Annotated in this window: 31 protein-coding genes, 1 tRNA gene and 2 pseudogenes; 8 read left to right on the forward strand and 26 right to left on the reverse strand. The window is 61.3% G+C overall.

Annotated features, from left to right (window positions below; all coding sequences use genetic code 11):
• Together MKK51_RS20355 and MKK51_RS20360 are read left to right on the forward strand one after the other, a co-directional pair.
• Nucleotides 1–554 (forward strand): annotated as a pseudogene (locus MKK51_RS20355) (flagellin); the annotation flags it as partial.
• Nucleotides 555–1,093: 539 nt separating this feature from the next.
• A tRNA-Ser gene (locus MKK51_RS20360) sits at nt 1,094–1,183 on the forward strand.
• Nucleotides 1,184–1,521: 338 nt separating this feature from the next.
• On the opposite strand, the gene MKK51_RS27420 is transcribed toward MKK51_RS20360, so the two are convergent.
• Nucleotides 1,522–1,647 carry a hypothetical protein gene (locus MKK51_RS27420; protein WP_313898822.1) on the reverse strand — a complete coding sequence of 42 codons (126 nt, stop codon included), beginning with the start codon at nt 1,645–1,647 and terminating at the stop codon, nt 1,522–1,524.
• Between the two features lie 684 nt (nt 1,648–2,331).
• Here MKK51_RS27420 and MKK51_RS20365 point away from each other — a divergent pair.
• The 4 genes from MKK51_RS20365 to MKK51_RS20380 all read left to right on the forward strand — a co-directional run bounded on the left by MKK51_RS20365 (nt 2,332) and on the right by MKK51_RS20380 (nt 14,775).
• Nucleotides 2,332–8,253, forward strand: coding sequence for a DUF4011 domain-containing protein (locus tag MKK51_RS20365; protein WP_243980266.1), 5,922 nt, complete (start codon nt 2,332–2,334; stop codon nt 8,251–8,253).
• A gap of 957 nt (nt 8,254–9,210) precedes the next feature.
• A complete protein-coding gene (locus MKK51_RS20370; protein WP_243980268.1) occupies nt 9,211–11,334 on the forward strand; it encodes a DUF262 domain-containing protein in 2,124 nt (707 codons plus the stop codon).
• Between the two features lie 185 nt (nt 11,335–11,519).
• Nucleotides 11,520–12,065: a recombinase family protein gene (locus MKK51_RS20375; protein ID WP_243980270.1), complete on the forward strand. Its 546-nt coding sequence runs from the start codon at nt 11,520–11,522 to the stop codon at nt 12,063–12,065.
• A 322-nt stretch (nt 12,066–12,387) separates the two neighbouring features.
• Nucleotides 12,388–14,775 carry an EAL domain-containing protein gene (locus tag MKK51_RS20380; RefSeq protein ID WP_243980333.1) on the forward strand — a complete coding sequence of 796 codons (2,388 nt, stop codon included), beginning with the start codon at nt 12,388–12,390 and terminating at the stop codon, nt 14,773–14,775.
• Nucleotides 14,776–14,892: 117 nt separating this feature from the next.
• Here the strand turns inward: MKK51_RS20380 and MKK51_RS20385 are convergent, their stop codons facing one another.
• The 4 genes from MKK51_RS20385 to MKK51_RS20400 form a co-directional block, all read right to left on the reverse strand.
• Complete coding sequence (locus tag MKK51_RS20385) at nt 14,893–15,456, reverse strand: hypothetical protein (protein ID WP_243980272.1); 564 nt, start codon at nt 15,454–15,456, stop codon at nt 14,893–14,895.
• A 60-nt stretch (nt 15,457–15,516) separates the two neighbouring features.
• Nucleotides 15,517–15,948, reverse strand: a complete 432-nt coding sequence (locus MKK51_RS20390) for a superinfection immunity protein (protein ID WP_243980274.1) — start codon at nt 15,946–15,948, stop codon at nt 15,517–15,519.
• Entirely contained in the window at nt 15,945–16,445 is a 501-nt protein-coding gene (locus tag MKK51_RS20395; protein ID WP_243980276.1) for a DUF805 domain-containing protein, read from the reverse strand. The genes MKK51_RS20390 and MKK51_RS20395 overlap by 4 nt, the downstream gene beginning before the upstream one ends.
• A gap of 62 nt (nt 16,446–16,507) precedes the next feature.
• Complete coding sequence (locus tag MKK51_RS20400) at nt 16,508–17,311, reverse strand: hypothetical protein (RefSeq protein WP_243980294.1); 804 nt, start codon at nt 17,309–17,311, stop codon at nt 16,508–16,510.
• Between the two features lie 92 nt (nt 17,312–17,403).
• Between MKK51_RS20400 and MKK51_RS20405 the strand changes: the two genes are divergently transcribed.
• The gene (locus tag MKK51_RS20405; protein ID WP_243980296.1) at nt 17,404–17,676 is read left to right on the forward strand and encodes a helix-turn-helix domain-containing protein; all 273 of its coding nucleotides are present in this window, start codon (nt 17,404–17,406) and stop codon (nt 17,674–17,676) included.
• Between the two features lie 35 nt (nt 17,677–17,711).
• On the opposite strand, the gene MKK51_RS20410 is transcribed toward MKK51_RS20405, so the two are convergent.
• The 8 genes from MKK51_RS20410 to MKK51_RS20445 form a co-directional block, all read right to left on the reverse strand.
• The gene (locus tag MKK51_RS20410; RefSeq protein WP_243980298.1) at nt 17,712–18,095 is read right to left on the reverse strand and encodes a DUF3768 domain-containing protein; all 384 of its coding nucleotides are present in this window, start codon (nt 18,093–18,095) and stop codon (nt 17,712–17,714) included.
• A 10-nt stretch (nt 18,096–18,105) separates the two neighbouring features.
• Nucleotides 18,106–18,735 carry a hypothetical protein gene (locus MKK51_RS20415; protein WP_243980300.1) on the reverse strand — a complete coding sequence of 210 codons (630 nt, stop codon included), beginning with the start codon at nt 18,733–18,735 and terminating at the stop codon, nt 18,106–18,108.
• Between the two features lie 508 nt (nt 18,736–19,243).
• Nucleotides 19,244–20,290: a GIY-YIG nuclease family protein gene (locus tag MKK51_RS20420; RefSeq protein ID WP_243980301.1), complete on the reverse strand. Its 1,047-nt coding sequence runs from the start codon at nt 20,288–20,290 to the stop codon at nt 19,244–19,246.
• Nucleotides 20,283–22,433, reverse strand: coding sequence for a DEAD/DEAH box helicase (locus tag MKK51_RS20425; RefSeq protein WP_243980303.1), 2,151 nt, complete (start codon nt 22,431–22,433; stop codon nt 20,283–20,285). Before MKK51_RS20425 ends, MKK51_RS20420 begins: the two co-directional genes overlap by 8 nt.
• Complete coding sequence (locus MKK51_RS20430; RefSeq protein ID WP_243980305.1) at nt 22,430–25,201, reverse strand: class I SAM-dependent DNA methyltransferase; 2,772 nt, start codon at nt 25,199–25,201, stop codon at nt 22,430–22,432. Before MKK51_RS20430 ends, MKK51_RS20425 begins: the two co-directional genes overlap by 4 nt.
• 130 nt (nt 25,202–25,331) lie before the next feature.
• Complete coding sequence (locus MKK51_RS20435; protein ID WP_243980307.1) at nt 25,332–26,225, reverse strand: restriction endonuclease; 894 nt, start codon at nt 26,223–26,225, stop codon at nt 25,332–25,334.
• Nucleotides 26,222–26,560 carry a type II toxin-antitoxin system HigA family antitoxin gene (locus MKK51_RS20440; RefSeq protein WP_243980309.1) on the reverse strand — a complete coding sequence of 113 codons (339 nt, stop codon included), beginning with the start codon at nt 26,558–26,560 and terminating at the stop codon, nt 26,222–26,224. Before MKK51_RS20440 ends, MKK51_RS20435 begins: the two co-directional genes overlap by 4 nt.
• A gap of 474 nt (nt 26,561–27,034) precedes the next feature.
• Nucleotides 27,035–28,069 carry a hypothetical protein gene (locus tag MKK51_RS20445; protein ID WP_243980311.1) on the reverse strand — a complete coding sequence of 345 codons (1,035 nt, stop codon included), beginning with the start codon at nt 28,067–28,069 and terminating at the stop codon, nt 27,035–27,037.
• Nucleotides 28,070–28,442: 373 nt separating this feature from the next.
• Here MKK51_RS20445 and MKK51_RS20450 point away from each other — a divergent pair, with 373 nt between their 5' ends.
• The gene (locus MKK51_RS20450) at nt 28,443–29,030 is read left to right on the forward strand and encodes a hypothetical protein (RefSeq protein ID WP_243980313.1); all 588 of its coding nucleotides are present in this window, start codon (nt 28,443–28,445) and stop codon (nt 29,028–29,030) included.
• Between the two features lie 197 nt (nt 29,031–29,227).
• Here the strand turns inward: MKK51_RS20450 and MKK51_RS20455 are convergent, their stop codons facing one another.
• The 13 genes and pseudogenes from MKK51_RS20455 to MKK51_RS20510 form a co-directional block, all read right to left on the reverse strand.
• A complete protein-coding gene (locus tag MKK51_RS20455; RefSeq protein WP_243980315.1) occupies nt 29,228–30,043 on the reverse strand; it encodes a hypothetical protein in 816 nt (271 codons plus the stop codon).
• Nucleotides 30,044–30,289: 246 nt separating this feature from the next.
• Nucleotides 30,290–30,532: a helix-turn-helix transcriptional regulator gene (locus tag MKK51_RS27610; RefSeq protein WP_409565735.1), complete on the reverse strand. Its 243-nt coding sequence runs from the start codon at nt 30,530–30,532 to the stop codon at nt 30,290–30,292.
• Between the two features lie 97 nt (nt 30,533–30,629).
• Entirely contained in the window at nt 30,630–31,367 is a 738-nt protein-coding gene (locus MKK51_RS20460; RefSeq protein ID WP_243980316.1) for a hypothetical protein, read from the reverse strand.
• Nucleotides 31,364–32,566 (reverse strand): tyrosine-type recombinase/integrase, encoded by a 1,203-nt coding sequence (locus tag MKK51_RS20465; protein WP_243980318.1) that lies wholly within the window; start codon nt 32,564–32,566, stop codon nt 31,364–31,366. The genes MKK51_RS20460 and MKK51_RS20465 overlap by 4 nt, the downstream gene beginning before the upstream one ends.
• A 533-nt stretch (nt 32,567–33,099) precedes the next feature.
• Nucleotides 33,100–34,350 (reverse strand): monooxygenase, encoded by a 1,251-nt coding sequence (locus MKK51_RS20470; RefSeq protein WP_243980320.1) that lies wholly within the window; start codon nt 34,348–34,350, stop codon nt 33,100–33,102.
• 30 nt (nt 34,351–34,380) lie between these two features.
• Complete coding sequence (locus tag MKK51_RS20475) at nt 34,381–35,148, reverse strand: ABC transporter ATP-binding protein (protein ID WP_243980323.1); 768 nt, start codon at nt 35,146–35,148, stop codon at nt 34,381–34,383.
• An 11-nt stretch (nt 35,149–35,159) separates the two neighbouring features.
• Nucleotides 35,160–36,509, reverse strand: coding sequence for an ABC transporter substrate-binding protein (locus MKK51_RS20480; RefSeq protein WP_243980325.1), 1,350 nt, complete (start codon nt 36,507–36,509; stop codon nt 35,160–35,162).
• A 35-nt stretch (nt 36,510–36,544) separates the two neighbouring features.
• Complete coding sequence (locus tag MKK51_RS20485) at nt 36,545–37,606, reverse strand: branched-chain amino acid ABC transporter permease (RefSeq protein ID WP_243980327.1); 1,062 nt, start codon at nt 37,604–37,606, stop codon at nt 36,545–36,547.
• Nucleotides 37,607–37,610: 4 nt separating this feature from the next.
• Nucleotides 37,611–38,492: a branched-chain amino acid ABC transporter permease gene (locus tag MKK51_RS20490; protein WP_243980329.1), complete on the reverse strand. Its 882-nt coding sequence runs from the start codon at nt 38,490–38,492 to the stop codon at nt 37,611–37,613.
• Nucleotides 38,493–38,505: 13 nt separating this feature from the next.
• Nucleotides 38,506–39,276 carry an ABC transporter ATP-binding protein gene (locus MKK51_RS20495; RefSeq protein ID WP_243980330.1) on the reverse strand — a complete coding sequence of 257 codons (771 nt, stop codon included), beginning with the start codon at nt 39,274–39,276 and terminating at the stop codon, nt 38,506–38,508.
• Nucleotides 39,277–39,284: 8 nt separating this feature from the next.
• A complete protein-coding gene (locus MKK51_RS20500; protein ID WP_243980331.1) occupies nt 39,285–40,694 on the reverse strand; it encodes an LLM class flavin-dependent oxidoreductase in 1,410 nt (469 codons plus the stop codon).
• 46 nt (nt 40,695–40,740) lie between these two features.
• The gene (locus tag MKK51_RS20505; protein WP_243980332.1) at nt 40,741–42,009 is read right to left on the reverse strand and encodes an SfnB family sulfur acquisition oxidoreductase; all 1,269 of its coding nucleotides are present in this window, start codon (nt 42,007–42,009) and stop codon (nt 40,741–40,743) included.
• 46 nt (nt 42,010–42,055) lie between these two features.
• Nucleotides 42,056–42,272, reverse strand: a pseudogene (locus MKK51_RS20510) (porin); the annotation flags it as partial.

Below are 42,272 nucleotides of genomic sequence, written 5' to 3' on the forward strand. Positions count from 1 at the left end.
GAACCGACATCGGTGGCGCCCAGGGCACGAGCTCCACGCGTTCCACCCTCGCGACCCAGTACAACAACCTGCTGCCGCAGATTTCGCAACAGGCCCAGGATTCCGGTTACAACGGCGTCAACCTCCTGTTCCGCAACAGCAACTCCGCCAACGAGAACACCCTCAAGCTGACCTTCAACGACAAGGGCACGTCGACCCTCGACATCTCCGGTGTGAAGTTCGATGCCGAACGTCTGGGCCTCAAGGGAACGACCAACAACTTCCAGTCCGACGACGAGATCAACACGGAACTGAGTCAGTTGACCGCGGCGACGGCCTCGTTGCGCTCCCAGTCCTCGACCTTCGGCTCCAACCTCTCGGTGGTGCAGAACCGTCAGGACTTCTAGAAGAACCTGATCAACATCCTCGACACCGGCTCGGCCAACCTGACGAACGCGGACCTCAACGAGGAAGCCGCCAACTCCCAGGCCCTGTCGACCCGCCAGTCCATCGGCATCTCGGCCCTCTCGCTGGCCAACACGGCCCAGCAGGGCATCCTGCAGCTCCTCCGCTAAGCGGATCAGCTGTCACGACGATGAGCGGCCGGGGGACACCCCGGCCGTTTTTTTATGCGCGCACGGCCCCTCCCCGCGGACACCCTGCGGCGGCGACGAGCCGCAGCGCCTTGCGCGCGTCGACGGTGCGGCCCTTGCCGAACTCGGCCGTCACCCGCGTGTCGGCGGTCCCGCAACCGCGAACGGCCGAACACCAACGGCCTCGCGCACGCGTCCACCCGGGATCCCGGCCCTGTCGACCGCCCTGCCCCGCATGCCCGTCCACGGCCCGCGGCACGGCCACGCGACGCGAAGGTCGACGAGCGGCCTCCATCCCCAGATCGCCCGGCAGCGCCCCTGGTCACGCCAGCATCGGCATCACCCTCGGTTCGTACTCTCCCGTGATGCCGGGAGTGTAGAAGGGTGCCGCCGCGAAGGTTGACGCTGCCATGCGCGCCGCCATAGACAAGGCGGCCGGACGATCGGGTAGCAATCCGGTAGCAATGGACGAAAAGTCCAAGCATCGGCAAAGGCGAATGATCCAGCCTTCGCAACGGCTTGGAAGGGTGGCCGAGTGGTTTAAGGCAGCGGTCTTGAAAACCGCCGTGGGGGCAACTCCACCGTGGGTTCGAATCCCACCCCTTCCGCCAGCGATCTGTCATAAGTCATTGTTTTCAATGAAGAACCCAGCTTAGTATTGGGTTGCCGACCTCAATTTACCCCACATTTTGTATCGGCTTGTGTCGGCTAAAGTTGGATCGCGCTGGACTTCGCCTCGCGCGCGCGAGGCCGAGCGCTTGGGGTGCATGAAGCGTTCTGATCAACGCGACTTTTTTGCCCAGAGGCGCTGATCCCCGGCAAGGAGGTCTCGTTTGAATGGCGAGCAACCGCTCGAGGCACGCGCCTACATCGGATTACTGCCTGTACGAACTCCCTGCAGTCCAGTTTCGGGATCGCGGATGCGTGGCAGCGTGGAGTGGCGTTCGGATCACTCGATGATCACGACGCGGCTCTGATCCAGGGTTGGAACGACGTTGTCGGCGCGGACGACGACATCTGGCATCTCGGCGATTTTGCAGCCGGTGCCGTGCTTGCGTAGCCGCTTCGTCAGCACGCGAGCGGCAGCCTTAGCATCCCGCGGGCGGGCGGCTGGCCGCTGTCGCTTGCCCTCCCGCCCCCAGGTCGGCCCCGCGATGCCGTAGCCGCTTCCTCAGCGCAGCATCTGGCGCAAGAGGCGGGGGGGGATGCGTCACGGGGGGGCTCGTCGTAGTCGTTGCAGACGAGACTGAGCCGCGAAGGCGGGCGAGCAAGAGATGGGTGGCGGTAGGACGATAAGCGCATCACTGGGCAGCCGAAGGAGAAATCAGGTAAGCCCGTGATGCTACGGCTGAGGGTCACGCTAGGGCGTCCACCTGAGGTGTGCCGTTAGCTCCGGCAGAACCTGTGCTAGCGCACGCCGACCACCATTCACGTATCGACGCGTCAGAGGTAGAGCTGGCGCAAAAGCGGATTATTAGGAGGTATGCCGGTCAGGTCGGAAGAACGAGTGGCCACCGCCATCTGGCCATTGCGCACGCTGGGTCGCCTGAAGCCTTCGAGCAACGCGGCAGAGAAATCGGCCGCCTGACAACGAGCACGACCTCGGTCAAATCGTAATCTGCAACTTGACGTCAGTGGTCGAGCTTCCGCCGCCGTCCGGGAGGATGTACGCCTGGTGACAACGCCGGAAAGTGAAGCCGGCAGGGGGAGGCCAGGGCGATGCCCAGTGCTTCAGTGCATGGTCCAAGAGGCGACGCCTGTGAACGATAGCGTCCCGCTGCATCAATCCTATGAGCGTCTCCGTGAGCGTTTGCTCGACATGACGCTGCGCAATCCGATGCTGAGCTACAAGCATCGTCCGACTTCCAGGCGTCAGTTGCAGATTGTCGATGAGGTGCCGAATGAGGTGTTTCGACATCTAACTAGCGAGGCGAGCCTCATAATCGTTCCACTGGCGGAACCGGATGACGTTCCGCGTGACGAAAAGACGACCGAGTTTGCCTCCGCACTGACTTACGCCAAGGCCACAGACACTGATTTCCAAGTGGTCCTGCGTGAGGCCGACGAGGCTGAGGCAGACAAGGCGGAGGGCATCATCGCGAAAGGCGAACGGTCTCTCCGGGACCGGCTTCGCGAAGAACTTAGTATGACGAAGGTGGATCGGAAAAAACTTGTCGATCCGGTCCAGCACGCCCGCACACTGGGCATCGATCCCTCGTTCGAGCTGCCGCGAGAGGCGTCTGCCAAGCAGCATACCGACCGACAGCTGCAAACGCTCAAGTTTCCCAAGCCACTGGATGCCATCCTCGAAAAACTTCGTAGCGACGCGCGGTTGGCCGAACAGGAAACGGGCCTATCGACCTTATTTTTGGTCTTCGGGTTTCTCGAGTGGACAGAAAAAGAGGGCGGCACCAAGATACTCGCACCGCTGTTGCTTTTACCTGTGCACCTTGAGGTGACGCGTTCTGAGCTCGGCAAGATCACCTACGAGCTCACCGCGACCTCGACCGTTCCCGAAGACAATCTCAGCCTTCGGAAACGGATCGACAGGGACTTCGGATTGAAACTGCCAGAGGTATCGGCCGATGCCGAGGGTAGTTTCTCCGTCGAGGCATACTTGGCGGAGGTGCAAAGCCGTATCGGGGACCTGAAGGGGTGGCGCATCCGCCGGTTGCTGACTGTCGGGCACTTCGTGTTCGGGCGGTTGGCCATGTACGCGGATCTGGACCCCCAACAATGGGGGGCGCCCCATCCTGGTGAGACCGACCTCGTCGGAGCAATCATGCAGGGTGCCGAGGGCGGCGATGGCGAACTGCTGTTTGGCACCCGCGAGGATCACCCAATCGACGATCCTGCCATCGCAGCCAAAGCGCCCTTCCTAATCCAAGACGCGGACGCCTCGCAGCACAGCGCCCTCATCGACGCGATGGACGGGAAGAACCTGGTCATTCAGGGGCCGCCCGGTACGGGTAAATCACAGACGATCACGAACCTTATCGCCAACGCGCTGGCCGCGGAGAAGACCGTCCTATTCCTAGCTGAGAAGCAGGCTGCGCTCGAAGTGGTCAAGCGCCGTCTCGACGTCGCTGGCCTCGGCGATTTCTGCCTCGAGCTGCATTCGGACAAGGCGTCTCCAAAGACGGTGATCGAGCATCTCAAGAACCTGCTCGGTGACGATGCGGAACACGGCGTCTTCAGCAACCGCAGGCCCGATCCGACTCTTCTCGCAGCGCAGCGGGAAGTGTCGAGCTATGCAGTGGCGCTGCATCGTGAGGCAGAGGATGGCGTCAAGCCCTTCGAGCTCATGTGGCGGGCAATTCGCGCGCAAGGCGAGGACCCTGGAGCTCTTGCAGCCTTCTCGGGCGTCGACTTGCCTCAGGCACACGCGGACAGGCTGCATGAGGCGGAGCGGGCGCAGACCACGCTCGCGCTCTACGCGGACCTTGCGACGGCCTTCGCGGCGGCCCATGGTGCGCCTGAGGCCTCGCCCTGGAACGGACTCGCCTTCGGCTCGCAGATAGGGCCGGGTATGTCGGCCGCATTGACTGACGATCTCTATCGTTTGCGAGGCTATGCCGACGAGGCAAGCGCCTACCTCGCCTCCGTCGCCGATCTCGGATTAGTTCAGTTGCAGGGGGTCAAGCGCCTCGCAGGCGCCATTGCAGGGCTGACCGGCGCCACTCCCTCTCCGATCCTGCTGAACGTGCTGCGCACTCAACCCTCGGACGTCATCGCCGAGTATCTTGACGCTCGCGCACACGTGCGGAACCGTTATGCGGTACTAAGGGCCACGTCCCCGGAAGGCGGCCTCACCGATGCCCAGCTCGCCGCCGTCGACGCCCTCACCGCGCTGTTCACGTACGATGGGCGCTCACCCCGCCGCATCCGCGAGGATGCTGCGGCAGCAGTTGTTCAAGCCGAGCGAAATTTCTCCGAAGCGGAAAGCCAAATCGCCGAGGCGAGGGACCAGCTCCCGCTAGCCCAGGGTTCGGTCGTCGAGGCGGAGGGTCGACTTGCGGAAGCAGAGTGCCAGTGCAACGAAGCAAGGGATAGGGTAACCGAGGCCCACCGAGAACTTGTCGAATCTCGAGGCGCCTTCGCATCAGTTCAGCTTAAAGTGGTCGAGGCCGAGGGCCTTACGGCAGCCGCACACCGACTGGCTGAACCGTTTCTCCAGATGATCGGCGTGCAGGCGACGTCACTCGAAGGAACGCGCCCTGCTGTCTTCGCCGCCGCGCAGGAGATTATTCAACTCACCGCCAACGAACGGCCCTGGTTCGCCCTTCAGCCGATGGGTGATTTTCAGGCCGCGCACGGTGCATGGCGCGGGGTCGTCGCGGCGGAGGATGCTTGGCGCTCCCGATACCCGGGTGCAGCGACCCCTTGGCCGACCTCCGAGCACCTGAGGGCCGTGGTCGGACTGCTGCGGCAAGGCCTCGTCGCGCGCTTGTTTGCAGTACGACGGCGTCAGACGATAGTGACCGCCGCAACTCAGCTAGGGGTGCCGGCTCTCTCGTCGACGGAGGTCGCGACGCTGGAGGATCTGGCGGCGCACGTCGAGATACTGCGCGCTTTCGCGGCGAGTGAGGAGCACCGGCCCGCGCTGGGCCGTCATTGGGCCGGGCTCGCGTCGCCGTTCGACCAAGCCGTCCGAGGGCAGGAGCGCAAGCGCAGCGCGCTGTCTCGCGTCCGCGTCCACGCCGGTGGTGCCGAGATTGCCGACCGCTTGGCCTCCATGGACGAGGCAGATCTCGCGATAGCAGCCGAAGCCGTGCCGGGGCTCGATAGTCTACGTCGTTTGCCTGAGGGGCAGCTTGCAGACGCGCATAACCAGCTCAACCGCCTACAGGCAGAGCTCCGCAGCCGACAGGAGCAGGCCGAACGCACAGAAATTGCCGTCAGGGAGATTGAAGACCAGCACAACGCGCTCAGTGCGGAATTGCGGCACAGGCGAAAGCACGCGGAGGGCGTCGCGAGAGCCGCCGATCCAGTTGGGATGCTGGACCGGCTACGGACCGAACTCGCCAAGAGGCGGGATATGGCCATCCAGCTCTCAGCTGCTGATCCCGGTGGCGTCCTTGTAGCTCGCGATGAACCACTTTCGGAGCTGATGCGTGTCGCAGAGGCCGAACACGAACACCGGGCGGCCTTGACCCGGCTCGAGGACAATCCCCTGCATGCCCATCTCGCAGGCTTCGAAGGGGACGAGCTCCCTATGCTGGTGCGTGCCGCGACCAACTGGCTCAACGTCGTCACACGCTCGAACGATCTCGCGCCAGTGCGCGAGCTGTTGCTCGGCGAGGGCGCGGGGGGCACGATCACGAGGCTACGTGACGCGGTCGCGAGGGGCGAGGCGGCGAGTGAGCATCTCGACGAAGGCCGAGCTATTCTGCGCGAAGAGTACGGGCTGGAGGCTTTCGGCAACGCTGCGCCTAACGATCTCCGCCAGCACCTCGACGATTTGCTCAAACACCGCGCCGAACTGCCTACCTTCATTGGGATGCACAAGCAGCGTCGAGAGATCACGCAACTCGGCCTCAATCAATTCGTCGAGCGGGTCCAAGAGGCCGGGATGCCGCACGGGCGCCTCCCCCAATTATTCTCACGCCTCCTCTCCCAGCGGCGCGCCGAGTGGCTGCGCCGTCGCGACCCGGTGCTCTCGCAGGCGGACGGAAGCCAGATCGATGCGCGGCGGCGCGCGTTCGCGGATGCCGACCGTCGCAAGATTGAGGGCGACCGCTTGACGATCCGCGCGAAGCTGGTTGGCCGGGTTCCACTGCCGGGCAACGGCTATGGTCCGCGAGGGACGTGGACGGAGGGCCCGCTTCTAAAAAATGAGATGAATAAGCAGAAGAGGTTTGTCCCAGTACGCGACCTGATGCGGCGCGCGTCCGCAAGCCTCCAAGAGCTAACGCCTTGCTTCATGATGTCCCCGCTGTCCCTGGCGAAGTTCCTCCCCCGCGGCCAAGTCCACTTCGATCTTCTTATCGTTGACGAGGCGTCGCAGATGCGCCCGGAAGATGCGCTCGGCGCATTGCTGCGTGTCAAGCAGGTCATCGTCGTCGGCGACCAGAAGCAGCTCCCGCCCTCGCAGTTCTTCAATCGCTCAGGAGGGGCTGAGGCCACCGTCCCCGACGACGAGATGATCGAGGATCTAGACGATGAATCCTTCCTCGAAGCCTGCGCCAAGTCGTTTCGCGAGACCCGTCTGCTGAAATGGCATTATCGTAGTCGCTGCGAAAGCCTGATCGCGTTTTCTAACCAGGAGTTTTACGGCGGCAATCTCATTACTTTCCCCTCCGCTCAGCCCCGGTCCTTCTCGGTCGATCTTGTGCGACTGCAGGGGCGCTACGCGTCGGGCCGCAACCCTATGGAGGCCCAAGCCGTCGCCGAAGAAAGCATCCTGTTCATGCGCCAGCACGCCGACGCGGGGGCCCCGCTTTCCCTCGGGGTGGTCTCGGTCAATAGCGACCAGCGCGACCTCATCGAGGAGGAGATCCGGCGACTGGCCTCCGAGGATGAGCTGGTGCTGCGCTATCAGGAAAAGGTCGCCGCACGCGGGGAGCCCTTTTTCGTCAAAAATCTCGAGAACGTCCAAGGCGATGAGCGGGACTACATCTTCATCTCAATGACCTACGGACCGGCGGTGCCGGGCGGGGTTGTCGCGCAGCGGTTCGGCCCCATCGCAGGTAAGCATGGGCACCGACGGCTTAATGTGCTTTTCACCCGCGCTCGGTTGCGGATCCTGATGTTTGCCTCCTTTGGGTCGAAAGACGTGCGTCCAAGTGAAACGAGCACCGAGGGGGTTCGCATCCTCAAGCGATATTTCGAGTACGCGGAGCGCCGTGGTTACGTCGAGGTCGCCGATGACGCGCAACCCGACAGCGATTTTGAAGTCGAGGTGGCCCGGCGCCTGCGCGCCGCGGGTCTGCAGGTCGATCACCAAGTCGGCGTATCGGGATTTCGCATCGATCTTGGCGTGCGGCATCCGGACGACCCCGAGCAGTTCATCGCGGGCATCGAGTGTGACGGCGCCCGCTTTCACTCCAGCAAGAGTGCCCGCGACCGCGACCGGCTAAGGGAAGAGATTCTGGTCGGGCTTGGCTGGAACATTGTCCGTGTCTGGTCGACCGACTGGTTCGACAATCCCGACCTTCAGACCACCAACATGTTAAGGCGCATAGAGGAATTGCGCGCAAAGCCCCTCCCGACCCTAAGGGGCTATCGGCTGGCATTGGCTGGGCAGACACCAGATCTTGGCGAACTCCCTTCCGTTGAGGCGAAGGTGCCCGCGGCATCCGAAGCTGAATCCCGGGCCGACGTCGTGCTCCACGATGAGTCCAAGCACGTCGCTGCCACGGTGAAAGGCCAAGGTGTCGGCGAACTCATACCCCACCCTGAGCATCTTATAGACGGTAACGATCCACTTACCGCTGAGGAACTCAGGGGGGCGCTGCGGTACTTTAGGGAGACCATCATCGCGGCTAACCGCGAGGCGTGGAAGCCTGAGCGATCTGTGTTGAGGGAAAGTATGATTGAGACCCTGGTCGCGCAACGGCTCGATGACTCATCTGACTGGTTCAACAAGGTCCCGAACTACTTGCGCGTTGGTACCGACGCGAATGAGAAGCGAGTCTACATAGACCGGATCTGCGACCTCGTTGCAAGACTGCGTGTCTAATATACGAGGTCCGCTACGTCCCCCCCAGGCAATTTACCAGAGTAAGGACTTTCTATGCTCACCCGTTTCCTGCGGAATATTTTTGGCGGTCGTAGCTCTGCAGCCTCAGAAGTATCTTTTCCCTTGGAGCCAACAGACGGCAACGTCTTTTTGGCGTTTCGAAAGAATGAAAATTGCTTTCACTGCGGCAAGTGCATGTGGCGTAGCGACACAAAGCCGGCAGGTAGCGAGCGCAGACTGCGTTGTGTAAATTGTGGTCAGGGCGTTGTAATAGGAATCCATCGAGCTCACGCCACAGCTCCTGAGCCTATTATGAGGCGACTCTACGAGAACGAAATGCAAAGGCAAGAAGACCGCTTTGAGCGCATGTGCGCAATCCATGACTCAAGCTTTATGCCACCCCAGCCTTGACGGTCTACTTCGTCTTCTTCTCGCAATTAAAATACTACAACAGCTCTTAGCTGCTAATCTCCACGGGAAACTTAAACTGAGATGGAATATGGAGTTTCGTTTCGGTTCTGGCTGCTCGGCTGAATCAAATTAGATATGCGGCAGCTCGTTTCCGAACGGTATGCGTATCAAAGAAATGAATGAACATTGGCTCGCGACGCATAAGGCAGCAAGCGGCGCAGGTCATGAGCGCACCGCCAAGTTCGTTGCTATGTTGGCTCGGGGGGAGACCCTTCACGTATCGAACTGGATCAAAGTTGCTATCAAGCAAGCGGCATGACAGGGGTGAGCAATACAGCATGACCGTTTTTATCGCCCTCCTGCACGCAATCAACGTCGGCCGCACAGGCAAGAAGGGGCATGCAGGAAAACGCTGAGCAAGGCGAAAGCCACTGGGTGGACCTGCACGGAAAAATATATGAAGCCGCTCTGGATCAAGGTATGGGCAGGAATAGGATTCTGTTGAGCTAGGCATTTCTTTTGTCTATGATTTAACTCGGAGGAAACATGCAGATCAGCCTAGCACTCAGCAATATTGAACATCAAAATCTTGTCCTTCCGGAGTTCCAACGTGAATATGTTTGGACAATCGAACAAGCAAAGGTTTTAATAGGATCGTTAATGAGAGGCTGGCCGGTTGGCGGGTTATTGCTTTGGAGCACGGCGAACCCTCCTGAGCTGAAAAATGTGTCAGTTCTACCCAATCAAATTGGAACAGTCCAGGTTCTTCTAGACGGACAACAGCGCCTTACGACGCTGTACATGCTGCTTACAGGGGAAATTCCAAGATATTATCGCCCAGAAGAAATAACTAATGATCCAAGACAGCTTTTCATAAACCTAGATAACGGTGATCTTCAGTACTATCAGAGCAAAATGAGCGGAGACTTGAAGTGGAGATCCGTAACATCCTGCTTCAAGGAGGCAATTAATGTCTTCGAAATAGCAGATAAGGTAGCGCCTGAAGCAGCAGAAAAATTAGCTGCCGCATCTCGCTTTAACGAGACTTTAAATAAACTTAAATCAATTGCTAACATCGATCTTCCTGTGCAAACAGTTCCTCCTACCGCGAGCTTAACGGAGGCGATTACGATTTTCGACAGAGTCAATAGTCAGGGTACCAAGCTCACCGATGCGGAACTGGCTCTTACGCATGTGACCGCCAAATGGCCACAGGCCCGACGTGTACTTAAAAAGAAGATGGAGGAGCTCAGCTCTAACGGATTCTTTTTCAATCTAACTTTTATGACTCGTGCTTTGACGGTGGCTGTGACGGGCAGGGCTTTGTTCACCGAAATTCATGGTGCCGAAAGATCCGAATTGGAAGCTGGATGGGCCAAACTATCAAAAATTCTTGATTATCTATCGAATTTACTGCCGGCCCATGCTTTTATAAATTCTACCAATGAGCTTAACACCACAAATGCGATCATTCCTTTAATTGCGTTTCTGCGGCAGCAGCATCAGCTTCGTTTTCAGACCGCTGACTCGATCAAGCATGCCGTAAACTGGCTGCACAGCGCGCTCATATGGGCCCGCTATACCAGCCAAACCGATCAACGACTTGAAGCCGACATTGGCATTGTAAGTCGAGAAATTGCTCCTTGGGACGATCTAAGGCGAGCAATTCAAGAACAACGTGGCCGTCTTGAAGTGAGTTCTGTGGATCTCGAAAGCCGCGGAGTACAAAATCCTTTGTATAGGGCTGTCTATTCCCTCGTCAAAGCTCACGGCGCAAAAGATTGGTTCAACGGGGTGCCCTTGAGTCAACCCGTAGGGAAATCCTTTAGCATTCAGAGCCATCATATCTTTCCGCAAGCACTATTACGAAAGCCCAAAGATAAAGGGGGGGCAGGATTTGGATCAGGCAGCCTTTCCCATGATCAGCTCGTAAACGAAATTGCGAACCGAGCGTTCTTGACTGCAACTAGCAATCAGTTTTCTTCCGATACTTCACCGTCCGAGTATCTTCCAAAAGTGGAGGCTGCCTTTCCCGGAGCCCTAGCCGCGCAGTTTATTCCAGCCAATCAGGATTTATGGCAAATTGATAGATATGAGGATTTTTTAAAGGCGCGACGTAAGCTTATCGCAACAAGCCTGAACGAGTTTCTCCGTTCTCTCATTACCAAGCCTGAGCTTCCTGGCGTCCGCCCGGTTGAGGAGCTCGTCGCCCTTGGCGAGAGTTTTACGCTTGAATTCAAATCTAGCTGGCAATGGGATACAAAGCAAAATGTTTTAAACAAATCTCTTCGGCAGTCTTGTCTAAAGACAATCGCGGCTTTTCTCAACAGCGAGGGTGGAACTCTTATCATCGGCGTAGACGATGATGGGAATTTACTCGGTTTAGAAAAAGATCTCTCAGTGCAGGATAACTCGACTGACAAGCTACAACAGCAGATAATTCAAGGCATAATTGACACAGCGGGAACGGCGGCGGCAGCTCTTGTTCGAATCCGATTTGAAAAATCGAGCGGGAAAGAAGTTGCGATACTGGATGTGGATCCTTCACCTGAACCAATATATTCAAAAACAGATAAAGGCGAATTATTCTTTTGTCGACTGGCTAATACAACGCGCTCACTTGGGCTTGCGGAGGTGCAGGGATATGTTGAGCAACACTGGTCAACTTAGCTGTCAGACTTACAGAGCTTGTCTCTGATGCGGCCTGCCCGTTGAACATGGCTCCCGTTTATTGAAACATGAAGGTATACCCTGACGTGACGTAACATCGTCCGCATCGGTCATCGTAACATCTGGGTTGACACCGGCTATTTGTGACAAGGTAGCCTCGAGCCTAAAGCTTGAGGTTACAAACTATGGCTCGTATCGGTTACGCCCGCGTCAGTACGCTCGATCAGGACCTCGACGGGCAAGTTGCCCGGTTGAAGGCCGAAGGCTGCGGGGTCATTCGTTCGGAGAAGGTTTCGGGCGGCAGCCGTGATGGCCGGGCTGAATTGGCGACCGTGCTTGAGTTCCTACGGCCCGGCGATGAGCTGATGGTCACGCGCCTTGACCGGCTCGGCCGCGATACCCGGGACGTCCTGAACCTTATTCACGAGGCCGAGCAGCGCGGCGCCCATGTCACCGTGCTCGACCCGCATGTCTCGACCCGAGGCGAAATGGGCCACGTTGTTCTAACCGTGCTCGGCATGGTCGCGCAGATGGAGCGACGGTTCATCAAGGAGCGCCAGCGCGAAGGCATTGAGCGCGCGAAAGGCAGCGGTGCTTATGTCGGCGGCAAGCGCCGCCTCGACCGCGACCGGATCATGTCGTTGTCGAAGGCGGGCAATGGCGCCGCCGCAATCGCTGCGGTCTTGGGATGCTCGCGCATGCAGGTGTATCGGGTTCTGCGGGAGACTTAGCAGATCAGGTCAACCAATCTACGCCCGCCCTTAATCCGATGACCCTTCGCTTCGGATCACTATCGTCTGGCGTCGCGGCGAATTGTAATCACGCGCCCATGGTCGTGACTGCACGAAGGCTGGGCGCACGTTCAGCTTCAATCCCTAAGCGTGGCGCTGTGGCTGTATGGATCTCTGATTTCAGCTCTTAGTTGCCTGCGCTGACTTGGCGCGGCCGTATGGATGAGCGAACTCCTAAATCCAAAACTTAATCGCGCGCCATTAAGTTGTTGCATAGGAATATGGGGTGAATCCGGAGAAACGAATCTCCCTCGAGGCCCTTATGCTTTCCGTCGTTGGCTGCCTTGCCGATACCCACGATCTCCGTCTCGTTATTCTTGCAGCTGCTATCTGCGCGCTCTCCGCGCTGACGACTGTCTGCCTCGTTAGCCATGCGCGCAAGGGCGATGACTGGGTGCAGGCCGGCTGGCTCGCTGTCGCGGCCGCCGCTGGAGGATCTGGGATCTGGGCAACTCATTTCATCGCCATGCTCGCCTTCGCTCCCGGTGTCCCAGGCGGCTACGATATCGCGCTGACTGCCCTCTCCCTCATCATCGCCATCGCCCTGGTCGGGAGCGGTCTTTCCGTCTCAGTCATGCGCAAGAGTACCCCTGCGGCCTGGGGAGGTGGCGCGGTGCTCGGTCTCGGAATCGCGGCGATGCATTACACTGGCATGGCCGCCTATGATGTCGCCGGTCACAAGGAGTGGAATGCGCTCATCGTAGCGATTTCGCTCATGCTCGGCGCAGTCCTCGGCGGTGCGGCCCTCGCCATGCTTCTTGGCGACCGAGGCTTTCGGCATCAGCTGCCCAGCGCCTTCCTACTCTTGCTGGCGATCTGCGGCCACCATTTCACCGCGATGGGGGCGGTGAGCGTCACGCCAGACCCCACCATCGTGGTCTCCGAAGCCGCGATCCCAACAAGCTGGCTTGCAGTGGCCGTCGCGTTGGCGAGCTTCGCCATACTTTTACTAGCTGGTGCCGCCATGGCCCTCGATGTCCGCGACCGTAGACATGCTAAGCTGGAGGGGGAGCGCCTGCGCAGCCTCGCCAACGCTGCTGTCGAGGGCCTCGTGGTCTGCACTGGCGATACCATCGTCAGTGCCAATCAGAGCTTCGGTCGCCTCGTCGGCATGTCTCAGGGAGCACTCTCGGGTGCTTCTCTTTCGGCCTTTCTGCCGGCGGAAGCGGCTCGGCTGGCGCTGGCCAGCCAACCCGAGCGACCCGTCGAAGCCGAACTGCGTCAAGCTGACGGTGGTATGGTGCCGGTCGAGATCATCATGCAGTCCGTCGAACACGCTGGTCGGCCGCACTTTGCCGTTGCAGTGCGCGATTTACGAGGCCGCCGCCAAGCCGAGCGCCAAATCCAATTTCTAGCCCATCACGATTCGCTCACGGGCCTCGCCAACCGCGCGAGCTTCGGGAAGCGGCTGGAACAGGAGATGCGCGCGGCGGACACAGGCAGCCGAAAACTCGCGGTGCTCTGCCTCGACCTCGACCGCTTCAAGGAGGTCAACGACCTGTTCGGCCACGCCGCCGGCGATGCGATGCTGCAGAGCGTAGCGCGGGTCGTCACGGACGAGCTTATCGATAATCAGATGATGGCTCGGCTCGGGGGCGACGAGTTCGCCGTACTGATGCCCTGTGACGGCCCCTCCGACGCGGGTCGGCTAGCCGAGAAGATCCTGGGAACACTGCGTTTAGGTAAGGCAGCCGGTAACAGCCCGCAGATCGCGACCAGCATCGGCATCGCGCTTTACCCGGACGATGCCGACGAGCGTACCGTGCTGCTGAACTACGCTGACACAGCACTCTACCGCGCTAAGTCGGAGGGACGCGGCACCTACCGCTTCTTCGAGGCCAAGATGGGCGCGGATGTACGGGAGCGCCGGCTACTGGAGCACGACCTTCGTCATGCCGTAGCCCGTGGCGAGATGTATTTGGTCTACCAACCGCAAACCGAGGTCGGCAGCGGTGATGTCACTGGCTTTGAAGCGCTGCTGCGGTGGAAGCACCCGGAGCGGGGCTTCGTCTCGCCTGCGGTGTTCATTCCGATAGCCGAGGAAAGCGACATCATCCTACAGATCGGTGAATGGGTGTTGCGCGAGGCCTGCCGCGAGGCCGCGACGTGGCCGAACCCACTGTCGGTGGCGGTCAACGTCTCGGCGGTTCAGATCCACAGCCCGCATTTCGTCGGGCTCGTGCACGAGATCTTGCTCGAGACTGGTTTGACGCCCAGCCGGCTTGAGGCCGAGGTGACGGAGACCGCGCTCATCCGTGACCCGGCCCAGACACTCTTAACGCTGCGGCAATTAAAGGCACTCGGTCTGCGGATCGCGATGGACGACTTCGGCACGGGCTACTCGTCGCTGTCGAATCTTCGCTCGTTTCCCTTCGACAAGATCAAGATCGACGCCTCCTTCGTGAAAGCAGTCGATAGCAATGCGCAAACGGCGGCCATTGTACGCTCAGTGCTCGGTCTTGGTCGCGGGCTTGGGCTGCCGGTCCTGGCCGAGGGCGTTGAGACGGAAGCCGAACTTGATTTCCTCGCTACTGAGAATTGCTTTGCTGCCCAAGGCTACCTTATGGGCCGACCCTCACCAATCGGGCAGTTTTCACGATTCACCCATTCGGGGGCACCCGCCATCGAAGAATTGCGAATGCGTGCCTGAAGACGCGGTGCGAAGGCTGAGCAACCCGATGATCGCAGGTTTTGAGGCAACCTGTTCCTCGGCAAGCCAACTCTATAGGTACCACCCCGACGCTGTCTCTGACAAAGGCGGCGCGCATTAGAAGTCCTTTTTCATGGTTCGGCTGTCGGGGTAGAGATCGCCGTATCGCTCACGCAACCAGCCCGTGGCTGTCGCACAAAAACGGCGCCCCTGTTCCGTGTAGGTTCGCTCCTTGACGTTACCCCGACCGGTGTAGACCAACTCAGCGATGTCGTCGTTCGCTGCCGCCTCCTCGCGATTGGCAGTCTCCCAGCGTTCGTTGGTAGCGAGGCTGGGCTCCTTCTGTAGTAGCGCTGCCTCGATGCCCTTCACCTGCGCTTTCGCCTCCTCCATCTGCTGAGGCGTGAGATAAACGAGGGCGAAGCCGGTGCGACTATCGAAGCACTGCCGCGCGGCGAGGTAGTTGCGGTAGGCGTCGAGCAACATCGTCGTGGGCTTGGCGGCTTCTGCGAGCGCCTCCTCGATGGCGCGTTGCTGCTCGGCTTGGTTCTCCCGCATGCGGCGCACGACATCGGCCCCGCTCGATTCGGCCGGTGAGATTTGCTGCGCCGATGTGATGTTGATTGAGGCAGCCAGCGCGACGGCGGATATGAGCGCGGTGTAGGCACGACGGTACGGCATTCGGTTTCCTTCTGATCTCACGGGGGAATAGGTCTGACCAACTCGCCGACCCTGAGCGGGCTACAGTCCGCGAAGAACCGCGCTTTTCAGGGCGCGGTGTTCGCCTTCGTCGATGTGGCCAGCGGTGCGGAGCTCGGCGAGGCGCTCGAGCTCCCGCACTGCATCGGCCGGCGAAAGGGCGGGCCGCGCGTGTCCGCCACCATCCCCGTAAGGGGCCGCCACGAGGGCGACCCGCCGGGTGTCATTGACGAACAGATTCAGCCCCGACTCGCCGCCCTGCGAAGCGCCGGTCTGATCAGGCCGATGCACCGCGTGTAGCGCCCAGACCAACGCCACGACCCACCCGACGAGCGTTCCGCCGAACAGGCCGTTGACCGCGAGGATGACCCAGCGGTTGGGATGGCGCCGATGGAAGGCGATGATTGACGGCAGGCCATAGATCGCGATGCAAACTGTGAGGGCGATGACGATCCAGGCGGTGTCGTCGTTCACGCGCCGCGCGCCTGCGACAGGGCCTGCGCCTTCATCACTTCGAACTCGGCCTCCGACAGGCTCCCGCCGGCGCGAAGCTTCGCCAGCCGTTCGATCTCGGCGATGACGTCACGTTGCGGCTGCCCAATGGGGTGAGCCGGCACAGGGCCTGCGGGGGCAGCGCCAATTGAAGCCGGCACGGCACCGGCTGCCGGGGGCGACCCAAACCGGTTCGGCCCCGGCGTCCCGGCAAAGCAGGCGAAGACCAGCGCGACGGGGCTGAGCAACAACCACCAACCCGAATGGTCGGTGTCGTGCATGCGGCGAACGCCAGCGGCGATCTGCGGTATCAAGTGGCCGAGGTGTACCAGGCCGATGAACAGACCGCCATCCTTGTTGCCTGTGCCCAACGCAGCGTCAACGACGAGGGCGATCATGGCAATGCCGATGTACACAAGGATAAAACGCCAATAATCGCCCCGGGAGGTTCTTCCCCTAAAGCTGGCATAGTTGCGCATTGCGCGGAGATATGAATCAAGCATAAATTGGCCTTCAACAGGGGCGAGTTGGGTGGCGCGAGTCAGAAGTCGCGCTTTGGAACGGCTGCGGCTGGCGACAGCATTCGAAGGTGATCGCGGAGGGCTGTAAAAAACCCGTCGCAGTAATTTTTCCCGTATTGATTGAACTCTCGACCCTCTACCGCTGCAACACCGAATGCACGGTGATATGCAACAACGCGTTCCATTTCGTTGACGGGGGTTGGGTACTCATAGGCATTTGCAGCCGCCCAAACTTGATCCTTATTGATGCTTGGATCCTGTTTGATGATTTCGCCTTCAATTATTTTGATGGCTTTCTTTGCAAAATCAAATTCGCTATCTTGAACATAACGGATGGCATAGCCTTGCCGGCTCAAATAGCACTTGCTTACGCCAATATAATTCCCATACGCGATGAGCAGCATGCCTTTTGGTTTACCCTCCTCTTCTTCCAGCTCATTGCGCGCTAAAATAGTCTTTTCGAGCTTGTCGAGGGCGGCGTCCACTCTTGGGAGACATCGCTTTAATTCGCTACGCTCCATCTGACCCAGATCGCTTCCTAAATCGACAATTTGCTTGCTGTATCCTCCCCATGTTTTGATTTCGTTGGAGAGCGCATTTTTGACGTTCTGAAACACCTCAGTTGCCTTTTGATTCCGCCCCTCGAGTTGCCCATTTTCTAATCGCGCCGTTACTCGACTTAAGGCGTTTTTTATCGTCGGTTCAGCCAACCAACTGTTGCAATCTGAAAGCACATAATTCGTTTTATTTGATTGAGCCAACGCGCTCGTAGACATCATGACTGTTAGAATTAGTACGCTGGCAGCTGCTATCGATTGTTGCATGGCGAACCTCTTCGGCATTGGCGGTTGTGATATAATAGGGGACTGTCAGTCCGTCGATTGTCAAGCCGCTTGTAGGGCTTTGTCGCGCGTTCATGGATGCGCGCGCGATCATCGGCTGGAACCTACGGCAGTTTCGGGTGGCTAAAGGCCTGTCCCAGGAACGATTGGCTTTGGCGGCCGGTATTGATCGGTCTTATGTCGGCCGGGTTGAACGCGGCTCGGAGAATGTGACCATCTCGACGCTCGAAGCCCTCGCGATGGTGCTAGACGTACCAGTGGCCGTGTTACTCACCGAACCCGTCGAAGGGGCGACTGCGCCTTCGCCTCTCCGTTCTGGCCGCCATCCAAAAAGTTCGCCCGACTAGCTAGTTCGAGGAACTTCCCGTCGGCGCGTTCACCGTCAGTACTCGTCTGCAAGCATGACCGTGAGTACCCTGGCCGTTATCGAAGGGTCGGCTGCATCGGGCGAGTGACCCAGCATGGCGAGGTCGTAGGTGTCGATCTTCCAGTAGCACCGGTGACCGCCGACCTCGACAACGCCGAAGTCGTGTTCGTCATAGGGGGCGTTGCCGGGCTCGAACCCCGTGAACCGCCGCACGGCCAGCAGCACGGCGATGCGGTCGGCGTCCCGCATGTTGACGACGCCCGGTGTCTCCAGCACTGCGCCGCCCCTGAAGGTACGGCGAAACGCATCGTTGAGGTTGCGAATGGCAGCGGTGGCATGGGCCGCCGCTGATTCACTCGGCAGTCCACTGGGTTCAGCGACGGGGGACATCATGGTCATGCCGGTGACCCTACGCCTCAGGGCCAAGCGGGCTGAGCAGCGCGAGCGCGTCGCGATGCCGAACGAAGTGAGCTTCCTCGGGCCAATCGCGCCACCGCAGCTCGAAGAGGCTGTCGGCCTTGGTGTAGACGACTATCGATTCGAACCAACCCTCCTGAGGCCCGGTTGAAGCCAGTACCAAGCTGCCGACCTTGACCGTATCCCAACCGGCAGGCCGCGCAGGATCACTCGCAGGCGTAGGGGCATCGCTTGAGGGCGGCGAGCTCGCTATGACTTGTATCGGGCTCGGTGGCGCCTCGCCGGGGCCTGCTAGGGCCAACAGGCGCTCGTACAGCGCCTTCTTGACGAACGGCACGAACCCACGCCCGCTTTGAGCGAAGATCCGGCCTGCGGGCAGCTGAACGGCAACGGCACGATGCTCATCGGTTGTGATGTGCAGTACCCGTAAGCCCATCAGCCCGGCCGCCCGCTCGGCGAGTTCGACCTCGGCGTGGGTGAACGTCGAGGCGTGTGGCTTGCCGCCCTCATCGGTGCCGAACAATATGACGGCCGGCGTGACGGCAGGGTTGGCGGTAGCCGTTGCCCCGTCGTCGTTGGTTTCGGTGGCGGCTTCGCTTTTGGCAGTTGTTGGCGTGGTCATCACAGGGCTCCTGAAACGAAGAAGGCGGCCCGAAGGCCGCCTTGCTAAGTGATCGATGAAGAGGTGTTAATGCCGACGCCCACCGGCCATTTTTCCAATGTAGTAAGGCGCGGTGTTTGAGGCGTCGGCATTAGCATTTGATGCGTCGTAAAAACAGCGACTGTCGTCGGTTATATAGGAATAAATTCAGCATGTCAACTGCATGCTTAAAAGTGGCGTCTAAAGCCGCCAGCGATTGTGCTCAGACAGCGGACGCCCCATCTCATTGACGGCGGTGACCGACTTCGACGCGTCCCAGTGGTTGCAAATTAGCGCGGCCCCGTACCAATGGTCTGCAAAGGGTGGGGAGTGGTAGTTGGCTCTCCGTCCGAAAGCGGACTTTCTGTTGTGCGCTGAATCACGAACGTTCAGGCGGAACGTTCGACTTCCAGAATGCTGACGTTAAGATTGCGATTGTCGTCAATGGGAATGGGTCTTGAGTGTTTGGGCCAAATGAATCGATGCATCCTTATTTGAGCGCCAGATCAATGGCTTCTTCTACAAGACCCGGCGTTGCTTTGAACCATTCCGTCGCACTGAAGGTCCGCCCGTCCGGCCCGGTGACCCTCAGCGCGACATGGTAGGATCGAAGCGCGCGATGGATGCGCTGCTCGGCTTCTTTCGCCGAGTGGCCTTTCAACTCGTAGGTTTCTAGGATTTCCACCGGCGCGAAGAGGAACGTCGACTGCGTCTCGGCACGCGCGATGCGGTCTTCGACGGTGCCCGACGTCGTGCCAACCTTCAGCAGACCCCGCGCTTCTGGTTTATCGGAGCGAGATCGCAGCACGTAGACGAAGCCAGTTCGAGCGCCCTCGAACAAGGGACCCACGTCCATCGTCCCGATCCGGCGAGCATCCTTGTCCTCGTAAAGCCGCCGGACGAGCGACGACATCAAGAGGTTCGATTCCGTGCCGTTGTCGAAGATCACGCGCAAGCGCGCGTCCGGCTTGCCGTTGCGGCGATGCTCGTCACGAAGGTCCGCGATGTAGACGAGCTGCCCTTTCAGAACGAAGAATTCGCCCAGTTCGACGCGCTCCTGCCGGAATGCCTGGGGCTTGCGCGCTCCTTCCTCGACCGCTTTGCGTATCCGCTCCATCAGCGGCTCAAAACGCTCGAAATCAGCACAGGCGCGACGGTCGGCAACGAAATCGGGACGTGCCATCGGCTTCAGTTCTTCGCGCACTTCGAAGATGCCGAGCCCGTCCGAGAGCAAAGGATCGTCGAGCGGGTCCGCAAGGCTGCCTTTTTCGAACACGAGGCTGTGTCTGTCGTAGGATACGAGACCCTCGAGATCCGCTTTCGATGCTCGCAATCCGGAAAGTTCATTCGCCAGCATGCGTTCGCGAACGCCCCTTCCCGGTTCGGAGATCGGTTCCGTTCCGTTCTCCTCGACGAAAATGTTGATGCGCTCGATCACCTCGACCGCGCGGTCGAGCAAGGGCGTCCGTGCCGCTTTCGGCTTCTCGTCCGGCGTCAGGAGAAGATCGTCGTTGAAGTAGTCGATCGCTTCAGGCATCGACCTGTCCCTCGTCGGCGCCCGCCATGGCAGTGCGTTTCTCTCGCGAGAGCTTGCGCAGGAATGCCAATGCCTCTGCCAAACGCACCTCCCGGCCATTCGGAGAGTTCAGATTTGGCTCGCGGCTTTCGCGCTCGATGAATTCCTTGATGCGCAGATAGAGCTTTTCGGCCTCTTCCTGCGTCATGCTGACCTTTAAAGCGCGAACCTCGCCATGAAGGCGGGCGAGCAACTCCTCTGAAAGCTCCTTGGACAACAGCTCGTAGGCGTCGTCGAAATCGCGGCGGCCGCCGAGGAGATCGACCTGCAGCTCCTGCACGTTGATGAACCGCCTCGCCTGCTGCACGAAGCGATCGCCGGCGTTCGGACCGGTTGCCGTGCGTTCGCCGCCGCCCTCTTCCGGCCCCGAGAACAAAGACTGCTCCTCTTCGGACATGCTGGGCGTCTGGATGATGCTCGGGTCTTTGGCGACCTCGCGGCCCAGCCCGGCACGCACGCCGAACAGGCCGACGGCGTCCCGAACCTGCTCTCCAGAGAAGCCAGGGTAACGCCGCTTGATGACGTCCGTGACGACGAGATCGTACATCACATCCGTATGGTGATCATCGGGATTGATCATCACCGTCAGCGTACGCGGGTCGTTCTGAACATCGGCGAACAGGTCGTTGAAGTCGGTCTCGATCGCCTCGACGGCCTTCTCGTCGATTTCTGGCATGCCGACGATCTCGATCTCGCCGGCGTTGGTCACGGGTTCCGATTTAGACTTTTCGCCTTGCGAGCCGTCGAACCCGTCCGCGCCCTTGTGGGTGCGGAACTTGAACACGGGCGCCATCACCTGCTCCATCAGGAGCGACACCGAAATTGCCTTGAGCATATCGTTGACGGCGCGGCTCACCGCTTCGTCCTTGGCGAAGGGTGCGGAGACGAGATTGGTGAACTGCGCTTCCGTCTTGCCCGGCGCGTCGCGCGTCGCTCTCCCGATGATCTGCACGACTTCGGTGAGCGAGCCTCGGTAGCCGACTGTGAGAACGTGCTCGCACCAGATCCAGTCGAAGCCTTCCTTGGCCATGCCGAGCGCAATGATGATGTCGACGCCGTCGCGGTCCTTCACCGTGCGCAAGGAGGCCAGCACCTTCTCGCGATCGGCGCTGTCGTCCACGAGGTTGGCGATCCTGAGCGTTCGATCACCTACCATGAGATGAACGAAACCGGTCACGCGGTCGACGCTCGTCTTGGGGTTCTTGCCCAGGCGGTCGCCGATCGCGTCCACGATCGCGTCCACCGCGAACATCTTGTTCACCCCACTGCCCTCGGCCGAGCCAACATGGGGAATGTGCACGATGGTCTTCAGGTTTGGATCGAGAGCGTCGCCGATCGCGTCGAGATACCGGCCCTGGTAGAAGCGGAAGTTAATACGCAGCGTCTTGAGATACTCGTAGCCGTTGAGCTGCTCGTAATAGGTGTAGATCACCTTCTCGAAGCGAGCCTCGTCCTGCGGGTGCAGCACCGCCGTGCCGTCGCCGCGAAAGTAGGAGCCGGTCATGGCGAGGATATGCGCCGCGTCGTGCCCTGTTTCCCCCGCACGGTCGATCAGCCCGCGCAGGAGATTGCCTAGGCGGCTGTTCTCGTCCGAAGACGCGTGATGCAACTCGTCCACGCAGACGAGCGCGCGATCGAACAGGGCCACGTCGTTCGTCTTGGCATATGCGGCCCGCAAGGTGGAGTGGGTGCACAGTGCCGTCCGGCCACCGCCCCCACCCCGGAGGAACGCGATGAGTTCGTCCGCCTTACCGCCCGTTTCCGAGCCGACGGTGCAAAGATCGAGATCGAGCAGCCAGTCCGAGTGGAAGCCGCCCGCCGCAAGGCCCGAGGCCCGGAACGAGGCGCCAATGGAGCGCTCGGGCACCGCGATCACCACGCGGTCGACGGCACCGGCGCGCAGCTTTTCCAGTCCGATGAACATGGCCGCACGCGACTTGCCCGAGGCGGGTGGCGACTTCACCAAGAGATGCTGCGCGTCCCGCTTGTCCCAAACACGGGCCTGCATGGCGCGCATTCCGAGACTGTCGGTCGCCTTGGACGCGCCCGTTCCGTCGTAGTTGAGGGTGATGGAGCCGAGCCCGTTCTCGCCCGCCTTGCTCATGCGTTCGCCCTTTTCCTAGCCGTGCCGGTTTCCTGTTCTCCGGTAGCCATCCGCTCGTAGAGTTGCAGCATATGTTCGATCCGATCGGCATCCGAGCGATAGCGGCGCGAACCGAAGATCGTCTCCATTGTCGCGTCCAGCTCTTCATGGGCAAGGCGAAGGGCGCGCGGCATGGTGACGGGGACGTAGAGTTCGCCGAGGGACTGGCCGAACCCCGCTTCCTTCCGCGCCAGATCGATCGCCCACCAGTGCTCTTCCAGATCGGCCTTGCGGCGGTCCGAGAGCGAAGGCAGCGGGAATGTGTTCCAGACGAGCGTGTTCACGTATGATGGATCTTCTTTCAGTCGCCCACCAACTGCTTCCAGCCAGAGCCGGTGTAGACGCGAAGACAAAACGGCAGCCTGCCAGATAGCACCATCGAAAATTCCAAATAGTCGATCTTGGGTAATCGCATCAGCGCCCATCACATCCACCGGAAGCCAGATGCGGTTGAGCGACGAAACTCGTGGCACCATGATCGTGTGCGATGTCGCGGCGCCGGGCCGTTGCAGAAAGCGATGGGGTCGATCCGCGAACGCCTTCGAAATGTCCGATGCCTTCTCTTCTGAGCGGTCCCGCGTGACGGCCTCGAAGCGTCGTGCGATTTCGGGGATGCTTCTCGCTGCCTCGACCTTGTCATCATCCACCCAAAGGCAATATCGCTCGATCCCCTTCATCAACTCCTGAGAGCCGTAGAGCCGCCTTATGAAGCGGGCGGCATCCGGACTTGCATTAAGCAGCATGTCCCGCTCGCTGCGATCGAGGATCAGATTGCCGCCGTCGGTGGGTTGGTTACCGCGTGTCATAGGTTCGAGGTCCGGTGCGAGCGGCTTGCTCGTTTTGGCGACGATGACCGTGGTGCCAGGTGCAAGGTAGGGGCCGATCACCTCCACGTCGCGCACGGTGTCGCCGTCGAACAGGCGCTTGGGCGGCAGCACCGTTGATCGGCTCGCGCTGCCGAGCGACATAAGGTCGTCGATCAGGTCATGACGTCGATCGGGCGCGATCTCCGTCTTCTCGGATTTTGGGCCCATGCCGACGATCACGCAGGTCACGCCCGCATTGTGGACGGCAAGGTTCGACCACTTGAACGAACGGTGAGCGAAGCGGATTTCAAGGCTTTCCATGAGGTGCGGCCAAAGCTCCGGCACCTGAACGCCCTGTACGATGGAGTTGGTCGCCACGAAGGCGAAGGGCGCATCCGTCGCCAGCGCGTAGTCCCGCGCCTTGGCGAACCAGAGAGTCACGTAGTCGAGATTGCCCCAGTTCTTGACACGCCCCTTGAACACGCGGGCCATGTCGGCTTTCTGATCGGGCGACCAGTAGGATGAACCCCGGAACTGCGGGTTCCCAACGACGACCGTCTCCCCCCCCTTTTCGGCGGGGCAGATGTCCAGCCAATTCCGCTCCGCCGCGTTGCCTCGCTCGATCACGCCAGCCTTCTGGAGCGGCAGGAAGTCCGTCCGCTGGCCGAGGTCCAGTTCCAGCTGCTGGTCGCACTGGTATTTGGCGATCCACAGGCCCAGCCGCGCCGCCTGGCAGGCGAAGTCGTCGATCTCGATCCCGAAGAACTGCTCAAGCGCGATGCCAGACAAGCGCGGCGCGGCCAGGCGGCGCATGGCCTCCATCTCCAGCGCCCGCATCTCCTTGTAGGCGAGGATCAGAAAATTGCCTGAGCCGCAGGCGGGATCGAACACGCGGATGCGACCAAGACGCTGAAGGAAAGCGTACAGCCGCCCCTTGTTCGCCCCCGCCCGCTCCAACTCCGCATGGAGCGGGTCGAGAAGAATCGGCTCCAGCACCTTCATGATGTTGGAGGGGGAGGTGTAGTGCATCCCCAGTTCGCCGCGCTTCTCCACGTCGACGACGGCCTGAAGCATGGAGCCAAAAATGTCGGGATTGATGAGCTTCCAGTTCAACCCGGCGCAGTCGAGGAGCAATTTGCGGCAGCGCCCGTCGAGCGCCGGCATGGCCACGTCTTCCTCGAACAGGGAGCCGTTGACATATTTCAGCCTGGACCAGGGGCGGGTCTCGGACGATCGCCTCTCCGGCGGCGTGTTCATATAATCGAAGGCGCTCTGGAGAAACGCGGACAGGTCGCTGCCGTCCACGTTGGACAGGCGAACAGCGGTCTCGAACACGTCCTTTTCGAAAATGCCGACATCGTCCGAGAACAGGCAGAACAAGACGCGCGCCATGAAGATGTTGAGCGCATGCCGGTCGGCTTCTCTCGTCCAGGCCTGGTTCGCGTCACGCACCGCGTCGTGGAAGCGCGAGATGAAGCGCGTAGCTCGCACGTCGGCCAGGCGCTCCTTCTTCGGAACGTAGCGTTCGTGCCCGCCGAGCGGAAAGAACACGTCGCCCTCCAGCGAGAGCATGTCGAGGCCGACGCGCAGCGGCTCCTCGTCGAACCGCGGGCTCGTGTCGTAGGCGGCGATCCGTTCGCCGTCATAGGCGAGCAGTATGCGGGGACGGCGCCCCTTCGGCGAAGCCTCGACTTCGGCTCGCATTCGATCCAACGCTGCGTCGGCCGTTCCCGGCTCGCTCGCCTCGAAGCGCAGCATCCTCGTCCAAGTGAAAGCACCGCCCTTCGCAGCGTCGCGCAGTTTCGTGATCGTGGCGCGGGGGGCTCCCACCGCTTCCATCAACGCCAAGCCGAACGCGCCCCCTGCCGGGGGCTCCGCGGCAAGGTCGTCCAGATTGGAGTAGATCTCTCCTGGGGTCAGCATGGCGCTCGATCGAGCTTTAGAAAACGACAAACCATAGACTTACCAGATCCACCTGCGACGACCGCCCATGGTGTTGTCGACCAGCATTCCCCGGGCTGTGACGGGAACGCAAACGCAGAAAACGGCCAAATCAAACGGATGAGAGGAAATGACTGTCCACGCTCACCTCCTCGGTGCGAACCTCCCGGACGATGACACCAAGGCCCCGTTCCTTCAGCAGCTGACATAGGAGTTCGCCGTCCACGAGATCGATGGCGGGCGCGCCATCACGCGTCGCCTCACGCCGTGCGTCTGCCGTGAAGCTGCCCGTCGTGATGATCAAGCCCTTGTCGGCTCGCCCCTGCATGGCGCCCCGGAAATCGCGCACCACAGGAGACGAGACCGCGTCCGCGTAACGTTTGCACTGGAACAGGACCTGGAACGAGATCAGGTTCATGCGAAGAACACCGACCCCGTCGATCCCGCCATCGCCCGATTTCCCCGTGACCTCGACCTTCACGAAGCCGCTCTCGCGCAGAAGCCGCTGGCAGAGCCGTTCGAAGGCGGAAGGGTCCATAGCCTTTAACGCAGCCAACAGCTGGTCCCGCCAGTCTGTCACTTCTTCCGTCGTGGTGCCGTCTTCGGACAACGCCTCTACAGGTGGCACCTCTTCCGCAGCACTCACCTCGGCCGTTGCCTTACGCCTTGCCTGGTACTCGCGCATGGCGTTCGCAACTCCCTCGCGAATGGCTTCCTCGCCGCCAGCAAGAGCGTTGCGCCCATCTTCCGTCAGGACCCAGACGCCACGGCGCTCGTTGGCGAGCAGTCCGGCCTCTTTTAGATAGCTCCTCGACCAGGCGATTTTGTTGGGAATGATCGGCGTGCCGCTCTTCTCGTGGGCGGCGGCCAGATCCTCGTCCGTGAATGCGAATTCCTCGATCAGCTTCTGCTCGATTTCCTCAATCGAAGCCGACCCCCCGAGCACGTCGAGGAGCCGGATGATCGGAAGGTAGAAATCGTCCTTCTTGAGCTGGTTGGCTATCATGCCCCGGTTCCGCCGGCCCGGACGTTCTCCCGCTTCCTTCCGGACGCTGCACGCGGCACCATGGTATAGGGCCGGATCAGGATCGAAACAGGGATCTGATGTTCGTCATGAAGCCGGTTCGCGACGGCCATGGTCGATCCCCGTTTGCGGTTCAGGAACTCCGACAAGCGTGATTTCGAGCCGAACACTGGTGCGAGCTTTTCGCGCGAGATGTTGCGATCGGCCATGACCGTCATCACAGCGTCCCCGGCATCCGGCGCCTCGATTGGCCAAGCCTTGGCTACATAGGCCTCGATCAGCGAGGAAAAGACGTCGAAGCGATCGGCTTCCCGCATGGACGAAATAGCGCTCCACCTCAGCCAAGGCCCATTTGTAATCGGCTTAAGTGCGGATCGGGCGGATGTCCATCAGACGGTCTCCGGATTGATGCGGTCGCAATCGGCATGCGTCCCCACGACCTTTACCAAGGCGTGCGATTTGCTGCCATTCGGTCTGCGCATTTGAAGGGAGCTTACAGCCTTGCCGTACCGAAAGCGGTCCTTCTGCTTTCGGCTAGGATCGGTCGTTTAAAGCCAATCAGATTGCCTGTAAGCAGACCTTCCGAACGCCCGAGAAGGGTCGGAAGCGGCCCCACGGCCGGAATTCCAACTCATAGGCTACACTCTCTTGAGGCTGCCCGTTCGCTCGCGGCCTATCAAAGTCAAGCTCACGCGTCGGCGGTGAGCTTGGCGTTATCTCAACTTGTTATCCTTGCCTGCGAGCAAATGCGTCGGCAATAACGGGATGTGCACGTAGCTCGCTTACGCGTCTTACGATGCGGCACGAAGGCTGACTCGGTCACAAGCCAAGTGTGCTGGGCAATAGATCTGTTGGCAACGGCCGGTGTCGTCGATCTTTCGACCGTTGCATAGGTTCAGGCCCCACTCGGCACACCAAAGCCAGATGGCATGCTGAACGAACCGTGGGAAGATCGCCGGGAAGGCAGGGTTGAACTCGCGCGCATCGATACGCTGAGCAAAACCTTCAATGATATCGGCACACCCACCAGCGGCGTAGCAGTTGGGGCCGTAGGGGTGCTCAGCGTTGAATCGCTGAAGGGTGCCGGTGCGATGCAGGAAGTTGTGCACGAGGCTGTCGATGGCGATCATGCTGGCGCCCGTAATGACCCAGCGCTCACGGTTCGGGTCGGCGACAAGCAGCAGCTCCGCGAGCATCATGGACCACAGCTTGTCCGACACGCCTACAATCGATGTGAGCGGGCCTAGAACGGCCGCCCGCATCATTTGGCTTCGGTTGCGCATGCCAATGCCGGGATCGGCCTCAGCGAGCCGCATGTCGAGCCAGCCGATCAAGTCACCGCCACACACATCCCGAATGAACAAGGCGAGGCTGTAAGCGGCTTGGTTCAGCGCCCCCTTCCGCAGCGGTAGGGTCGGCAGCGGGCAAGCTGGGCGACGGCGAGCTTCAGCGCATGTGCCCGCAGTTTTGCGATAGCCGCAGTCCGCAAAAGACCAGTAGCTGGCAAGCCGGGGGCACGAAGGCGAGGCGCTCAACGCGGCCGTCACAGTGGCCCACGTCGCCCTCCCATGCCTCTCTGCATAGCCGAACGCGATTGCATCGGAGATGCCCTGCAGCGGCACCAGGGTCATAAGCCAATCGTACACCGGCCCGGTATCACCACGAGCGACGGCATCGATCACACCGGCCTCGGCAAGGCGGCCGGCGATGTCCTCGAGCAGTGTGGAAGGCGCGAGAACCAGCGCGGGCCGAGTCACCTTCAGTAGGTGGGCGGAGGGATCACCACGCCCGAAGTTTGCAGCTGGCGAGTTTTGTGACGATGGCATGCCTACCTCAGTAGCAGGCCACTAATAAGCACGGTCAATCGCCGCCGCATGTTGCTTACTAGAAATGTAGACAGCATTCATTATTCACATTGGCGTCAACAACCAATCGAGATCAGCCTTCTCCTGACGACGATAGGATTAAAAGCGTTGCGTAAATAATAGGTGCGCCTCGCACTGGTAAAAATGTTCATACCGGCGCGATGCCAATTGAAAACGTAGCTCAGGCGAAATGCTGGATGTGCCAGCACAAGCGGTTCTACCAAAGCTCGAACCAATGCAGCTGCCCAAAAGGGCGACTGTATATGTACACCTATGCGTAATTAACAACTCATACGACAAACAACTACACATTCAACAATGGTAAAATAACCCCATGGCTACCAACAAACACCAATGGCAAACCCCAAGAACTGCCCATGTTCAACGGATCATCGATGGGTACGCTCAGATCGCACAAAATCATGTATCCGAAGGATGGACCCCATACTTACTCACATTCATGTTCAACCACATGCCTGGTTCACCGGGAATGGTGGCCGAGTGGATGGAACGCGAAATTGAGCGCGTTTACGCGACGTTTGTAAGCCGCGTAGTGCGCAAGCCAGTCGCACCGACATCCATAGGCCGACTACCTGTATGGCTGTGCAGCCCCGACTACCCGATTAAAAAGCGGTCAAAGTCCAGTTTGCGGGATATTGTCGTCAATGATGGGCGGCATACTCACGCCATAGCGTTACACCCGCCATGGTCGCGATTTAAAGAACCACTGGGTATTCATTTTGAGCAGCATAAACAGCTTTACATTCGCAGTGGCTACCCATTGTTACGTATCGACGTCGCCCCGGTCATTCACCATTTGAGATCCGTAGTCGGATACGGACTGAAGTCGCTTTACCATGGGCGTGTGAATCATGACAGCACCCTCATTCTTCCGCGTAGTTACACTGAAATGAGCGATTAGGGAGGCAAACTTGCTTCAGCGTGGTTGAGCCCTAGGGTGATTCTGCATGGAATGATTTTTTTACGACGCCAAGTTCGGGGGTGACACGGGGCTTTTTGTGAGCAGCGACCACCATGGCATGCATAAAAATATCTGATAAGAGGTACTGACCAGTGATGAAGCGCTGGTCAGTATAGCGTTTAGAATTGCTGCTTAGTCTAAACTGTCGTAAGGCTGACCACTTTGAATTTAACCCATTTAAGGTCGGTTATATCGCGCTCAATCTCGACCAACAGCCTTGACCCGTAATTTGGGTTAAAAAACTCGTCCTTGAAGTCACCTGCATCCATGCTGATGTCCTTATCAGGATCGAACTTTCTCTCGCGCTTGGTGGGTATATTGGAACCGCCGCCGGGGTGGGCTGAACCGGCATCTGATGGGCCACGCGCCTTACGAGGCGCTTGTGATTGACTATCATCGTCACCTGAATGGTCGTCAAAAGCGACTGCGTCATCGTCGGAGGAAGCGGCTAAACCTTTGGCCTTGGCGGCTGGCGCAGCACCAGCCGGCGTTGGAGTTGATGTGTTGTCGGGGCTCGCTGACCTCCCCACAGCTAAGGCGTTAATGCCTTTGATACCCCCTTTCTCAAGCATAAAATCGACTACGTCACCGGCTTCCAGCTTCTCTTCGATAAGATAGTCTAAAGCCTTGGCCCACTGCCTAGCCTTTTCGTAAGCTGAGCCTTTATGTTTCTCCACCCCCTGTATGAACATACAAACACACAAGGTGAGTTTCTCCGCAGTGGGCCTCAGGCGGTGTTCAGCCCAGAAAGGGGCCTCTAGAAATTCATGGAGAGGGGTCTCGTTTTCCTCCATCAACAGCACAAACTCCATCAGGCGTCCGAGAAGTTGATACTTTGCCTCTTGGCTGGAGTCATATTGTGCTTTGCACTGGAAAAGCGCCTCGCTGGGATTTTCTTTGGCCAAGTCGAGGAATTCGTCAAGGTGCGTTGCAAACTTATCATACTTGCTCATTGTAATATCCTTTATCAGGGGGGGCTATTTCCAAGAAAGTTGAAAAATACCCGGGTTAAATGCTGATGTGTTGAGGGCAGCCGGCGGCAATGACTCGTCGAGAGTTGCTCGACGAAACGCGATAGTGCCGCCGGCAGTGGTGGTGCTTTAGTGATGCGTTGCTAAGGCTTATCGCCTAGCTTAATCGAGATTGGCGCATGCTGTTGATGCTTCGGCCGTTAGTACTTATGACACTGAGCGCCCAGGTTAAACAAACCGCGAAGATTGCAGCGCATTCAAGGAACCCTCGTGATGCATAGAGAGCCGCGCCTCAAATTCCCTGATGTCTTGGACACGGAAACGCACTGCACGAGGCCCGATGCGACAAGGCCGCGGAAGATAGTTTCGTGAGATCCAGGCGTACATGGTTGAGTTGCTGATAGAGTATCGCCGCTTGACCCAAAGCGGCGTGACGAAACCTGTTTGGGGGACATCAGGATGGTGACTCATCGGACCTCTCGGGGTGTTGCAAGAGGTTTCTATTAATCACCCACTTTACGACTAGGCGAGCAAATTTGGGGTGGAAAATTGGCAGTGCGGTGGGGTGCTATCTTTCCCTATCAAGCGTTTTGAGGGCATCCTCGATTTGCGAGACAGTCACCCATCGGTTCCCGATTTCGTATAGCAACTGATATACGAACACCGCGCCTGGGCTTATAAATACACGCTTTATACCCCGGGCTTTCTCAGAACTATTTGCATTGCCTGTCTTATAGTTACGAGGAAATTTTTTGTCGAAAGTGACCTCCCATAACTCGACGAGATCGTTGCAAGCCTTCCGAAAGCGGATTGCTTTCCCACCCTTCCGATGGTCCCGACTATCGAATATTTTACATGCTTGCAACAAGGCATGATTAGCAACCAGAGCGGCTGTGTAAAGGTCCTGTTGATTTATTGACGTTTGATTGGAAAAATTTACTGCTTCTGAAGCAAGAGCAGTACGAACGAAGGGTGGCCTCTCCTCCAGCGCTGCCATTGTTATTCTTAGAGGATTTATCAGTTTTGTTGCTTCAGATTTTACTTTTGCTGAAGTTTTCCGGTCATCGTAATCAAAATCATGCCAGTAATTCTTGGCGATTATTGGTAGCGCGGCGCGGAGCTTTCCCCGCGCGTCTTGCCACCTAACACTGCCCTTTTTGAAGCCATGATGACGAACGTAACGAAGTGCCTGACGATACGCCCGAAACGCTCCTAGCCGTGCATCGTGATCAAACAGCTGTCTCGTCCCACTGCTTTCATCAAAGTCGGAGGTAATGAAACGGGTATTTAGCGTTATTTTTTTCACTGATTGACCAGCCCTTGCACGCAATATTCAGCCCACGCTTCCATCATCTCGCGTCGTTTGGCCAGCAGATCGCCACGTCGGTAGGCCGCCTCCACCCGGTTCTCCACGGCATGTGCCAGCGCCATTTCCGCGACCTCGCGCGGCAGGTTTGTTACCTCTGCTGCCCAGTCGCGAAATGACGATCTGAACCCGTGGGCTGTAATCGGCACTGCCATTCGGCGCAGGGCCATAAGGAAAACCATGTTCGACAACGGCTTCACACCGGACCGCCCAGGGAAGATAAGGGCACTGCCGCTGTTTAGGGCTTTCGCCTGTGCCAGCACCGCAACCGCTCGGCAGCTAAGGGGAACCCGGTGTTCGCGCCCCGCTTTCATGCGAGTTGCCGGCACCGTCCATAGCGCTTCGCCGTGGTTGATCTCGAGCCACGCAGCTCCGAGCACTTCGCTGGTTCGGGCTGCCGTCAAAATCAAAAACTCAAATGCCAGACGTGCGATTTCTCCCTGTTCACTCAAGCCTCGCAGGCGCGCGACGAAAGCCGGGACCTCAGCGTAGGGCAACGCCGCGTGATGCTCTTCACGTACGCCTTGTTTCGGAAGCCCCCGGCTCACGCCGTCAATCGGATTGTCGCCGCTGCGATAGCCGGCAGCCTTGGCCCAATCGAGCACGGTGCCAATGCGCTGGCGTACGCGCCGGGCCGTCTCGGGCTTTGTCAGCCAGATCGGCGATAGGGCGCGAAGCACATCGGGTGTTTCAACCTGATCGACCCGCCGACTGCCGAAAAAGGGGTTAGCGTAGGTTTCGAGGGTGGTCTTCCACTGAGCAGCGTGCTTCGCGTTGTTCCACGAGGGCTTGTTGTCTTCAAAGACCTGCGCAACTGCATCGGCAAAGGTTGGCATCGTCTCAACAGGCTTGCGCCGTTCGGCGAGCGGATCGCCACCATCGCGGGCAAGCTTACGGTAGGCAAACGCCTTTTCCCGGGCTTCGGCCAACGTAACGAGGCTTGCTCCGCCCAATCCGATGTCGCGTCGGGTGCCCTGGATGACGATGCGCAGAAGCCAGCGTTTCGAGCCCGAGGGCTCGACAACAAGGTAAAGGCCGTGGCCATCTGCATACCGACCGGGAGCCTTGACTGCCCGAACTTGCACGGCGGTCAGCGCCCGCTCAGGATGTCGGCCTTTCCGCTTTCCTGCAGTGTCCATCGAACTTATACCGCCCACATTTTCACCCACACTTTATGTGGGCTGTAAGCGGATTGCAATGGATGGTATCGCACACGGCATTTTGTCTAAAATATTGATCCTAAACGAGTTATTGAACGGTACCGGTCGTTATTGAACATCAACAGGGCAGCCACCCCTTCCGCCAGTGATGGGCATGATTTATTGCTATCGTTGATGTTTTTATGACGCGCCGCTGTCGGCCCTAACGGTGTTGGCGGACATCTGCGGACGTGGGCGGTCGTTCGCACCGAGGGTCGGATACCCGCCTCATAAGATTTGTAGCGCTGAGGATCGGCTCAGGAGCGGGATAAACCCCTCCCCGGTGCTTTGGCCGTCGCCATGAGCGGAATTGCCGCCCGCTCGGAGCGGGCATGCTGCTCACGCCCCGATGGCATCACTGCTGCAGGATTTACTGTTCCATGATCAGAAATTACTGTCGTCTCCGGCATCTCCATTTACTAGTCTCATATATAGGTGTGCTTCTAATATGATTTCGGGGATGGAGCATGGCGTTATGAACCGATCGGTAGCCCTTGTCCGATCTTCCACTGGAATGGCGGTTCGGTACCGTTGACGGCGTAGTCTCCGACGATGCGGTCCTTGAAGAGCCGGGGGTTGTGCGACGAGACCGTGCGGGCGTTGCGCCAATGCCGGTCCAGGCCGCCGGCACTGCGGGTCGCCGAAGCGCCGAGGGCGTCGAACAGGATCGTGGTGGCGTCGAGGACGAGCCCGGTCACCACGCTCTGAGCCTGCGCGAGTTCGATCTCTGCCGCCACGTTGATCGCGTGGGCCTCGGCCGCGTCGAGGCCGGCGATCCGCGCTTCGTAGGCGCGCTGGACGGCTTCTGCCGCCTGACCCGTGATCGCGCCTGCGGCATAGGCGAGGCCGTGGACCCGGCCCACCACTTGCAGCACCTGCGGGTCGGCGCTGGGGCGGGCGCCCGCCGCATGGGAATACGTCCGGTTGCGCTCACGCACGGCCCGCGCCACCTCGTCCGCGGCCGCCCGGGCGATGCCGCTTAGTGTCGCGAGATGTACCGCCTGGAAGAAGGCCGGTCCGTAGGGAAAACGGATGTCCGTGGCCAGCGGCTCGCCGACCGCAGGCGCATCCTCGAACAGGGCCGTGCCGCTTGCCGTGAGCCGCTGTCCGAAGCCGTCCCAATCGTCGATCACCTCGACGCCCGGCCCCCTGGCCGCCACCACCACGGAGGTTTCCTCCCCCGCCTCGCCCGTGCCGACGACGTCGATCCAATCCGCGTAGAGCGAGCCCGTGGTGTAGTATTTCCGCCCCGTGAGCCCCCAGCCCGTGCCGCTGCGGTGGATGCGGGTGTCGAAGCTGCCGACCGTCGCCGCCCCTGTCTCGGACCATGCGCCCCCGAACAGGTCGCCGGCGGCGAGGCGTTCGAGCCAGTGGCTGCGGCGCGGCCCGTGCGGGCTGCCGACGGTATCCTCCGCGAAACCGAAATGGTTGCGCAGCGCCTGCGGCAGGTTCGAATCCGCCTGGGCCAGTTCGGCAAGGAGGCCGAACAGCTCCGGCAGGCTGGCGCCGAAGCCGCCTTCCGCCTCCGGTACCCGAAGGGCTCCGAACCGGGCCTCGCGCAGCCAGCTCAGCGCCTCGTAGGGCAAGCGGCGTTCCCGCTCGCGCGCGATGGCGCCGTCGCGAATCCGGGCAAAGATCGGCCGGAAGCGTGCCGCCAGGGCGTCATAGCGGGAGCCGGGGACTGTCCCCCAGGCGGCCCATGCGGTCGTGTTCGGCTCGCTCATCGCTGGTCCTTGATCGAGAATGGAACGTGGTCAGTGCCGCGTCGCCGTCGCCGCACCCCCGAGGTAGATCTCGCCGAGGCGGCCGCTCGTGGCGAGGTCCGCAGCCAGTCCGGCTTCGACGACACGACCGCTCTCCAGCACGTAGGCACGGTCGGCATAGGCCAGGACAAGGTTGGCGCTCTGCTCGGCGAGAAGGAAGCTCATGCCCTCCTCGCGGTTGAGACGACGGATGATCTCGAAGATCTCTCCGACGATGATCGGCGCGAGCCCCATCGACGGCTCGTCGAGGAGGACGAGGGTCGGGCGGGTCATCAGCGCCCGGCCGATCGCCACCATCTGCTGCTCGCCGCCGGAGGTGAGTCCGGCCTTGGCCGAGCGCCGGTCGCGCAGACGTGGGAACCACCCGTAGACCCGCTCGAGGTCGTCCGCGAGCTGTCGCCGGCTCGGGCGGCGCAGGAAGCCACCCGTCCTGAGATTCTCCTCGACGGTGAGCTGCCCGAAGACGTGGCGTCCCTCGAGCACCTGCACGATGCCCCGATGCACCAGATCGGCCGGATCGAGGGCGGCCGTCGACTCGCCCCTCCAGCGGATGCTGCCACCCCGCAGGGCGCCACGCTGCGGTCCGAGCAGGTTCGAGATCGCCCGCAGCGTCGTGGACTTACCTGCGCCGTTCGAGCCCAGCAGCGCCACGATGGAGCCCTCTGCGACGGTGAGCGAGACGCCGCGCAGGACGGGCCCCGCCTGCCCATAGGACGCCTCGATGGAGTCGACGGCGAGGAAATCGTGGCTTCGCGTCATGGCCGCTCCTCTCAGCGCGCGCTGGCTTCGGCGGATTCGGCCGTGCGGGGGACGATGCCCTTCTCCTTGGCGTAGGCCGCAGCGCGCTCGTAGATCAGCGGCAGCAGCAGTTCGCGGTCGGACTTCACCCAGCCGTTGCTGACGATGGCCCATTTGGCGCCGTCCCATTGCAGCACCTTGCCGGCGCCGCCACCCTCGTGATCCTTGATCGAGAGCGTGAGGGGTTGGACCAGGCCCTCGGCGCCGATCTGCTTCAGGCGAGCCTCGTCGAGGACGAGGTGTTCGAGGCCCCATTGCGCCTCCTCGCCGGTGATGGGCCGGTTGCCGAAGCGGCCTTGCGCCGTCCGGATCGCCTCGACGGCGATGATCGTCTCGATGATTCCCGAATTGTAGTAGACCGAGCCGAAGCTCTTTGGGTCTCGCAGGTCGCTGCGGTTCTTGTCGACGATCTCCGCCTTGATCTTCTTGAGGATCTCGAAATCCTGGCCGGCCGGGAACGGCGTGATCGCCAGATAGCCCTTGCCGACGCTGCCGGCGGGCCGGACGTCCTCCTCCGATCCCGACCAGATGCCGCCGATGATCCGGTTGACGGGAAAGCCGGTCTTGGCCGCCGTCTTGATCGCCACCGGCGTCATCACGCCCCAACCCCGCAGGAACACCCAGTCCGGTTTGATCTGCCGGACGCGCGCCCATTGCGCGGACTGGTCGTTGCCGGGATGCGGCACCGGGATCTGGATGTTCTCGAACCCGTATTCCTTCGAGAGGATGTCGAGGGGCGTCTGGGTTTCCTTGCCGTAGGGACTGTCGTGATAGATCGTTGCGATCTTGACGCCCTTGAGCTTGTCCTTACCGCCCACCTGCTCGGCGATGTAGTTCACCACCGAGGAGGCCTCGCTCCAGAAACTGAAGAGCACCGTGAAGCTATAGGGGAAGACCCGTCCGTCGATGGCCTCGGTGCGGCCGTAGCCGGTGGTGATCAGCGGGATCCTGTCGGCCACCGACTTCTCGGTGAGCGCCTTCGAGACCGGGTCGCCATGCGGCAGGAAGACCGCCACCGGCGACCCGTTCTTGCCGCCCTTCACCCGCTCGTAGCACTCGACTCCCTTCTCCACCGCCCATTCGGTCTCGCACTCGTCCCAGAACAGCTTCACGCCGTTGATGCCGCCCTCCACCTCGTTGATGTAGCGCAGGTAGTCGATCACCCCCGCCCAGGAGGGGATGCCGGAGGAAGCGTAGGCGCCGACCCGGAAGGTCGCGAGCGGGAAGTATTGCTCCTTCGCATCCCCGGCCGAAGCGGGTGCCGCCAGGGCGAAGGAGGCCGTGACCGCGGCGGCGCGGATCGCACGGGTGAGGATCGTCATCGGGAAACTCCGGGAGCGTAGGGGGCGGAGAGGGATCAGGTGCGTGCGGCGAGGCGGTGCCAAAGGCGGCTGGCGAGGGCCGACAGGCCGTCGGGCTCGTGGATCAGCAGCCAGACGATCAGGCCGCCGAAGAGGATGTGCTGGAGGTTCTGCAATTGGCCGCCATCGATGGCGCCGCCGAACACGATTCCCGCCACGTGGCTGAGGAGGATCGGCAGCAGGACGATGAAGGCCGCGCCGATGAACGAGCCGGCGAGGCTGCCCATCCCGCCGATGATGATGACGAACATCACCTGGAACGAGCGGTCGAGATCGAAGCTGCGCGCATCCACCGTGCCGAGATAGGCGAAGGCCCAGAGCGCGCCGGCGATGCCGCAGACGGTGGCTCCCACGAAGAAGGCCTTGAGCTTGGCCTGCGCCACCGGGATGCCGATCACCGCCGCCGCGGTGTCCATGTCGCGCACGGCCATCCAGCTGCGGCCGGTCTGGCTGCGCACCAGCCGCCACGCCACGGCCGTCACGAGGATGACGGTGCCAAGGGTGAGGAGGTAGCGCCCGCCCGGTCGCGACAGGTCGTAGCCGGCCAAGGCGAGGCGCGGTGCCGAGATCGTGCTCGACGAGGCATAGTTGGAGAACCACGGATACTGGTTCAGCACCCACTCGATCAGGAACTGCGCGGCCAGCGTCGTCGCCACGAGGTAGAAGCCCTTGATGCGCAAGGACGGCAGGCCGACGACGAGCCCGACCAGTCCGGCGACGAGGCCGCCGAGGACGAGGCTCGCCGGCAGCGGCAGTTCGGGGACCCGCAGCAGCAGGTTGTAGGTGGCGTAGGCCCCCGCCGCCATGAAGGCGCCGGTGCCCAGCGAGGCCTGGCCCGCGTAGCCCATGGTCAGGTTGAGGCCGAGGCCGGCGAGCGCCATGATCAGGAACGGGATCAGGATCGCGTTGAGCCAGTAGTCGCTGGCCACGGCCGGCACGGCGAAGGCGGTCGTCACGAGGATCGCCAGCATCGTGGCGCGGGCCGACAGGGTCGGGACGAGAGCGCGGCGGACGGGGTGAGCGCCCGGCAAGGCCGAGACGGAGGCGACGGGGGGCATGCGCTCAGACCCTCTCGATGGCGCGCTCGCCGAACAGGCCGGCGGGCCGGGCGAGCAGGAAGGCGACGGCGAGCACGTAGGCGAACCAGGTGGAGACGCTCCCACCCAGGAGCGGGCCGAGATAGATCTCGGCGAGGCTGTCGCTCGCGCCCACGATGAGACCGCCGACCACGGCGCCGGCGATGGAGGTGAAGCCGCCGATGATGAGGACGGGCAGCGCCTTCAGGACGACGAAGGTGAGGGAGAACTGGACGCCCTGGCGCGCGCCCCAGAGCAGGCCCGCCACGAGGGCGACGAAGCCCGCCACCGCCCAGACTACGGCCCAGAGGGTCTGCAGGCGGATGCCGATGGAGAGGGCCGCGCCCGGATCGTCGGCGACGGCGCGCAGGGACAGGCCGATCCGCGTGCGGTCGAAGAACAGCGACAGGGCGATGACTAGGGCGCCGGCGGTGGCTGCGGCGGCCAGATCGAACTGGCTGAGCTGGATCGGCCCGAGTTCGATCGGCGTGTCGGGAATGCCGAGATCGAGCTCATGCACGCTCGCTCCCATCAGGAGCTGCGAGGTCCCCTCGATGACGTAGGAGAGGCCGAGGGTGGCCATGAACAGGGTGATCTGAGGCCGGTTGGCCAGGGGGCGAAGCACGACCCGCTCCACCGCAACCGCCAGCGCCACCAGGATCGCGAGGGTGATGAGGCCGGAGAGCCAGAGATCGATCCCCCTCTCCCGCAGGGTGACGAAGGTGAGCGCGGCGCAGAGCACCATCGCCCCTTGCGCGAAGTTGAACACGCCCGACGCCTTGTAGACCAGCACGAAGCCGATCGCGACGAGGGCGTACATCACCCCCGCCAGCAGGCCGCCGGCCAGGGTCTCGAGGAAGAAGCTCATGGCTGGGAAGGCCTCAATGGGGCGTGCCGAGATAGGCGGCGATGACGGCCGGGTCGGTGCGGATGGCCGCTGGCGTGCCGTCCCCGACCTTGCGGCCATAATCCAGCACGACGACGTGGTCCGAGAGGTCCATGATCACCCCGATATCGTGCTCGATCAGGACGATGGTGGTGCCGAACTCGGCCCTCGCCTGCGCGATGAAGCCGCTCATGGCGCGCTTCTCGTCCTGGTTCATGCCCGCCATCGGCTCGTCGAGGAGGAGGAGCGTCGGCCGGCCGACGAGGGCACGGGCCAGGTCGACGCGCTTCTGGACCCCGTAGGACAGGGTGGCGACGATGGCGTCGCGGTGGGCCGACAGATCGAGAAAGGCCAGGATCGCCTCGGCGCGGTCCCGGAACTCGGCCGTCTCGGCGCGGTCGCGGAACACCCCGAAGGCGTGCTCGGCCAGGGTGGTGCGGCTGTGGCGCGTCAGACCCGCAAGCACGTTGTCGAGGACGCTGAGTTTCCCGAACAGGGCCGCGTGCTGGAAGGTGCGTCCGATGCCGCGTCGCGCCGCCTGCAGGGGGCGAATACGGGCGAACCGCTCGCCCTCGAACACGACCTCACCGGAATCCGCCCGGTAGACGCCGTTGAGGATGTTCAGCAGCGAACTCTTGCCGGCTCCGTTCGGCCCGATGAGGGCGCAGATCTCGCCGCGCTCCACCGTGAAGCTCAGGGCGTTGATCGCCTTGATGCCCTTGAAGGCCAGGGAGACATCGGTGAGTTCGAGGATCGGATCGGGCATGGCCGGTCTCACTCGGCCGCCGCGGCCGGTCGCAGGGCGGCCTCGCGTGCCTTCACCGCCTCGATGTCGCGATAGGCATGGGCCGGGTGGGTCTCGGGCAGGAGCGGCCCGCGCCCGAACAGTTTCTCGCGCAGTGTCCCGGGACGATAGGCTTTCGGATAGGCGCCACGCTTCTGGAGCTCGGGCACGAGGAGGTTCACCGCGTCCTCGAACGTCTCCGGCGTGACCGCATAGGCGAGGTTGAAACCATCGACGTCGGTCTCCTCCGCCCATTCCTGGAGGATGTCGGCCACCGTCGAGGGAGAGCCGACGAAGACCGGCCCCAGACCGCCGATCCCGCCCCAGCGGGCCAGTTCCTCGATGGACCAGGGCTTCTCCGAGCCGGTAAAATTCTCCACCATCGAGACGATGGCGTTGGTCTCCACCTTTCGGATCAGGTCGGTGGGCGCGTATTGCCCGAAATCGATCCCGCTCCAGCCGGACATGAAGACCAGGGCCCCGTCATAGGAGGTATAGCGCTGGTATTCTTCGAACTTCGCTCGCGCCTTCTCGTCGGTCTCGGCCACGATCACGGTGGTGAGGTTGTAGACGAGGACGTCGCGCGGATCGCGGCCCGAGGCCGCCGCCTTGGCGCGAACCTCGGCCACATAGGCCTTGAGGGTCGCCTTGATCGGGGACGCCACGAACACGCATTCGGCATGTCCCGCGGCGAAAGCCTTGCCGGGGCCGGACGCGCCGGCCTGATAGAGCACGGGCGTGCGCTGGGGCGAGGGTTCGCAGAGATGATAGCCCGGCACGGTGAAGTGACGGCCCTGATGCGCGATCTCATGGACTTTGGCCGGGTCGGTGAAGACGCGCCTGTCGCGGTCGCGCAGGACGGCGTCGTCCTCCCAGCTGCCCTCGAACAGCTTGTAGAGAACCTCGACATATTCGGCCGCGACCTCGTAGCGGTTGTCGTGCCGCTTGAGCCCGCCTTCGCCGATATTCTTCGCGCCGCTCTCCAGATAGGAGGTGACGATGTTCCAGCCGACCCGGCCCTTGGTGTGGTGGTCGGCTGTCGAGAGGCGGCGGGCGAAGGTGTAGGGGTGCTCGAACGAGGTCGAGGCCGTGATGCCGATGCCGAGATGCTCGGTGGCGAGCGCGATCGGCGCCGCGAGCTGGATCGGGTCGTTCACCGGGATCTGCGCCGCCTGATGCAGCGCGTGCCAGTTCGACCCCTTGTAGACGTCGTAATAGCCCACGACGTCGGCGATGAAGATCCCGTCGAAGATGCCCCGCTCCAGGGTCTTGGCGAGGTCGGTCCAGTATTCGAGGTCCTTGTACTGCCAGGACCGGTCGCGGGGATGCGCCCAGAGGCCCGGCGACTGGTGGCCGACACAATTCATGTCGAAGGCGTTGAAGCGGATCTGGCGGGTCATGGACAAGTCCGTTGAGGCGGTCGGTCGGCTCGTGAGCGCGGTCGCGTCAGCTCCAGGGATGGCGCGGCGGGTGAATGCCGTTGAGGTAGTGGTTGCCCACGTGGAACAGCTTCCAACGGACAGGGTCGTGCAGCGTGTGGGCGCGGGCGTTGCGCCAGTGGCGGTCGAGGCCGTGCTGGGCCAGGGTCGAGCGCGTTCCGGCCAGTTCGAACAGCTTGTTCGTCGCCAGGATCGCGATGTCGGTGGTCAGCACCTTGGATTCGGCGGTCCGCACGGTGGCTTCGCCGACATTGGCTTCGGTCGGGTCGGCATGGGCGCGGTCGATGGCCTTGCCGGCGATCTCGAGCAGGGCTTCCGCGGCGTGCAGGCGGATGGAGAGGTCGCCGATGGCCGCGATGGTGAACACGTCGTCGGCCGCCTTGTCCTGGCCGCTATCGACCCAGGGCCGGCTCTTCGTCCGCACGAACGCGATGGTATCCTCGATGGCGCCCCTGGCGATGCCGGCATCGATCGCCGACTGGATGATCTGCGAGACCGGTCCGGCGACGGTGGGGCGGTCGAACGCCTTGACCGGCAGGAGGCGCCCGCGCGGGAGGCGGACGTTGTCGAGGGTGACGCTTCCCGATGCCGTGGTGCGCTGCCCGAAGCTCGACCAGTCGTTGCTGATCGTCAGCCCCGGCGCATCGCGCTCGGCGAAGGACAGGAAGCCCTGGCCATCCGGGTCGACGGCGACGATGGGGATGATGTGGGCGAGAAGCGCGCCGGTGCTGTAGAATTTCTGGCCGTTGATGACCGCCTCGTCGCCCTCGTAGCGGATGGTCGTCTCGAACGCCGCCACCGTCTTGCTGTTGAGTTCGGAGAAGGCGTTGCCGAAGCGCAGTCCCGCCAGGACCCAACCGAAGAATTCGGCTTTCTGGGCATCGGTCCCGTCGATGTCGATATGCGCGTTTATCGCCAGATGGTTCTGGGTGATCTGCGCCAGAGAGCTGTCGGCCGCCGCGATGATCGCGATCACCTTGGCGAGCGTCGCGTAGGAGAGCCCGGGGCCGCCATAGGCTTTCGGCACGTTGAGCGCCCAGAGGCCGCTCTGGGAATAAGCGTCGAGTTCCGGCAGGGGCAGGAGGCCTTCCCGGTCCCTCAGCGCGGCGCCCACGGCGAAGTCCGCCGCGAGCCGCGTTGCTGTGGCAATGGCGTCCTCATCCGTCCGGATCACGTCCGCATGCCTGTCCGGCCGCGGACGAGGCGGGATCGGGTCTTGTGAATTGACCCGGGGGTGAACGGTGTAGTCGATGCTGGTCTCGGTCAGGGAACCCATGATGGCCCTCCGTCTGGATGGTGGTGGCTGCTCGATGAGGGGGGCGTCAGCCCGGAGACAGACCGACGATCGCTCCCAGCGGCACGATCAGCGTGGCGCCGACGTAGAAGCCGTCCTTGGAACGGTTGGCCGTGTAGGGGTTCCAGTAGGAATTGCCGTTGACGAGGTACTGGACGACCGGCTCGAAGAAGATGCCCTTGCCGACGGCCAGATGTGCGTTGGCCTCGAAGACGAACTTGTCGCGGGAATACGGTGCGCCGGTC

The organism is Methylobacterium sp. E-045 (assembly GCF_022829685.1).
Classification (GTDB): Bacteria; Pseudomonadota; Alphaproteobacteria; order Rhizobiales; family Beijerinckiaceae; genus Methylobacterium.

Coding starts and splice junctions, on each gene's coding strand:
- MKK51_RS20485 (WP_243980327.1), bottom strand. CDS start 37,606: ATGCCCCCCGTCGCCTCCGTCTCGGCCTTGCCGGGCGCTCACCCCGTC.
- MKK51_RS20415 (WP_243980300.1), bottom strand. CDS start 18,735: ATGACCACGCCAACAACTGCCAAAAGCGAAGCCGCCACCGAAACCAAC.
- MKK51_RS20440 (WP_243980309.1), bottom strand. CDS start 26,560: ATGCGGGAAGCCGATCGCTTCGACGTCTTTTCCTCGCTGATCGAGGCC.
- MKK51_RS20405 (WP_243980296.1), top strand. CDS start 17,404: ATGGATGCGCGCGCGATCATCGGCTGGAACCTACGGCAGTTTCGGGTG.
- MKK51_RS20370 (WP_243980268.1), top strand. CDS start 9,211: ATGCAGATCAGCCTAGCACTCAGCAATATTGAACATCAAAATCTTGTC.
- MKK51_RS20385 (WP_243980272.1), bottom strand. CDS start 15,456: ATGCCGTACCGTCGTGCCTACACCGCGCTCATATCCGCCGTCGCGCTG.
- MKK51_RS20495 (WP_243980330.1), bottom strand. CDS start 39,276: ATGCCCGATCCGATCCTCGAACTCACCGATGTCTCCCTGGCCTTCAAG.
- MKK51_RS20450 (WP_243980313.1), top strand. CDS start 28,443: ATGGCTACCAACAAACACCAATGGCAAACCCCAAGAACTGCCCATGTT.
- MKK51_RS20465 (WP_243980318.1), bottom strand. CDS start 32,566: ATGGACACTGCAGGAAAGCGGAAAGGCCGACATCCTGAGCGGGCGCTG.
- MKK51_RS20425 (WP_243980303.1), bottom strand. CDS start 22,433: ATGAGCAAGGCGGGCGAGAACGGGCTCGGCTCCATCACCCTCAACTAC.
- MKK51_RS20430 (WP_243980305.1), bottom strand. CDS start 25,201: ATGCTGACCCCAGGAGAGATCTACTCCAATCTGGACGACCTTGCCGCG.
- MKK51_RS20395 (WP_243980276.1), bottom strand. CDS start 16,445: ATGCGCAACTATGCCAGCTTTAGGGGAAGAACCTCCCGGGGCGATTAT.
- MKK51_RS20410 (WP_243980298.1), bottom strand. CDS start 18,095: ATGACCATGATGTCCCCCGTCGCTGAACCCAGTGGACTGCCGAGTGAA.
- MKK51_RS20470 (WP_243980320.1), bottom strand. CDS start 34,350: ATGAGCGAGCCGAACACGACCGCATGGGCCGCCTGGGGGACAGTCCCC.
- MKK51_RS20375 (WP_243980270.1), top strand. CDS start 11,520: ATGGCTCGTATCGGTTACGCCCGCGTCAGTACGCTCGATCAGGACCTC.
- MKK51_RS20435 (WP_243980307.1), bottom strand. CDS start 26,225: ATGATAGCCAACCAGCTCAAGAAGGACGATTTCTACCTTCCGATCATC.
- MKK51_RS20400 (WP_243980294.1), bottom strand. CDS start 17,311: ATGCAACAATCGATAGCAGCTGCCAGCGTACTAATTCTAACAGTCATG.
- MKK51_RS20480 (WP_243980325.1), bottom strand. CDS start 36,509: ATGACGATCCTCACCCGTGCGATCCGCGCCGCCGCGGTCACGGCCTCC.
- MKK51_RS20455 (WP_243980315.1), bottom strand. CDS start 30,043: ATGAGCAAGTATGATAAGTTTGCAACGCACCTTGACGAATTCCTCGAC.
- MKK51_RS20475 (WP_243980323.1), bottom strand. CDS start 35,148: ATGACGCGAAGCCACGATTTCCTCGCCGTCGACTCCATCGAGGCGTCC.
- MKK51_RS20380 (WP_243980333.1), top strand. CDS start 12,388: ATGCTTTCCGTCGTTGGCTGCCTTGCCGATACCCACGATCTCCGTCTC.
- MKK51_RS20500 (WP_243980331.1), bottom strand. CDS start 40,694: ATGACCCGCCAGATCCGCTTCAACGCCTTCGACATGAATTGTGTCGGC.
- MKK51_RS27610 (WP_409565735.1), bottom strand. CDS start 30,532: ATGAGTCACCATCCTGATGTCCCCCAAACAGGTTTCGTCACGCCGCTT.
- MKK51_RS20445 (WP_243980311.1), bottom strand. CDS start 28,069: ATGCCATCGTCACAAAACTCGCCAGCTGCAAACTTCGGGCGTGGTGAT.
- MKK51_RS20490 (WP_243980329.1), bottom strand. CDS start 38,492: ATGAGCTTCTTCCTCGAGACCCTGGCCGGCGGCCTGCTGGCGGGGGTG.
- MKK51_RS20505 (WP_243980332.1), bottom strand. CDS start 42,009: ATGGGTTCCCTGACCGAGACCAGCATCGACTACACCGTTCACCCCCGG.
- MKK51_RS20420 (WP_243980301.1), bottom strand. CDS start 20,290: ATGCCTGAAGCGATCGACTACTTCAACGACGATCTTCTCCTGACGCCG.